Source organism: Roseobacter sp. FCG-D35, assembly GCF_033436665.1.
GTDB lineage: Bacteria > Pseudomonadota > Alphaproteobacteria > Rhodobacterales > Rhodobacteraceae > JAWQFO01.
Genome location: NZ_JAWQFO010000003.1, coordinates 479,628 through 522,098, shown reverse-complemented (window position 1 = coordinate 522,098; position 42,471 = coordinate 479,628). Strand labels below are relative to the sequence as shown.

At 63.9% G+C, this 42,471-nt stretch carries 47 protein-coding genes and 1 tRNA gene (1 of these 48 cut by a window edge); 26 read left to right on the top strand and 22 right to left on the bottom strand.

Going from position 1 to position 42,471, the window contains the following annotated elements; translation table 11 throughout:
* Positions 1 to 71 precede the first annotated feature (71 nt).
* The 4 genes from nagA to R5H30_RS10850 are packed head-to-tail and all read right to left on the bottom strand — an operon-like array spanning position 72 to position 3,887.
* Positions 72 to 1,214 (bottom strand): N-acetylglucosamine-6-phosphate deacetylase, encoded by a 1,143-nt coding sequence (nagA, locus tag R5H30_RS10865; protein ID WP_318328318.1) that lies wholly within the window; start codon positions 1,212 to 1,214, stop codon positions 72 to 74.
* The gene (locus R5H30_RS10860) at positions 1,211 to 2,239 is read right to left on the bottom strand and encodes an SIS domain-containing protein (RefSeq protein WP_318328317.1); all 1,029 of its coding nucleotides are present in this window, start codon (positions 2,237 to 2,239) and stop codon (positions 1,211 to 1,213) included. Before R5H30_RS10860 ends, nagA begins: the two co-directional genes overlap by 4 nt.
* Positions 2,240 to 2,241: 2 nt before the next feature.
* Positions 2,242 to 3,000 carry a GntR family transcriptional regulator gene (locus tag R5H30_RS10855; RefSeq protein ID WP_318328316.1) on the bottom strand — a complete coding sequence of 253 codons (759 nt, stop codon included), beginning with the start codon at positions 2,998 to 3,000 and terminating at the stop codon, positions 2,242 to 2,244.
* Positions 2,997 to 3,887 (bottom strand): glucosamine kinase nucleotide-binding domain-containing protein, encoded by an 891-nt coding sequence (locus tag R5H30_RS10850; RefSeq protein WP_318328315.1) that lies wholly within the window; start codon positions 3,885 to 3,887, stop codon positions 2,997 to 2,999. Before R5H30_RS10850 ends, R5H30_RS10855 begins: the two co-directional genes overlap by 4 nt.
* A 102-nt stretch (positions 3,888 to 3,989) precedes the next feature.
* Here R5H30_RS10850 and R5H30_RS10845 point away from each other — a divergent pair, with 102 nt between their 5' ends.
* The 6 genes from R5H30_RS10845 to R5H30_RS10820 all read left to right on the top strand — a co-directional run bounded on the left by R5H30_RS10845 (position 3,990) and on the right by R5H30_RS10820 (position 10,099).
* Complete coding sequence (locus R5H30_RS10845) at positions 3,990 to 4,943, top strand: N-acetylmuramic acid 6-phosphate etherase (protein WP_318328314.1); 954 nt, start codon at positions 3,990 to 3,992, stop codon at positions 4,941 to 4,943.
* A gap of 23 nt (positions 4,944 to 4,966) precedes the next feature.
* Positions 4,967 to 6,223 carry an ABC transporter substrate-binding protein gene (locus R5H30_RS10840; RefSeq protein ID WP_318328313.1) on the top strand — a complete coding sequence of 419 codons (1,257 nt, stop codon included), beginning with the start codon at positions 4,967 to 4,969 and terminating at the stop codon, positions 6,221 to 6,223.
* Between the two features lie 67 nt (positions 6,224 to 6,290).
* Positions 6,291 to 7,217 carry a carbohydrate ABC transporter permease gene (locus R5H30_RS10835; RefSeq protein WP_318328312.1) on the top strand — a complete coding sequence of 309 codons (927 nt, stop codon included), beginning with the start codon at positions 6,291 to 6,293 and terminating at the stop codon, positions 7,215 to 7,217.
* Between the two features lie 10 nt (positions 7,218 to 7,227).
* The gene (locus R5H30_RS10830; protein ID WP_318328311.1) at positions 7,228 to 8,067 is read left to right on the top strand and encodes a carbohydrate ABC transporter permease; all 840 of its coding nucleotides are present in this window, start codon (positions 7,228 to 7,230) and stop codon (positions 8,065 to 8,067) included.
* Positions 8,064 to 9,092, top strand: a complete 1,029-nt coding sequence (locus tag R5H30_RS10825) for a Gfo/Idh/MocA family protein (RefSeq protein ID WP_318328310.1) — start codon at positions 8,064 to 8,066, stop codon at positions 9,090 to 9,092. Before R5H30_RS10830 ends, R5H30_RS10825 begins: the two co-directional genes overlap by 4 nt.
* Positions 9,089 to 10,099 carry an ABC transporter ATP-binding protein gene (locus R5H30_RS10820; protein ID WP_318328309.1) on the top strand — a complete coding sequence of 337 codons (1,011 nt, stop codon included), beginning with the start codon at positions 9,089 to 9,091 and terminating at the stop codon, positions 10,097 to 10,099. The genes R5H30_RS10825 and R5H30_RS10820 overlap by 4 nt, the downstream gene beginning before the upstream one ends.
* Before the next feature lie 6 nt (positions 10,100 to 10,105).
* Here the strand turns inward: R5H30_RS10820 and R5H30_RS10815 are convergent, their stop codons facing one another.
* Positions 10,106 to 10,408, bottom strand: a complete 303-nt coding sequence (locus tag R5H30_RS10815; RefSeq protein ID WP_318328308.1) for a hypothetical protein — start codon at positions 10,406 to 10,408, stop codon at positions 10,106 to 10,108.
* A 175-nt stretch (positions 10,409 to 10,583) separates the two neighbouring features.
* Here R5H30_RS10815 and derI point away from each other — a divergent pair, with 175 nt between their 5' ends.
* The 4 genes from derI to R5H30_RS10795 all read left to right on the top strand — a co-directional run bounded on the left by derI (position 10,584) and on the right by R5H30_RS10795 (position 14,031).
* A complete protein-coding gene (derI, locus tag R5H30_RS10810; RefSeq protein WP_318328307.1) occupies positions 10,584 to 11,039 on the top strand; it encodes a D-erythrulose-4-phosphate isomerase in 456 nt (151 codons plus the stop codon).
* A gap of 126 nt (positions 11,040 to 11,165) precedes the next feature.
* On the top strand, positions 11,166 to 12,383 hold the full coding sequence (locus R5H30_RS10805; protein ID WP_318328306.1) for an MFS transporter: 1,218 nt from the start codon (positions 11,166 to 11,168) through the stop codon (positions 12,381 to 12,383).
* Between the two features lie 173 nt (positions 12,384 to 12,556).
* Positions 12,557 to 12,865 carry a hypothetical protein gene (locus R5H30_RS10800; protein ID WP_318328304.1) on the top strand — a complete coding sequence of 103 codons (309 nt, stop codon included), beginning with the start codon at positions 12,557 to 12,559 and terminating at the stop codon, positions 12,863 to 12,865.
* Positions 12,866 to 12,921: 56 nt separating this feature from the next.
* Positions 12,922 to 14,031: a sensor histidine kinase gene (locus tag R5H30_RS10795; protein ID WP_318328302.1), complete on the top strand. Its 1,110-nt coding sequence runs from the start codon at positions 12,922 to 12,924 to the stop codon at positions 14,029 to 14,031.
* 227 nt (positions 14,032 to 14,258) lie between these two features.
* On the opposite strand, the gene R5H30_RS10790 is transcribed toward R5H30_RS10795, so the two are convergent.
* The 7 genes from R5H30_RS10790 to R5H30_RS10760 all read right to left on the bottom strand — a co-directional run bounded on the left by R5H30_RS10790 (position 14,259) and on the right by R5H30_RS10760 (position 22,043).
* Positions 14,259 to 15,458, bottom strand: coding sequence for a mandelate racemase/muconate lactonizing enzyme family protein (locus R5H30_RS10790; protein WP_318328301.1), 1,200 nt, complete (start codon positions 15,456 to 15,458; stop codon positions 14,259 to 14,261).
* 66 nt (positions 15,459 to 15,524) lie between these two features.
* Positions 15,525 to 16,268, bottom strand: coding sequence for a ribonuclease activity regulator RraA (locus tag R5H30_RS10785; protein ID WP_318328300.1), 744 nt, complete (start codon positions 16,266 to 16,268; stop codon positions 15,525 to 15,527).
* On the bottom strand, positions 16,265 to 17,464 hold the full coding sequence (locus R5H30_RS10780; protein ID WP_318328299.1) for a mandelate racemase/muconate lactonizing enzyme family protein: 1,200 nt from the start codon (positions 17,462 to 17,464) through the stop codon (positions 16,265 to 16,267). Before R5H30_RS10780 ends, R5H30_RS10785 begins: the two co-directional genes overlap by 4 nt.
* Before the next feature lie 104 nt (positions 17,465 to 17,568).
* A complete protein-coding gene (locus tag R5H30_RS10775) occupies positions 17,569 to 18,663 on the bottom strand; it encodes an ABC transporter ATP-binding protein (RefSeq protein WP_318328297.1) in 1,095 nt (364 codons plus the stop codon).
* A gap of 35 nt (positions 18,664 to 18,698) precedes the next feature.
* Positions 18,699 to 19,550, bottom strand: coding sequence for a carbohydrate ABC transporter permease (locus tag R5H30_RS10770; protein ID WP_318328296.1), 852 nt, complete (start codon positions 19,548 to 19,550; stop codon positions 18,699 to 18,701).
* Positions 19,547 to 20,503, bottom strand: a complete 957-nt coding sequence (locus tag R5H30_RS10765) for a carbohydrate ABC transporter permease (protein WP_318328295.1) — start codon at positions 20,501 to 20,503, stop codon at positions 19,547 to 19,549. Before R5H30_RS10765 ends, R5H30_RS10770 begins: the two co-directional genes overlap by 4 nt.
* 70 nt (positions 20,504 to 20,573) lie before the next feature.
* Positions 20,574 to 22,043 (bottom strand): extracellular solute-binding protein, encoded by a 1,470-nt coding sequence (locus R5H30_RS10760; protein WP_318328294.1) that lies wholly within the window; start codon positions 22,041 to 22,043, stop codon positions 20,574 to 20,576.
* A gap of 241 nt (positions 22,044 to 22,284) precedes the next feature.
* Here R5H30_RS10760 and R5H30_RS10755 point away from each other — a divergent pair, with 241 nt between their 5' ends.
* On the top strand, positions 22,285 to 22,941 hold the full coding sequence (locus tag R5H30_RS10755; protein ID WP_318328292.1) for a GntR family transcriptional regulator: 657 nt from the start codon (positions 22,285 to 22,287) through the stop codon (positions 22,939 to 22,941).
* A gap of 130 nt (positions 22,942 to 23,071) precedes the next feature.
* Here the strand turns inward: R5H30_RS10755 and R5H30_RS10750 are convergent, their stop codons facing one another.
* The 5 genes from R5H30_RS10750 to R5H30_RS10730 form a co-directional block, all read right to left on the bottom strand.
* The gene (locus R5H30_RS10750; RefSeq protein ID WP_318328291.1) at positions 23,072 to 24,040 is read right to left on the bottom strand and encodes a Gfo/Idh/MocA family protein; all 969 of its coding nucleotides are present in this window, start codon (positions 24,038 to 24,040) and stop codon (positions 23,072 to 23,074) included.
* A gap of 200 nt (positions 24,041 to 24,240) precedes the next feature.
* Complete coding sequence (locus tag R5H30_RS10745; protein ID WP_318328290.1) at positions 24,241 to 25,290, bottom strand: hypothetical protein; 1,050 nt, start codon at positions 25,288 to 25,290, stop codon at positions 24,241 to 24,243.
* 9 nt (positions 25,291 to 25,299) lie between these two features.
* The gene (locus R5H30_RS10740) at positions 25,300 to 26,124 is read right to left on the bottom strand and encodes a hypothetical protein (RefSeq protein WP_318328289.1); all 825 of its coding nucleotides are present in this window, start codon (positions 26,122 to 26,124) and stop codon (positions 25,300 to 25,302) included.
* Positions 26,125 to 26,496: 372 nt separating this feature from the next.
* Positions 26,497 to 26,573, bottom strand: a tRNA-Arg gene (locus tag R5H30_RS10735).
* A gap of 51 nt (positions 26,574 to 26,624) precedes the next feature.
* Positions 26,625 to 26,936 (bottom strand): ETC complex I subunit, encoded by a 312-nt coding sequence (locus tag R5H30_RS10730; protein WP_318328288.1) that lies wholly within the window; start codon positions 26,934 to 26,936, stop codon positions 26,625 to 26,627.
* 191 nt (positions 26,937 to 27,127) lie between these two features.
* Between R5H30_RS10730 and uvrB the strand changes: the two genes are divergently transcribed.
* From uvrB to ettA, 3 genes are all read left to right on the top strand, one after another.
* Entirely contained in the window at positions 27,128 to 29,332 is a 2,205-nt protein-coding gene (uvrB, locus tag R5H30_RS10725; protein ID WP_318328287.1) for an excinuclease ABC subunit UvrB, read from the top strand.
* Positions 29,333 to 29,732: 400 nt separating this feature from the next.
* Entirely contained in the window at positions 29,733 to 30,005 is a 273-nt protein-coding gene (locus tag R5H30_RS10720) for a hypothetical protein (RefSeq protein ID WP_318328285.1), read from the top strand.
* 132 nt (positions 30,006 to 30,137) lie between these two features.
* Entirely contained in the window at positions 30,138 to 31,793 is a 1,656-nt protein-coding gene (gene ettA / locus R5H30_RS10715; RefSeq protein WP_318328284.1) for an energy-dependent translational throttle protein EttA, read from the top strand.
* 30 nt (positions 31,794 to 31,823) lie between these two features.
* On the opposite strand, the gene R5H30_RS10710 is transcribed toward ettA, so the two are convergent.
* Positions 31,824 to 31,952: a hypothetical protein gene (locus R5H30_RS10710; RefSeq protein ID WP_318328283.1), complete on the bottom strand. Its 129-nt coding sequence runs from the start codon at positions 31,950 to 31,952 to the stop codon at positions 31,824 to 31,826.
* Between the two features lie 200 nt (positions 31,953 to 32,152).
* On the opposite strand from R5H30_RS10710, the gene R5H30_RS10705 reads away from it, so the two are divergent.
* The gene (locus tag R5H30_RS10705) at positions 32,153 to 32,392 is read left to right on the top strand and encodes an HP1242/YdcH family protein (protein WP_318328282.1); all 240 of its coding nucleotides are present in this window, start codon (positions 32,153 to 32,155) and stop codon (positions 32,390 to 32,392) included.
* A gap of 16 nt (positions 32,393 to 32,408) precedes the next feature.
* On the opposite strand, the gene R5H30_RS10700 is transcribed toward R5H30_RS10705, so the two are convergent.
* The 3 genes from R5H30_RS10700 to R5H30_RS10690 form a co-directional block, all read right to left on the bottom strand.
* Positions 32,409 to 32,705 (bottom strand): hypothetical protein, encoded by a 297-nt coding sequence (locus tag R5H30_RS10700; protein WP_318328281.1) that lies wholly within the window; start codon positions 32,703 to 32,705, stop codon positions 32,409 to 32,411.
* Between the two features lie 135 nt (positions 32,706 to 32,840).
* Entirely contained in the window at positions 32,841 to 33,131 is a 291-nt protein-coding gene (locus R5H30_RS10695; RefSeq protein WP_318328280.1) for a hypothetical protein, read from the bottom strand.
* A 586-nt stretch (positions 33,132 to 33,717) separates the two neighbouring features.
* On the bottom strand, positions 33,718 to 33,903 hold the full coding sequence (locus tag R5H30_RS10690; protein ID WP_318328278.1) for a PLD nuclease N-terminal domain-containing protein: 186 nt from the start codon (positions 33,901 to 33,903) through the stop codon (positions 33,718 to 33,720).
* A 131-nt stretch (positions 33,904 to 34,034) separates the two neighbouring features.
* On the opposite strand from R5H30_RS10690, the gene R5H30_RS10685 reads away from it, so the two are divergent.
* The 3 genes from R5H30_RS10685 (at position 34,035) to dacB (ending at position 36,567) form a co-directional block, all read left to right on the top strand.
* Complete coding sequence (locus R5H30_RS10685) at positions 34,035 to 34,304, top strand: GlsB/YeaQ/YmgE family stress response membrane protein (RefSeq protein ID WP_318328277.1); 270 nt, start codon at positions 34,035 to 34,037, stop codon at positions 34,302 to 34,304.
* A gap of 64 nt (positions 34,305 to 34,368) precedes the next feature.
* A complete protein-coding gene (locus R5H30_RS10680; RefSeq protein ID WP_318328276.1) occupies positions 34,369 to 34,989 on the top strand; it encodes a nicotinate-nucleotide adenylyltransferase in 621 nt (206 codons plus the stop codon).
* Positions 34,990 to 35,052: 63 nt separating this feature from the next.
* On the top strand, positions 35,053 to 36,567 hold the full coding sequence (gene dacB, locus R5H30_RS10675; protein WP_318328275.1) for a D-alanyl-D-alanine carboxypeptidase/D-alanyl-D-alanine endopeptidase: 1,515 nt from the start codon (positions 35,053 to 35,055) through the stop codon (positions 36,565 to 36,567).
* A 26-nt stretch (positions 36,568 to 36,593) separates the two neighbouring features.
* Here the strand turns inward: dacB and R5H30_RS10670 are convergent, their stop codons facing one another.
* A complete protein-coding gene (locus tag R5H30_RS10670) occupies positions 36,594 to 36,962 on the bottom strand; it encodes a tellurite resistance TerB family protein (protein WP_412105129.1) in 369 nt (122 codons plus the stop codon).
* 173 nt (positions 36,963 to 37,135) lie between these two features.
* Between R5H30_RS10670 and R5H30_RS10665 the strand changes: the two genes are divergently transcribed.
* The 8 genes from R5H30_RS10665 to R5H30_RS10630 form a co-directional block, all read left to right on the top strand.
* Positions 37,136 to 38,719, top strand: a complete 1,584-nt coding sequence (locus tag R5H30_RS10665) for a lysine--tRNA ligase (RefSeq protein ID WP_318328273.1) — start codon at positions 37,136 to 37,138, stop codon at positions 38,717 to 38,719.
* Between the two features lie 57 nt (positions 38,720 to 38,776).
* Positions 38,777 to 39,178 carry a DUF4864 domain-containing protein gene (locus tag R5H30_RS10660; RefSeq protein ID WP_318328272.1) on the top strand — a complete coding sequence of 134 codons (402 nt, stop codon included), beginning with the start codon at positions 38,777 to 38,779 and terminating at the stop codon, positions 39,176 to 39,178.
* 361 nt (positions 39,179 to 39,539) lie between these two features.
* Entirely contained in the window at positions 39,540 to 39,707 is a 168-nt protein-coding gene (gene hemP / locus R5H30_RS10655; protein ID WP_318328270.1) for a hemin uptake protein HemP, read from the top strand.
* A gap of 74 nt (positions 39,708 to 39,781) precedes the next feature.
* A complete protein-coding gene (locus R5H30_RS10650) occupies positions 39,782 to 40,180 on the top strand; it encodes a hypothetical protein (protein WP_412105127.1) in 399 nt (132 codons plus the stop codon).
* A 136-nt stretch (positions 40,181 to 40,316) separates the two neighbouring features.
* Positions 40,317 to 40,583: a (2Fe-2S)-binding protein gene (locus tag R5H30_RS10645; RefSeq protein ID WP_318328268.1), complete on the top strand. Its 267-nt coding sequence runs from the start codon at positions 40,317 to 40,319 to the stop codon at positions 40,581 to 40,583.
* On the top strand, positions 40,558 to 41,043 hold the full coding sequence (gene bfr / locus R5H30_RS10640) for a bacterioferritin (protein WP_318328267.1): 486 nt from the start codon (positions 40,558 to 40,560) through the stop codon (positions 41,041 to 41,043). Before R5H30_RS10645 ends, bfr begins: the two co-directional genes overlap by 26 nt.
* 102 nt (positions 41,044 to 41,145) lie before the next feature.
* On the top strand, positions 41,146 to 41,718 hold the full coding sequence (locus R5H30_RS10635; protein ID WP_318328266.1) for a thioredoxin family protein: 573 nt from the start codon (positions 41,146 to 41,148) through the stop codon (positions 41,716 to 41,718).
* Positions 41,719 to 41,869: 151 nt separating this feature from the next.
* On the top strand, positions 41,870 to 42,471 hold the start of the coding sequence (locus R5H30_RS10630; protein ID WP_318328265.1) for a glycosyl hydrolase family 28-related protein. The gene runs 1,681 nt beyond the window's last position; 602 of the gene's 2,283 nt are visible here — the first part of the coding sequence; it begins with the start codon at positions 41,870 to 41,872; its stop codon lies beyond the right edge, outside the window.

The window sequence follows — 42,471 nt, the reverse complement described above, 5'->3', positions numbered from 1 at the left end:
CAGAAACCGAACCAGAGCCTCCGTTACGCAACAGCCTCAGCATTCCGAAAAACTCTGACGACGGACACGTTTCAGTCGAGACAACGTTCGAACCTCATCTCGCCGTCGTCCGCCGCCGACAGCCGGATGGCGCGCAGCGGTCTGTCCTTCTCGATGCTGCCATAGCCATCCGGGTGTCTCAAAATGCCGGCCGGGAGCGCCGAAGCCATCGCGAGCGCCGCGTCCAGGTCGAGGCCAACGCGACGGCGCAGGACGGTGATCGCGCGCGGCATGTCGAGGTCGGCACCGGCCAGCGTGCCATCCTCGAGTGTCAGCCGTCCGTCGCGGCGCAGGATTCTGCGTCCGTTGAGGCGGAACTCGGTGATCTGCGAACCCACGGTCGACATCGCGTCGGTGACGAGAAAGATTCCGCCCGGACCGCGTTTCGCCGCCAGCGCAGCGCGGATAGTCGCAGCGTGGACATGGATGTCGTCTGCGATCAGGCCGGCGCTTACGGCAGGTGTGTCGAGCGCGGCGCCGACAAGGCCGGGCTCGCGGCTGCCGAGCTGGCTCATCGCGTTGAAGAGGTGTGTGACGCAGCACGCTCCGGCCTCGAAGGCCGCGCGGGCCGCATCGCAGCTGCAATCGGAGTGACCAATCGAAACGATGACGCCCGCCGCGGCAAGCCGCGCGATCTGCGCCGTGCTCACGCTTTCCGGTGCCAGAGTCACCATCAGGTTCGGCAGGTCGCCGGAGGCTGCCAAGAGCAATTCCTCGTCGGCCGCGTCCATCGGTCGGATCAGTGCCGGATCATGGGCCCCCTTCCGCGCCTGGCTCAGGTGCGGGCCTTCAAGGTGCAACCCCAGGATCCCCGGCACCCCGGCGTCGATGGCCTGCCGGGTGGCAGCAATTGCTGCGCGGGTTCGCTCGGGCGTGTCGGTGATGAGTGTCGGCAACAGGCCGAGCGTGCCGGTCGAGGCGTGCGCCTCTGCGATGGCACGCAATCCCTCGGGCGTGGTCTCGTCATTGAACATCACGCCGCCGCCGCCATTGACCTGAAGGTCGACGAAGCCGGGCGCGATCACTCCGTCGAGTTCACGTGTCTCGTATCCCTCCGGGATCGCCTGCGCATCGACGATGCCGCGACACGTGCCGCTCTCGGACAGCAGGGCGCTGTCCCGATGCAGGCTCCGGCCGTCGAAGATCGGCGACCCGGTGTAGGCGATGCGGCTCATACGGTCTCGGTCACCTTGCGCAGGTGGCGCGGCGTGTCGGGGCTGATCCCGAGGTCCAGGGCGGTCTGCTCGACCATCGCATAGAAGGAGGCGATGAGCGCGATCGGATCGGTCAGCGGATGGCCGGTGCGCACGACCGGCAGTCGCGTCGCGCGCGCGGCCTTGTCGGAGGTGGCGAACACCGATGCGCCCTTTCCGGCGATCTCGTCGGCCACCTCGACCAGCGCGGCCTCGGCCTCGTCCGCAGCCGCCAGTGCGAGTACCGGAAAGCCCCGATCGACGATCGAAATCGGCCCGTGCATGACCTCGGCGGACGAATAGGATTCTGCGTGCAGCTGGCAGGTTTCCTTGAACTTCAGCGCCGCCTCGTTCGAGATCGCGAAGGCCGGGCCGCGCCCGAGACAGAAGAGCGAGCTTTGCGCGGTGAGCTCGGCGCGCAAGGGCGACCAGTCCGCTGTCACGGCCTTGCCCAGCGCTTCCGGCAGATCGCGGATCGCCGCAAGCAGATCCGCGTCGCGTTGCAACTCCGCCAGCAGCCAGATCGCGGCCACCACCGAATTGACGAAGGTCTTGGTGGCGGCGACGCTGAGCTCGGGGCCGGCCAGAAGCGGCAGCGTATGGCGGCTGGCCTGCGCCAGGTCGCTGTCGGGATCGTTGGTTATCGCAAGGGTCAGCGCGCCTTGCTCACCGGCCATCCGGGCCATGCGCACGATGTCGGGGCTCTTGCCGGATTGCGAGATCGACAGGCAGGCGCTGCCGACAAGCTTCAGCGGGCGCCGGTAGATCGAAGCCACCGACGGACCGACCGACGCCACCGGAATGCCGGCCAGCAGCTCGGCGGCGTATTTGAAATAGGTTGCCGCGTGATCCGAAGAGCCGCGCGCGACCGAGACCATGAAAGCCGGATCGCGATCGGCGAGTGCTCGTGCGGCCGCCTGAATGTCCTGCGCGCCCTGGGTCAGTAGCCGCTCGACCGCCTGCGGAATCTCCATGACTTCGCGCCGCATGTGGGATTGGGGGGACATCGTCATTCCTTTGCAAGTCTCAGTTCGGCGACGAAATTGTAGGCGTCGCCGCGGTAAAGCGATTGGGTGAATTCGGCGATCGGGCCTTCGGCCAGATAGGAAGTTCGTTCGATCCGTAGCCCGGCGGCACCGGGTGCGACCGCGAGGAGCGCCGCATCGGCCTCGCCTATGTTGATCGCGGAAATCTTCTGCAAGGCGCGGACCGGCCGCCGCCCGTCGCGTTCCAGCACTTCGTAGAGCGAGGTCTCGACCGCAAGCGGGTTCGGCAGAATATCGGTCGGCAGCGAGGCACGTTCGATTGCCATCGGCTCTCCGTCGGCCAGTCGCAGGCGGGTGATGCGCGCGACCGAGTCCTCTGATGACAGGCCCAGCGCGGTAATCTCGTCCGGCGATGGCAGGAACAGCCCACGCTCGAGCCAGCGCGAGGACGATGTCTTGCCGCGCCGCGCCATATCCTCGGAAAACGATGTCAGGCGCGACAGTTTCTGCTCGATCCGCGCCGGGCGCGACGAGATGAACGACCCCGACCCCTGCTTTTGCACCACCAGGCCGTCGTCGGCCAGCGACTGGATCGCCTTGCGGACCGTCACGCGCGAAAGATCGGTGATGCTGGCGATCTCGCGTTCGGGCGGGAGCGGGCTGCCCGGTGTCAGGATGCCCCTGTCGACGGCCTCGCTGAGGCGCTGTCGCAGCTGGACGTAGCGCGGCCCGGCGTCCGGCCGGTACCAGTCCGACGGATCGAGGAACTCGGCGACCGTCATGTGGCCTCCTGCGTCTCATACGCCTGTCGCGCAAGACGCAAGGCACCGTCGAGCGCGGTACCGAGCGGGGGTACGAGACGATCGACGAATGCACGGCGCATGTAGGGGCGGTAGTGCGGACCGACACCGCCGGCGAGGCACACCACGTCATCGCCGCCAAGGCCGATCACCCGAAACGCCCGGTCTATGTAACGCGATCCGCGCCGCATCAGCATGATCCCGGCCGGGTCTCCGGTCTCTGCAGCCTCGATCACCTCCGGCGCCAGCGCCGCGTAATCGCCGGGCCCGGCCTTACGCGCGAAGGCAACGATCTCGCCTGGCGCATCGCCGAAACGCGCCATGATGTCCTTGGTCAGACCGGTGTGGCCAGCCATGCCGTCGTGGCACAGAAGAACGTGCTCGAGCAGCCCGCGGCCGAGCCATCCGCCAGAGGCCTGGTCGGACACCTGAAAGCCCCATCCGCCGACCCCGGCTTCGACTCCGTCGCGGCGGGCGGCGATGAACGTACCGGTACCAATGGCGACCAAAGCGCCGTCCGCCGCTCCGAGCGCCCCGGCCAGCGATGTCGGGCGGTCATCGGTGACGGTGCAGCGCGCAATCGGCAGACACGACGCGACGCACGCAGCCTGGTCGGGGCTCATGACACCGGCCAGACCGACATGCGCGACGGCATCACGCAGGACGTGGTCACCCAGAGCCGCCAATGACAGCGCGGCGCGGATCGCGCCTACCACGTTCCGCGCCGCTTGTTCCAGGTCTGTCGTGACGTTGGCCGGACCGCCTTCGGCCTGCGCAAGCACTTGCCCGCGCGCGTCCGCAACCGCCGCACGGCAGCCTGAACCGCCGCCGTCAACGCCAAGGATGATGCTGCGCGCCGATGACCTCATGCAATACCTATATCATACCTTTTTGCGAATTAATAGGCCAAAAAGGTACCGAAATCTGAAATCCATCGCTCACGACAGCCGTATTCAGGTGGATCAAAGGAAATGGTAGACAAAAGGTATTGCTTCGGTATTATTACCGGAAATCGAGGATTCGCAATGCAACCGACCACGCCGAGCGCGGAAGAAAACCGGCCACTCGACGACCTGCCTCGCACAGAGGCGCTGCGGCGCATGCTGGACTCGCAAGTTGCCGCCGCGCGCTGTGTTGCCGGGGCCATAGCCGAGATCGACCACGCAGCAGACGCCGTGGCGGCCGCGGTCGCCGCTGGGCGCCGCCTGCATTATGCCGCTGCCGGAAGTTCCGGGCTTATGGCGCTTTCGGATGCAAGCGAGCTTGCCGGAACCTTCGGCATCCCGTCTAAGCAGGTGCGGATCGCAATGGCGGGCGGCGTGCCGGTCGACGCCCGGATGCCCGGCGATACCGAGGACGGCACCGATGAAGCCCGGGACGCCGCCAGCGGGATGAAGCCGGGCGACGTGGCACTGGTTCTCAGCGCCAGCGGCACCACGCCCTTTGCCTGCGCCTTCGCCGAGTCCGCGCGTGCAAAAAAAGCCAAGGTGATCGCCATTGCAAATGTGGCCCGCGCGCCAATGCTCGACCTCGCCGATATCGCGATTTCCATACCAACCGCGCCGGAAGTGATCGGCGGCTCGACACGCCTTGGTGCGGGAACCGCCCAGAAGATCGCGCTCAACATGATCTCGACCCAGGCCGGAATTTTGCTGGGCCACGTCCACGACGGGATGATGGTCAACCTTGTCGCGGACAATGCCAAGCTGCGCCAGCGTGCATCCGGCATCGTACAACGGATCGCCGGCGTGTCAGAGGACGCGGCGAGCAACGCTCTGTCCGACGCACGCAACGATACCAAGCGCGCCGTATTGCTTGCCTCGGGGGCGAGCCCTGAAGCGGCCGAACGACTGCTCGCAGAGACCGGAGGGCGTCTGCGCGACTGTCTTGCGGCGCTCCGCGCGAACGACAAGACCACGAACTGACTTTCAACAACGGGAGTGAAAAAATGAAAGCCAAGTCCCTGAGACACGTCCTGCTTGCGACCTCGCTGCTTGGCGCAGCCGCCGCGCAGGCACAGGAAGCGGAACTGATCATCGAAAGCTGGCGCAACGACGACCTGTCGATCTGGCAGGACAAGATCATTCCAGCCTTCGAGGCGCAGCACCCTGATATCAAGGTCAAGTTTACGCCATCCGCTCCGGCTGAGTACAACGCGATCCTGAACTCCAAGCTCGACGCGGGCAGCGCAGGCGACCTGATCACCTGCCGCCCCTTCGACGCCTCCCTAGCGCTTTTCGAGGCCGGCAAGCTTGCTGACCTCAGCGATCTCGAAGGCATGGCGAACTTCTCGGACGTGGCGAAGTCGGGCTGGAGCACGGACGACGGCAGCGCCACCTTCTGCGTGCCGATGGCCAGCGTGATCCACGGCTTCATCTACAACAAGGACGCCTTCGACGAGCTCGGCATCGAGGAGCCCACGACCGAAGCGGAATTCTTCGCAGCCCTCGACAAGATCAAGGAAGACGGCAGCTACGTGCCGATGGCCATGGGCACCAACGACCAGTGGGAAGCCGCCACCATGGGCTACCAGAACATCGGCCCGAACTACTGGAAGGGCGAGGAAGGCCGCAAGGCGCTGATGTCGGGCGACCAGAAACTGACCGACGACGCCTGGGTCGCGCCCTATCGCCAGCTCGCCAAATGGGGCGATTACATGGGCGACGGCTACGAGGCCCAGACCTACCCCGACAGCCAGAACATCTTCACGCTCGGCCGGGCTGCCGTCTACCCGGCGGGCAGCTGGGAAATCGCCGGCTTCAACGGTCTGGCCGATTTCGAGATGGGCGCCTTCTACCCGCCGGTCCCGAACGCTGGCGACACCTGCTACATTTCGGACCACACCGACATCGGCATCGGCATGAACGCGGCAACCGACAATCCCGAAGCGGCCAAGACCTTCCTGAACTGGGTCGCCTCTTCGGAATTCGCGACGATCTTCGCCAACGAGTTGCCGGGCTTCTTCCCGCTCTCCGACGCACCGGTCGAACTCGAGGATCCGCTGGCGCAGGAGTTCATCTCGTGGCGCGACGAGTGCGAAAGCACGATCCGGTCGACCTACCAGGTCCTGTCGCGCGGCACGCCGAACCTCGAGAACGAGACGTGGAATGCCTCGGCCGCGGTGATCAAGGGCGACGAGTCGCCCGAGGAAGCCGGCCAGCGCCTGCAGGACGGCCTCGCCACCTGGTACGAGCCGCAGCAGTAAGCGGCCCCTTCAGACCGGGCGCACAGCGCCCGGTCGTCCCCCTTTCCCCCGTTGAGGGAGCAGCGAGATGGCAAGCCCCGACACATCGCCGAAACGACGCTGGCACATCGCCGTTTTCCTGGCCCCGGCCGTGATCGTCTACACCGCGGTGATGATCTATCCGCTGTTCAACACGCTGCGCCTTTCCTTCTTCGCCGAGGTCGACCAGAGCCGCGTCTTCGTCGGGCTCGACAACTTCCGCACCCTTTTCGGCAACGCGATCTGGTCCGATCAGTTCTGGAACGCGCTGCGCAACAACGCCTGGTTCTTCCTGATCCACATGCTGGTGCAGAACCCCGTCGGCATCGCGCTGGCCGCGATCCTGTCCTCGCCGCGGCTGCGGTTCGCGGCACTCTATCGCTCGGCCATCTTCATCCCGACGATTCTCAGCTTTGTGATCGTGGGCTTCGCATGGAAGCTGATCCTCTCGCCGATCTGGGGCATCGCGCCGGGACTGCTCGATGCCGTGGGGCTGAAATCGCTCTACGCGCCCTGGCTCGGGAAAGAGGAATACGCGCTGACGACGCTCAGCCTCGTGTCGGTCTGGCAGTTCGTCGGTATCCCGATGATGCTGATCTACGCGGCCCTGCTGTCGATCCCGGACGAGATCCTCGAAGCCGGGGAATGCGACGGCATCACCGGCATGGCCGCCTTCTGGAAGATCAAGCTGCCGTTGATCCTGCCCTCGATCGGCATCATCTCGATCCTGACCTTCGTGGCGAACTTCAATGCGTTCGATCTGATCTACGCGGCGCAGGGCGCGCTGGCGGGCCCGGATTTCTCGACCGATATTCTCGGCACCTTTCTTTACCGGACCTTCTTCGGCTTCCAGCTACAGCTCGGCGATCCGCACATGGGATCGGCCATTGCGAGCGCGATGTTCGGGATCATCCTGATCGGGGTCTGCATCTACCTCTTCGGCATCCAGCGCCGCCTGCGCAACTACCAATTCTGAGGATGTGGCGATGAACAAGGCTCGACGCAGCACCGGCAACACCCTCGCGGCCCACGCGATCCTGATCCTTTACACGATCATCGCGCTGTTTCCGGTGTTCGTGATCCTCGTCAACAGCTTCAAGACCCGCAAGGCGATCTTCCGCGAGCCGCTCGCCCTGCCCGACGCCGAGACCTTCAGCCTGATAGGCTACGAGACCGTGATGCGGCAGGGGGACTTCTTCCTCTACTTCCAGAACTCGATGATCGTCACGGTGGTCTCGCTGTTCTTCATCCTGCTCTTCGGCGCCATGGCCGCCTTCGCACTGGCCGAATACCCGTTTCCGGGCAACACGCTGATGGGCCTCTACCTGGCACTCGGGATCATGATCCCGATCCGCATCGGCACGGTCGCCATTCTCGAGATGATGGTCTCGACCGGCCTCGTGAACACGCTCTGGGCGCTGATCCTGGTCTATACCGCACAGGGCCTGCCGCTCGCGGTCTTCATCCTGTCTGAATTCATGCGCGGCGTCTCGGACGATCTGAAGAACGCCGGGCGCATCGACGGGCTGTCCGAATACGCGATCTTCTTCCGGCTCGTCCTGCCGCTGGTGCGCCCGGCGATGGCGACGGTGGCGGTTTTCAACATGATCCCGATCTGGAACGACCTGTGGTTCCCGCTGATCCTGGCACCGGCAGAAGAGGTCAAGACACTGACCCTCGGCAGCCAGGTCTTCATCGGGCAATTCGTGACCGACTGGAACGCCGTGCTCTCGGCGCTGTCGATGGCGATCCTGCCGGTGATGGTCCTTTATGTCATTTTCTCGCGGCAGCTGATCCGCGGCATCACTTCCGGAGCGGTCAAATGAAGGTTCTCGTCGCCGGTCTCGGCAACATGGGGCGCAGCCATGCGCTGGCCCTGCATCACCATCCCGACGCCGAGATCGCCGGATTGGTGAACCGATCCGAGGTCGATCTGCCGGAGGCGCTGCGCGGCTACCGGCGCTTCCCGGAGTTCCACGCGGCACTGGCCGAGACGGACCCCGATCTGGTCGTGATCGCCACCTACACCGACAGCCACGCCGACTATGCCGTGGCCGCGATGGAGGCGGGCGCGCATGTCTTCGTCGAAAAACCGCTGGCCGGAACCGTCGCCGATGCCGAGCGCGTCGTCGAGACCGCCCGGCGTCTGAACCGCAAGCTCGGCGTCGGTTACATCCTGCGGCACCACCCGAGCTGGCAGCGCCTGATCACCGAGGCGCGTGGCCTTGGCGGGCCCTACGTGTTCCGGTTAAACCTCAACCAGCAGTCGGACGGCCCCACCTGGGAAACCCACAAGGCGCTGATGCAGACCACCTCGCCCATCGTCGACTGCGGCGTTCACTATGTCGACGTGATGTGCCAGATCACCGACGCGAAACCGGTGCGTGTGAACGGGATGGGCCTGCGCCTGTCCGACGAGATCCCGCCCGAGATGTACAACTACGGGCAGTTCCAGGTGGTCTTCGACGACGGTTCGGTCGGCTGGTACGAGGCGGGCTGGGGCCCGATGATGTCCGAGACTGCGTTCTTCGTGAAGGACGTGGTATCGCCCAACGGCGCGGTGTCGATCTCGGACCCGGACAAGGGCGACAGTGACGACGTCGACGGGCATACGCGGGTCGGCAGCCTGATCGTGCACCGGCCGAGCAACGACGAGGTCATCGATCTGCCAGACGAACCCGGCCACCAGGCGCTCTGCGACGCCGAGCAGGCGTGGATGGTCGACGCGATCCTGACCGACAGCGATCTTTCGCGTCACATGCAGGATGCGCTGCAGTCGCTGCGCATCTGCCTTGCCGCCGACGAAAGCATCCGGACCGGCCAAACCGTAACCCTGGGGGAAACCGCATGACCGCGTTGAAGCTCGAGAACGTCAACAAGTCCTTCGGGCAGGTCCACGTGCTCAAGGACATCAATCTGACGGTCGAGGACGGCGAGTTCGTCGTTTTCGTGGGGCCGTCGGGCTGCGGGAAATCCACGCTATTGCGTGTGATCGCGGGGCTCGAGGACGCCTCGAGCGGGACGATCAGCATCGGCGGCGACGTGGTCAACAGCGTGCCGCCGGCCAAGCGCGGCATCGCGATGGTCTTCCAGTCCTACGCGCTTTATCCGCATCTCAACGTCAGGGACAACATGGGGCTCGGGCTCAAGCAGGAAGGCCAGCCGAAGGCGATGATTCAGGAGCAGGTCGGCAAGGCCAGCCGGATGTTGTCGCTCGACGACTACCTGTCGCGTCGGCCCGCCGAGCTGTCCGGCGGGCAACGCCAGCGCGTCGCCATCGGGCGGGCCATCGTGCGCGATCCGAAGCTGTTCCTCTTCGACGAACCGCTGTCGAACCTCGATGCCGCGCTGCGCATGAACACGCGCGTCGAGATCGCCGCGCTGCACCGCTCGCTCTCGGCCTCGATGATCTACGTCACGCATGACCAGATCGAGGCGATGACGCTCGCGGACCGCATCGTGGTGCTGCGCGACGGGCGTATCGAGCAGGTCGGAAGCCCGATGGAGCTCTACAACAACCCCGCCAATCGCTTCGTCGCAAGCTTCCTCGGCTCACCCTCGATGAACTTCCTCGACCGGTCGGTGCCGGACGTGCCGGGCGACCAGACCCTGGGGATTCGCCCCGAGCACCTGAGCCTTGCCCCGGACGGACGCATTCGCGGCGAGGTCACGCATGTCGAACGCCTCGGAGGCGACACCAACCTGCTGGTCCGGTCCGAGCAGGGCGAGATGCTGACGGTGCGCCTGTTCGGGCAGGATAACACGCCGGTCGGCGCGACGGTCGGGCTCGACTTCGACGACGCCGAGGCATTCTTCTTCGATGCTGCCCAGAACCGTCTCTGGCCCGAAGCGGCCTAGGTCGGATCAGCGCAGGGAGATGAGACGCAGACGCGGCGCTGGCGTGGCTTCGCGCCGGGCAAGTCGCAGCCTGGCGGCTTCGAGCTTCGTGCGCGCGGTCTGAAACTGCAGCATCGCGCGGCTGCGCGCGTCATAAAGCCTGCGCACCTTCGAGCCGGGATCGCCGATCGTCACACGGTGCGCCATGGTCATTTCGGGAAACCAAGCCTTAACTTCAGACTGCGCAACGCTCCAGGCGCGGTCCGCGTCGAGGTATCGGCGGTAGGTGGTGACAAGCACCCTGCGCCGCTTTTCCAGATCGGTATGCATTGTCGCCTCATCGCAAAGGGCACTTTGAGAATAGCATAAACGAGCGCGCGGATCGACAGGCTTCCGCGCGCCCGCAACGCCGCGATCTGCGATGCGTCTTGAAAGCTACGTCGTCGCCACTCTGGACTTTTCGGGCGGAAATGCGGCCAATGAGCGCAAGACGAGGAGGTCGAGAATGAAGATCGCGATTGCAGGGGATAGCGCCGGGGCCGGGCTGGCCAGTCTTCTCGCCGAACATCTCAAGGCGAGTCACGAAGTTTCGGAATTGTCCCGGTCACAGGACGTTTCGGACGAGTTCTACGCCGACCTGTCCGATCGGGTGGCATCGGCCGTGCTGGAGCGGGCCTACGACCGCGCCATCCTCGTTTGCGGCACCGGCATCGGCGTGTGTCTTTCGGCCAACAAGGTTCCGGGCATCCGCGCTGCACAGTGCCACGACACCTATTCCGCGGCCAAGGCTGCCACTTCGAACAATGCCCAGATCATCACCATGGGCGCGCGGGTGATCGGCCCCGAACTGGCGAAGGACATCGCAGAGGCGTTTCTCGCCGCATCCTTCGACCCCGAGGGACGCTCCGCCGGAAATGTCGGCGCGATCGACGCGGTGGATGCAAAGTACCGCAAGGCTTAACGACGGTTTGCAGCCGCCACCGAACCTGCGCTGACACCGGGCAGCCGTCGAGGCTTCGATGACAGGATCTTCGAGGAAGGCGCGTTAACGCTTGCCCCCGGGGCAGGTTCGTCGGAGAGAGACGGCATGAAAAACCGCCCCTTCCTCTTCATCCTCGCGACCCTGCTCATCGACGCGATCGGGATCGGGATCGTCTTCCCGATCATGCCGGACCTGATGGCCCGCGTGGGGGCGGCGTCGAATGCCGAAGGCTCGCTGTGGGCGGGCCTGCTGATGTCCGCCTATGCCGGCGCGATGTTCCTCTTCGGACCGGCCATCGGATCGCTCTCGGACGCCATCGGGCGCAAACCGGTTCTTCTGGCCGCGCTCGGGTTGCTGGCGATCGACTATGTCGTCATGGCGCTTGCCGGATCGTTCTGGCTGCTGCTGGTCGGCCGACTGGTCGCGGGCATGGCGGGATCCACCTATATCACCGCGACCGCCTATATCGCGGACATCTCGACGGCCGAGGAGCGGTCGGCGCGGTTCGGCCTGATCGGCGCGGCCTTCGGCATCGGCTTCGTCCTCGGTCCCGCCCTCGGCGGCGTCGCCGCGACGATCCATCTGTCCGCACCGTTCTGGATCGCGGCAGCCATGTCGGCCGCAAATGTCGCCTTCGGCCTTTTCGTTCTGCCCGAGAGCCTGCCGGCGGATCGCAGGCGCCGCTTCGGCAGACGCGAGCTCAATCCGTTCGCGCAGATCCTCGACGCCTTCCGCATCCCGAATCTGGGCATTCCGCTGCTGATCCTCTTTGTCTTCGAGTTCGCCAATATGGTCTACCCGACGCTCTGGGCGTTCTGGACTCGCGAAGTCTTTGCCTGGTCGACGGCGATGATCGGCATGTCGCTGGCCGCCTACGGTATCATGCTCGCCGGGGTGCAGGGCGGGCTGATGCCGCTGCTGGTTCGCTGGCTGGGCGAATTCCGCGTGCTCGTCATCGGGCTTCTCGCGGCACTCGTGGGCATGATCGGCTTCGGCTTCACGACCACGCTTGTCGGGCTTGCCGTATTCATAGTCCTGGCCGCGCTGTCGGACCTGGCACCGCCGCTTTTGACGGCGATGTCCGCGAACCGCGTCGACGAACGGCGGCAGGGCATGGTGCAGGGCGTCATCGCCTCGCTGGCCTCTTTCGCCTCTGTCGTGGCGCCGCTTGTCCTGACCTTCGTCTTCGAGTTCTTCACGGACGACGGCGGCGCCTACGTTCCCGGCGCCCCATTCCTTCTGTCGGCCCTGCTGATCCTCGCCATTCTGCCCTTCGCCCTCAGGCTGGGCCGGCGCGAGCAGACCGCGCGAAGCGGGACCTGAGGCCGGTGGCGCGGTCGCGGGGACCGGGCGCTCCCATGCGGTCACGCCGGTGTTCCTTTCGCAAGATTGATAAGCGGCGCAAAGGGTGGCAGGCTTTCGGCGTGCCATCCCAGACAAGGAAACGGTTCGTGCGCCACCTTTGCCTTATTCTCGCGCTCGCTGCGACAATCAGCATGATCGCCCCGCGCGCGGATGCGAACGCGCTGCTGCGTCAGTTGTCCCGCTCCGGACTGACCCAGCAGGACGTCGACATGATGGTGCGCGCCGGCGCCACGCTTTATGCCGATGGCCGGGCCAGCGCCGGAGACGACACGATCTGGTCGAACCCGGCGACGGGCTCTTTTGGCCTTGTCGAAGTCGCTTCGGTCTCGGGGGAATGCGTGTCCCTGACCTACAAGTTCCGCACGGCGCGCCGATCGGCTGTGCAGAGCGTCGCGGGCCGCCGCTGCCTCTCTGGTAATCGCTGGGTCTCGACCCCGTGACGCTGCGCTGAGACCGCCCCTCCCCGTTTGACACTCATTGTGCCGCAACACGGCGAATGTTACCAATCGGCGTCAACAAGTTGGCGGCGCGGTTCCGCTTCGTGGAGAAGTCGTTGGTCACCGATACCGAGATGAAGACGGAGACGGGCTGGCCCGTCGAGCGGTTCGTGCAGGCCATCGATCTGCCGAGCCTGTTCCAGCCCCGCATCGGCGTTCTGCAGGCGCAGATCGTCATCGGCCTGGCCTGCTGCGTACTGGCAATCCTGACACGCGAAGCCGTCGATCTCGCTCTTCCCGGGGCCGGTCCCTTCGCGCTGACCATGCCTTTCGTTCTCTTCGCCACGCTTTTCGCGCGCTGGCAGGCCGGCGCCGTGGCTCTCGTGCTGTTGGCGCTGTTCGCCTGGTACTACGTGTTGCCCGCGCAGGGGTCGTTCCAGTTCGAGAACGCCTCGGACGGGCCGCGCGTTGTCGCAAACGTTCTTGCCGGTGCAGCCGTGGTGGCTCTGGGCGAATATTTCCGGCGCGTCGTGCGCAAGACACTCGCCCAGCGCGACCGGATCGCGGACGAGCGCCTTTTGCTGCTGCAGGAACTCGACCACCGGGTAAAGAACAACTTTGCCATCGTGGGGTCGATGATGCGCATGGAAATGCGCGGATCGGAATCGAAAGAGGTGCAAGACGCGCTCAGCAAGATCTCGGGGCGTGTCGACAGCATCGCGCGCGCGCACGGCGATCTTTACCGGGATGCCAACGCGGTCGGAAAGGTGCAGATGCGCCTCTATCTCGACAGCCTGTGCCGCTCGATCGGCGAAGGGTTCTTCACCGACCGCGACATCCGGATCGAAACCCTCGTCGATCCGGTGTCCTGCAACAGGGATACCGCGATTTCGATCGGACTGATCGTTAACGAGCTTTGCACGAACGCATCGAAACACGCATTCCAGGGCCGCACGCGAGGTCGCCTGACCGTCGAGCTCAAGACCGTTCCCGAGGGTCTGTTGATCGCGGTAGAGGATGACGGCATCGGCGTTCAGGGCGCGCGGACCTCTGACAGCCGCTACGGCAGCCTGATGGTCAACGCGTTCGCAAATGGTCTGGGCGGCGAGCTGCGCCATGTCCCCACTGCGCGCGGCGCACGCTTCGAGGTGATCGCGACCTCATCCTGAGGGACGGGCCGCAGTGGCGCGGCTTCCGACGAGCGGCCCCCTCAAGCTTGCTGGCGGGTACATCGTAAAAGGAACGAAAGTCCTCGCCGAACATAAAAACAGGGGCGCAACCCAGCCACCTTTCCTCGCCGGCAAGGAGCGCTCGTTTGCGACAGGTCACGTTCTCCACCCCGGCAGCGGGCCTGCGACAGCAGTCGGACCCGCCACCAAGACCGCGCCAACGCCCGTCAATCGAAGAAGTCGCTGTCTCCTTCCGACAGGTAGCGGCGGGCTTCGGACGGGACGAGGTCGACGCCAAGGCCCGGACGGTCCGGCACATCGATCAACCCGTTTCGCACCGGAACCCCGTCGAATCCATCGGTGATGTCGTACCAGAACGGCTCGAACCGGGCCGGGTATTCGAAGGCGATCAGGTTGTCGGGTAGCGTGGCGCAAACCTGGATCAGCGCCGCCAGCCCGAGGATCCCGTTGGCGGTTCCATGCGGAGCGATGGCGATCCCGTGCAGGTCGGCGTGCTCGGCGACCCATTTGAGCTCGGCCAACCCGCCGACGTCGCATGGGTCCGGTCCGATGACGTTGACCGCGTGGCTTTCGATCAGGTGCTTGTAGTTCTGCCGCAGATAGATCTGTTCGCCGGTGTGGATCGGCGTGGTGGTCGCATGGGTCACGTCTCGGTAGACGTCGTGGTTCACGTAAGGGGAATAGTCCCCGGTGATCGAATCCTCGATCCAGAGCAGGTTCAGCTTTTCCACCGCGCGCGCGAACTTGAGCGCGTCCTGCGGCATGTAGCCCGGCCCGGCGTCCACCGCGAGACCGCAGGCGCTGCCCAGCGTCTCCTTGGCGCTGGTCACGCAGTCGACCAGATGCTGCATCCCGTCTTCGGTCATCACCCCCTTGTGCGGGTAGGGAAACGGCGCGTCGTGCTGCACGTCGCCATAGAAGTAGTTGGGAAAGTCCCTGACCATGGACGAATGGAACGAGGTCGGCAGCTTGAACATGGTGAAGCCCTCGGGCAGGGACTTGCCGTATTCGGCCCATGTCACGTAATCCTCGGGCGTGTGTCCGACACCCACCTCGTGCTGATAAAGTGTCCGGTAGGTCCGCACCTTGTCGCGCACCTTGCCGCCAAGCAGTCGGTACGCGGGAACGCCCGCCGCCTTCCCGGCGATGTCCCAGAGCGCATGCTCGATGGCGCTGACGGCCGAACCGAAGGGCTTGAAGCCGCCGCGCACCCGAATACGGCGCATGACCCGCTCGACGTCGCGCGGCTCCTGCCCCACGATCCAGTCCTTGAGCTGCAGCACCATCGGCTGCACGTAGGGTTTCGGCGTCTCGATCTGGCTCCAGCCGGTGATGCCCTCATCGGTCAGGATCCTGATCACGGGGCTGTCCGCGATGACCGCGCATTTGAGATCGGTGATTTTCACCGCCTGTTCCTCCTGAGTGTCTTGTCGAGAAAACGGGTCTGTTCCTGCCCGCCCGGTTTCGGATGTCTACTGGTCGCGTTCGGCCTTCCAGGCCTGGTATTCGGCCCAGGCGTCGGTGCCTTCCTTCAGCGGATAGTAGCGGCGCAGGTCGCCGCCCTCGCTGAGGCGCAGACGCGAGAACTCTTCCCATTCGACATGCTTCCGCGCGCGCTCGACCAGCTTTTTCGCATGGCTGATCGGCACGACCACGGCGCCGTCGTCATCTGCGATGATGATGTCGCCCGGCGCCACGTAGCAGTTGCCGCAGGCGATGGGCACGTTGACCGCGTGCGGGAAGATGCTGCGCTGGGTGTGGTAGTTCGGGGTCACGCCCCTGATCCAGCAGCCGATGTCGATGGTCTGGATGTTCGGCCAGTCGCGCAGGCAACCGTCGATGATCACCCCCTCGCCGCCACGGCCCTTGAGGTAGGTCATCATCATCTCGCCGAAGACGCCGCTGTCCATCTTGCCGCGCGCGTCGACCACCACCACGTCACCCGACTGCGCATGGTAGAGCGCATGGCGGTGCAGCTGCGCCTCGGGGTCGCCGTACTCGTCGTCCTGATAGACATCTTCGCGCAGAGGCAGGAATTGCAGGGTCAGCGCCGGACCGACGATCGATTTGCCCGGCGTCCAGCTGGTGATGCCTTCGATATGAGTGTTGCGGACCCCGAGACGATGAAGCTCGGCGCTTGCGGTCGCCGCGCCGACGCCGCGCAGCGCCTCGATCAGCGCGGGGTCGGGCCGCTTGATGTCGGGCGTGTGGGTCATTCGAAGAAATCCTTGTCATCGTCCTTGAGGTATTGTTGCGTCCTGTCGGGGTTGAGCTCGACCCCCATGCCCGGCCGGTCCCAGACTTCGATCATGCCGTCCTTGACCAGCGGATCGGGCAGCCCGTCGACGATGTCGAACCACCAGTCGGGCCGGCCTGTAGGCAGTTCGAAGCCGATGTAGTTGAGCGGCATCGTGGCGCAGACCTGCACCAGCGCGGCAAGGCCCAAAAGCCCGTTTCCGGTCCCGTGCGGCGCCATGAGGATACCGTGCAGATCGGCGTATTCGGCGATCCACTTGATCTCGGCAAGACCGCCGACGTCGCACGGGTCCGGGCCGACCACGTTGACCGCGTGTCCCTCGATCAGCGCCTTGAAATTCTGACGCAGGTAGATCTGTTCACCGGTATGGATCGGCGTGGTCGTGGCCTGCGTAATGTCGCGGTAGACGTCGGCGTTGACCCAGGGCGTGTAGTCGCCCGTCACCATGTCCTCGAGCCACATCAGGTTGAAGGGCTCGACGGCGCGGGCGAACTTGAGCGCGTCAGGCGGGGTAAATCCGGGGCCGCAATCCAGCGCCAAGCCGACCTCGTCGCCCAGCACCTCCTTCATCGCGGCCACGCAGTCGATCAGATGCGCCATGCCGCGTTCCGTCATCAGGCCGCTGGTGTTGAACCCGTGGAAGGGGTTCGGCTTTTGCGGATCGCCGTAATGAAAATTGCGGAATTGGTCCTTCATCGGACTGTGAAAGGCGACACCCATCTTGACGAAGGAAAAGCCGTGCGGCAGCTCCTTCATATTGCGAACCGCGTCGGCATAGTCCTCCGGGTTCGTCGATGTCATCTCGCTGCGGACTGCACCGTTGTAGACGCGGACCTTGTCGCGCACCTTGCCCCCGAGCAGTTTGTAGACCGGCACGCCCGCCGCCTTGCCGGCGATATCCCAGAGCGCATGCTCGATCATGCTGATCGCGGCGCCCCAGGGCTTGAATGCGCCGCGTTTGCGGATCCGCATCATCACCCGCTCGACGTCGGTGGGATCCTCGCCGAGAATGGCGTCCTTGAAGTGCAGCACGAAGGGCTTGAGGAACGGCTTGAAGTATTCGCCCTCGCCGTAGCCGGAGATGCCTTCGTCGGTGATGATGCGGACGACCGGGTTGTCGCCGATGACCGCGCATTTCATGTCTGTGATCTTCATCGTCTGGTCTTCCACTCGTTTCGTGTCGCCCGCGGGCTGCGGGTGGCGCTCTCAGGGTCTTGGTACATCGCGCCGGACCGTGCGGACCGGCTTCGGCGGCGGCGTCAGTCCGGCGGAATGCGTTCTTCCGTCGCCGCGTCGAAGATGTGCAGGCGCTCCTGGTCGATCTCGATCCAGACCTGCTGGTCTGCCCGGATTCGGCGCTGCGGATCGGTGCTGATCACGATGGTCTTTGCGTCGACCTCGGCATGCGCATAGGTCAGGTCGCCAGTCGGTTCGACGGTGTAGATCTTCGCGGGGATGGCGTCGGGTGTTTCCGTGTCGTGCAGCAGCAATGTGCTGTGCCGGGCCCCGAGCACGATCTCGGACCCCGAGGCCTTCTTGGCGCAGGCCGCGTTGCGCGGCGAGAGCGGCAGTTCCCAGCCCTGCCCCACCGCGTAAACGGTGCCGCCGCGATCCTCGACAGAGGCCGGCAGCAGGTTCATCGCGGGGCTGCCGACGAAACCCGCGACAAATAGGTTCGCGGGCTCGCTGAAGACACGTTCCGGCGCATCGTATTGCTGAAGCACGCCGCCGCTCATCACCGCCATCTTGTCGGCCATCGTCATCGCCTCGAGCTGGTCGTGGGTGACGTAGATCACCGTGGCGTTGAGATCCTGGTGAAACCGTTTGAGTTCGGCCCGCATCTGCACCCGCAGCTTCGCATCGAGGTTCGACAGCGGCTCGTCCATCAGGAACACTTGCGGATCGCGCACCAAAGCGCGCCCGAGCGCCACGCGTTGCTGTTGCCCGCCGGAAAGCTCGCGCGGGCGCCGTTCGAGAAGATGGGTGATGTCGAGAAGTGCAGCGGCCTCCTCGACCTTGCGGGTGATCTCGGGCTTCGCCACCTTGCGCATCTTCAGCGGGAAGCCGAGGTTCTGGCGCACGGTCTTGTTGGGATAGAGCGCATAGTTCTGGAACACCATCGCGATGTCCCGGTCCTTCGGGTCCAGATCGTTGATGCGCCGGCCACCGACGTTGATCTCGCCGTTCGTGATGTCGAGCAGACCGGCGATCAGGTTCAGCGTCGTGGTTTTGCCGCAGCCCGACGGTCCGACGAGGGCCACGAACTCGCCGTCCCCGACCGTGAACGAGACATCCTTGACCGCCTCGAAGGCGCCGTAGGTCTTGACCACGTTGCGAAATTCGACCTGCGCCATTCAGGCTCCCCCTGCAGTTTGGTGTCGTTGACCGCTCATGCCTTCACCGCGCCTTCCGTCAGGGCCCGGACGAAATACTTCTGCAGCACCAGGAACATGACCACGACCGGAACGCTCATGATGAAGGACGCGGCCATGAGCCCCGGCCAGTTCGTGGCGTATTCGGTGAAGAACCGCTGCAGACCCACCGGAAGCGTCAGCTTCTCGTCGCTGTTGAGGAAGGTCAGCGCGTAGACGTATTCGTTCCAAGCGGTAATGAAGGAATAGATCGCCGTCGCGATGATGCCCGGTGCCGAAAGCGGCATGACGATCATCCAGAAGGCCTGGAAGCGCGTGCAGCCATCGATCCGCGCCGCTTGCTCCAGCTCGACCGGAATGTTGTCGTAGAACCCCTTCAGCAGCCAGATCGAAAGCGGCAGCCCGAAGGTGAGGTAGGTAATCACAAGCGAGGAGTGCGTGTTCACCAGACCCATCCAGCGCATCATGATGAAAAGCGGCATCAGGAACACGACCGCCGGGAACATGTTGCGGAACAGCACTGAGAAGAATAGCGCATTGCGCCCCGGAAAGCGGAAGCGGGCGAAGGCATAGGCCGCCGGAACCGCCACCGCGACCCCGAAGATCGTGGTCAATGTCGAGACAACGATCGAGTTCCACATGTAGCGCAGGAACTGTCCGCCGATCTCGTTGGTGGGCGAGAGAAGACGGTAGTACTGCTCGAGCGTCGGGTTGTCGGGAATGAATTTCGGCGGGTACTGGATCGCGGCGAACTGGCTCTTCACCGAGGTGATCAGCATCCACAGCATCGGCAGGACCGAGAACAGCAGAAGCAGGATCAGGAATATCCAGCCGGTGATGTTCCAGCCGCCCAGCGTTCTCGTACTCATGCGCCGTGCCTCCTGTCGTCGCCGGCGGTCAGCGCGCGGACGTAGAAGTATCCCAGGATGACCATCACCACGAACAGGATCACCGAGTAGGCCGAGGCGATGCCGAAGCGGATCCGGCCAAAGGCGATCTGGTAGATCTGCGTGATCCAGATATCGCTGGCCCCCGCCGGGCCGCCGCCGGTCATGATCCAGGGAATGGTGAAGTGGTTAAGGTTGGCCACGAAAAGCAGCAGCACCGTGATGATCAGCACGCCCTTGAGATGCGGCAGGGTGACGTGGATGAACTGGTTGAGCGGACTGGCCCCGTCGACGCGGGCCGCGCGCAGCAGCTGTTCCGGCACGGTCTGCAGCCCGGCGAGGATCATGATCATCGCGAAGGGAAATTCCTTCCAGACATTGACGACGATAAGTGCTGGCAGCACCCGGTCGACGTTGTCGAGGACGTTCAGCTTCTCGTCCGCGAGGCCGAGCTGGATCAGCGCCGAGCCCAGCACCCCGAGATCACTGTGGTAGATCCAGCGCCAGACGTAGGAGGCGGCCACCGCGCTGATGACGTAGGGGATCAGCAGCAGGCCGCGCAGCAACCCGCGGCCGATGAATTCCTTGTTGAGCACCAGCGCCGCACCGAAACCCAGCACCACAGCGAAGAAGGTCGACCAGACAGTCCAGACCATAGTGTTGATGGTGACGTCGTGAAAGCTGCTGGAGCTGAGCAGGCGGATGTAGTTGTCGATGCCGACGAAAATCTTGTCGCTCATCGCCAGGCTCGGCGGTGTTTTGTAGAAGGACAGCACGAAGGTGTAGTAAATCGGGTAGGCGATCACGAGCAGCATCACGATCAGCGCCGGGGCGATGTACATGTAGTCCCAGCGGCCGTCCCAGATCCGGCCCAGCAGCCCTCGGCTGGATTTTTGGGACGACAGGTCCTGACCGTTCGAGACGGATTGACTCACTTCACTCACTCCGGGTGGACTTGGGCGTGCCCGGCCGGACTGCTCCGGCCGGGCGCTGCACGTCGTGCGATCAGATCCCGTCAAGCAGGTTCTGGATGCGCTCTTCCGCCTGTGCGGTCGCCTCTTCGACCGACATCTTCTCGGTCATCACGTTCTGCAGCATTTCCGGGATGATGATGTTCATGATCTCGGTGCTCTCGGCGACGACCGGGAACGGGATGCCGCTGGGCAGCATCGAGGTCGACACGTCGAGAAACTTGATCGTGTCGAGCCGCTCCTTCATGGCGGTGGTCTTGAAGCCGCGCGTGTTGCCCGGGTTGGACCCGGTCCAGTGCAGCTTGGTCGACCATTCCGGGCCGGTCATGAAGCAGATCAGCGCCAGCGCCGCGTCACGGTCGAATTCCCCCTCGACGTTGTCGGGGTTCATCAGGTGGACGTTGCCGCCGCCGAAGACGACCGCGCGCCGTTCCGCGCCACGCGGGATCTTGCCGTAGCGCATGTTCTCGACGACCTTCATCGCCGCTTCCTTGTCCGATCCGGTCGCGTTGTTCGCCCGGTCCAGCATGGTCCCGTATTCGCTGGGATGCGCGATCACCATGGCCAGTTCGTTGGCGATGAACGGGTCCTGGTTCTCGGTCTGGGTGTTGGTCAGGGCCGAGACCGGCACCGATTTGTCCCGAACGTACATGTCATAGTAGTTCTGGACCGCCTTGCGCGCGCCCGGCGTATTGATCTGAATTGCCTCCAGCGTCGGTTCCGCCTCGGCTTCGTCCAGCGCACCGCCGCCTTCGCCCCACATCATCGGCATGAAGCGGAACGGCGTGTTGCCGGCATTGACCCGCGCGACGAGCCCGTAGCCGTTCTTGCCGGTCTTTTCCTTGATCTGCTTGGAATAGGCGACGACGTCGTCCCAGGTTTCGGGTGCCTTGTCCGGGTCGAGCCCAGCCTCCTCGAAGATGCCCGCGTTCCAGATGAAGGCCATCGTCTCGTTGTTGGTCGGGATTCCCCAGGTTTTGCCGTTGAGCGTGACCGATTTCATCGCGCCGGGCCAGAATTCGTCCACGGAATACCCGACATCCTCAGGGCCCAGCTCGCTGAGCTGACCTTTCGACGCGAACTCCGATCCCCAAAGGATCGGCAGGCGCGCCACCGTCGGGGCCGCGTTGCCGAGTGCGGCTGTGCGCAGCTTGTTCAGCAGGTCGTTGTAGCCGATGTTCTGCGCGTCGAGTTCGATGTTGGGGTAGGTCTCGGCGAAGGCATCGAAAAACGCCTTCTCCATGTCGCGCTCGATCTGCGGGTGCGCTTCGGTGGTGCCGTAGTACCAGTAGGACACCTTCCCCTCGTAATCGAGCGGCGTGATCTTCGAGCATTCCTCGGCGGTATCGACGTCCTCCGTGCCGGCGATGCTGACGACGTGTTCGGGCGTCCAGGTTTCCGGATCGATCCCTGTCTTGCTCTCTTGGGCGATCGCGGTGGTGGCCAGCAGGACCCCCATCGCGGCACCCGTTGCATGCCGCGCCGCGGCAATAGATGAAAACATTTCCTCCTCCTCCTTGTAATTTTAGTTCGATTATTGCACACAATTTTGGTTAACGCGGTTCCTGTCAAGAGGTTTGTTCGCGGTGTGACCGGCAGTCGGGGACGTTTCTGGCGCGCCTGGCCTGGTCTGGTTGAGAGGGGGAAAGGCGCTAGAACGTGCCTCGCCGGACCTTGCCTGCGCGGGTTGCGCCATCGGGGGACAGCGCACTGTTCGTGCGGTACAAAAAGAAGAGACGACGACGATGGACAGCGAAACCGAATCGGACTTCGAGGAAGACAGCTCGCTCTACGAGCGACTACTCGCGGACATGACGTCGGGCATCTTCCGGAACGGAACGCCGCTGCGCGTTCAGGCCATCGCCAAGCGCTATGGGACCAGCGTCAATCCGGTCCGTGAGGTTCTGCGCCGGATGGAAGGTGAAGGCCTCGTGCGCTTCGAGAAAAACAAGGGGGCGACCACCACGACGCTGGACCGGCGCGCGGTGCTCAACATCTTCGAGTTGATCAAGCTCGTCGAACCCTACCTGGTCGCGGGCTTCGCCGAGACCTGCAAGCCCGACGACGTGGACATGCTTGCGCGGATCCAGGACCAGCTTCGAGAGGTGCCCGCCGACGACAGGCCGCGGTTCGGGGTGCTCGACATGAAGTTCCACCAGATCATCTCGGCCCGGCACTACAACGATCGTGCTGCGCGGACCTGGCTCAACCAGAGACAGCTGCTCAACACGCTGACCCGCAACAAGATCCTGACCAAGGGACGCCACCGCGACGTGCTGCGCGAACACGACCGGCTGATCGAGGCATTTCGCGCCAACGACAGGGCAGAGGCCACCAAGGCGATCACCGAACATATCGAAGGCGCCGGCCGGGCGCTGGTGTTCCACCTCGAAAGCGCCTGACCCGTCGAAACGGTGGGAATCGCTCGTCGGTTCTTCGAAACAATGACTGAAAACGGCTCAGCCGCCTTAACAATTCGGGAAAGACCCGGCCGAGGCCATGCCAGCGGATCAGGCCCGGAATCGCGAACTGTCAGGTCCCGGCGTAGATCGTCTCGAGCATTTCGTTCACCCGCATCGCCTCTGATGGTGGGCAAGGGTTCGGCGCATCGTCGAGAAAATGCGCGATCACGCGCTCTACAAACGGCTGATGGACATGCGGCGGGTCCGGCAGGTCGATCTCGCGCGAGCCATCCGGCCCGGTCAGCGTGATCGGCGACGGACGGAAGAACCCCATCGACGCCGAACCGGAACTGCCGTGGATCGTCACGCTTTCTTCCTTGGGCGTCGTTGCGTAAGAGCACGTTCCGACCGCCGTCAATGCCCCGAAGTCGATCAGGTAGGTCACGAGATCCTCGGCGGCGTAGTTGCCCGCCTGCCGCTTCGAGAGACCCCGCACGGCACGCGGCGCGCCGAAGACATGGCCCAGCCAGTCCAGCGCATGGGTCTGCATGTCGGCGAAGAACCCGCCCCCGCCGACAGCGGGATCGACCTTCCACGACTGGCCGGGTCGTGCGTCCGCGGGCATGAAATGACGCACCTCGATCAGCCTTGGCTCGCCGATCTCGCCGCCTTGAACGATCTCGCGCAACCGCTCAAACCGTGGCAGGGCACGGCGGTAGTAGGCGATGACAAGCTTGCGGCCCGTGTCGTTCATCGCGGCCTCCATCGACCGGCATTCGTCGGTGCTCAGCGCCATCGGCTTTTCGACCAGAACGTCCTTGCCCGCCCGCATCGCCCGGATGGCGTATTCGGCATGGGTCGAGGGCGGCGTCGCGATGTAGATCGCGTTCAACTCCGGCATGGCGAGCAGGGTGTCGGCCTTGTCCGTGGAACTCGCGATCCCATGCCGCCGCGCGTAATCCGCCGCCTTGTCGCCGTCGCGGCGCATCACGGCCGCAACGTCGGACCGGTCCGCCCCGCGCAGGGCCGGCCCGCTCTTGACCTCGGTCACGTCTCCGCATCCCAGGATACCCCAGGTGATCATGTCTTTCTGCGTCACGTCTTTCCTTTCCTCCCGTCCAGTCTGCGATCGCCCGCCCTGCAACCAGCCAGGGAGGGCCATTTTCGCGTCGACCGCAGATCGTTCTACCCGGAGGGTGTCGACGTTGAAACACCTGCCGGCCGGATATTCGGCTTTCGGTGTGATGTGGGGCGCGGGAAGCGTTTGGTTTCGATGAAGAACGCGCCGAAAATTCGGCCTTATTGACCTGGCTGTCTCACGTCGTCCCCATCCATGTGCGGAACGCGAACGCTTTCGACGAGCTCGCGGATCGCCAAGTCTGTTTGCCGGGCCATGTCAAAATTGCCGTCCGAGATCTCGAACTTGTAACGGATCGTGAGTCCATCTTGCAGCGCGTAAGCAGTGCTACAAATGTGGCCCGACCAACCACGCGGAAGACAATCTGTGGCCCACGGCAGGGAGCGCATCCCGACGAGGCTGCCTGCGTCCTTTGCCGCGATATGGGCTTTGGAATAAGGCCTGAAAGTTTCGGGTTGATCTGGGAAAGAGGTCCTGCAATGACCGGGGCGGGTCTCGTCCACAAAACACGCCCAGCAGTACTCAATTCCCTGTCGGGTGGTGCCGCAGTTTCCGAAGGTTTTTTTGTTCCTGTTGAAAGACCTATACGGGCGTTCCAGCAAGCTTTCGGACTGCGACACCGCAACCACGCGCAATTGGGTGACATCGAGTTTTTGAAGACCTTCCGTCTTTCGTCCGTCGAGATGCATCAGATAGTGGAAGGGAAGGCCGAAGGCATGCGCGCGCACCGGGTTCTCCGGGCAGCCGGCCTGCGCGTCACTTGTCGACATGGGATCTACGCGCGCACTTGAGAGGGTGATCCGATCATAGGGCAGGCTGAAGGCGAAGCCGGAGTCCAGACGGACAAAGATCATTCCGTCGGTATCTTCCGGACAGGCTGCGGGATCGAAGGGTATCTCCAGAAACCCTTTGGCCGATGCAGGGGAAACCGAAATCGAAAGCAGGATCGCCAGCAGCGCCGCTTTCAGGACATATGCGTTCGTCACGGACGCCGCTCCCACATAGTTTCCGTCAACTTGAGAGGGATCTGAAAGAAAATAATTTTTGTACGCATCTGTTTTTAATTTCTCAATAGAGGCAGCGCCCGATGCAAAGACTCTTAGGTCGTCCCAGAGAGCGGAGAGGTAGGACTTCTCCGTGTAGGTTGTTCCGTCAGATTCAGTTCTATAAATTCGAGTGCTATCGATAAAGAAAGTTTCTGCTTCGGACATTAGTCACCCCTATTGACCTGGCTGTCTTACGTCGTCCCCATCCATGTGCGGAACGCGAACGCTTTCGACAAGATCGCGGATCGCCAAGTCTGTTTGCCGGGCCATGTCAAAATTGCCGTCCGAGATCTCGAACTTGTAAAAAATCGTGAGTCCATCTTGCAGCGCGTAAGCAGTGCTACAAATGTGGTCCGACCAACCACTCGGAAGACAATCTGTGGCCCACGGCAGGGAGCGCATCCCGACGAGGCTGCCTGCGTCCTTTGCCGCGATAAAGGCTTTGGAATAAGGCCTGAAAGTTTCGGGTTGATCTGGAGAAGAGGTCCTGCAATGACCAGGTCGGGTCTCGTCCACAAAACACGCCCAGCAGTACTCAATTCCCTGTCGGGTGGTGCCGCAGTTTCCGAAGGTTTTTTTGTCCCTGTTGAAAGACCTATACGGGCCTTCCAGCAAGCTTTCGGACTGCGACACTGCGGCCACGTGCAATTGGGTGACATCGAGTTTTTGAAGAGCTTCCGTCTTTCGCCCGTCGAGGTGCATCAGATAATGGAAGGGAAGGCCGAAGGCACGCGCGCGCACCGGGTTCTCCGGACAGCCGGCCTGCGCGTCACTTGTGGACACAGGGTCCACGCGTGCCCTTGAGAGGGTGATCCGATCATAGGGCAGGCTGAAGGCGAAGCCGGAATCCAGCCGGACAAAGATCATCCCGTCGGTATCTTCAGGACAGGCGGCGGGATCGAAGGGTATCTCCAGAAACCCTTTGGCCGATGCAGGGGAAACCGAAATCGAAAGCAGGATCGCCAGCAGCGCCGCTTTCAGGACATATGCGTTCGTCATCGCAGCGCCTCGGTTCCGACAAGGAATCGAACCGCATATCCGGATGTCAGGCATGGAAGAACATGGCCGGAGGACGGCTGCGGGCGCGCGGAGGGATCAGACTTCGCCCCCACGGAAAATTCCGCGACTGATTGCATCGGATTCGCAGACATCACCGAACCGAAAGCCAAAAAGACGCCGGCCATGCGTGTATCCATTACCCTCTCCACCGTTCAATTGCTCCCGAGCACACCCGAAGGTTGCACAATGGGCGGTGTCGAACAAGTTTTTGTTGAAAGCTTGTCAGCGCACCGAGCGTCCAGAGGGCTGAAGCGCGCTCAGACCGCGATCATTGCGCGGACCGGGTCTGTCTCGATGGCTACTGCAAAAAGCTGGCGATCCCTCGAGGACTCGAACCCCGAACCTGCTGATTAGAAGTCAGCTGCTCTATCCAGTTGAGCTAAGGGACCGCTTGCGCAGGGTTTACCCGCAGCGCTTCGGGTAAGGCAAGCGCCCGTGCGTCAGTGGGTCCAGGCCCCTCGACGTGAGGTCGCGAAATTCTCGCCATAGCCGCCGGGGCGGATATTGGGCTTGCGCGACTTGGGTTCGAACACGTCGACCTCGATCCCGTGGTCGCGCGCGTATTCCAGCGCCGCTTCCTTGGTCTCGAAGCGCAGCCGCACCTGCGCCTGCGTGTCGTCCGAAGAGGTCCAGCCCATCAGCGGATCGACCTCGCGCGCCGAGGATTGCGGGAAATCGAGCACCCAGTCGCGCGTCCGCGCGGTCCCGGATTGCATCGCGGTTCGGGCCGGTCTGTAGATACGCGCGCGCATGATCGCTCTCCGTTGCGTTTCGGCGTCCCGGTTATCCCCGATCGGCGCACCCCCGGCAAGACCGGAATCGCGCCGCGCATGGGCGGCCACTCGGCCGGGCGATCCTGACAATTCCGGTCATCAGGCCCCTGCTGCCCCTTGAACATCGCGCGCCTGCGCGCACCTAATGGGCTGTCCCCGAGGAAAGCCCGATGCCCTACGCCCAGACCGACAAGTCGACCGCCGCGATGCCGCTTGCCAACCCCGCGCCGGACGTGCGCAGCCGCGAGAAGCTCGAAGGCGGCAGGCGGTTCGTCATGGCCACCGAGTTCGCGCCGGCCGGCGACCAGCCCACCGCCATTGCCGAACTCTCTGAGGGCGTGACCTCGGGCGAGCGCGACCAGGTGCTGCTGGGCGCGACCGGAACCGGCAAGACCTTCACCATGGCAAAGGTGATCGAGGAGACCCAGCGCCCGGCGATCATTCTCGCGCCCAACAAGACCCTCGCCGCCCAGCTTTACGGCGAATTCAAGGGCTTCTTTCCGGACAACGCGGTGGAATACTTCGTCAGCTACTACGACTACTACCAGCCCGAGGCCTATGTGCCGCGTAGCGACACGTACATTGAGAAGGAATCCCAGATCAACGAGCAGATCGACCGCATGCGCCACTCGGCCACGCGGGCGCTGCTGGAGCGTGACGACGTGATCATCGTCGCCTCGGTGTCGTGCATCTACGGCATCGGTTCGGTCGAAACCTATGGCGCGATGACGCAGGACCTGAAGACCGGCCACAATTACGACCAGCGCCAGGTGATGGCCGATCTGGTCGCCCAGCAGTACCGGCGCAACGACCAGGCCTTTCAGCGCGGGTCGTTCCGGGTGCGCGGCGACTCTCTGGAAATCTTCCCCGCCCACCTCGAGGATCGGGCGTGGAAGCTCAGCTTCTTCGGCGAGGAACTCGAAAGCATCACCGAGTTCGACCCGCTCACCGGCGAGAAGACCGACACGTTCGACAAGATCCGCGTCTATGCCAACTCGCATTACGTGACGCCGAAACCGACGATGCAGCAGGCGATCATCGGCATCAAGAAAGAGCTCAAGATCCGGCTGGACCAGCTGGTGAACGAGGGCAAGCTGCTCGAGGCGCAGCGGCTCGAACAACGCACGAACTTCGATCTCGAGATGCTCGAGGCCACCGGCGTCTGCAACGGGATCGAGAACTACTCGCGCTACCTCACGGGCCGCGCGCCGGGCGAACCGCCGCCGACGCTGTTCGAGTTCATCCCCGACCACGCAATCGTCTTCGCCGACGAAAGCCACGTTTCGGTTCCGCAGATCGGCGGCATGTACAAGGGCGACTACCGGCGCAAGTTCACGCTCGCCGAACACGGGTTCCGCCTGCCCTCCTGCATGGACAATCGTCCGTTGAAATTCGAGGAATGGGACGCGATGCGCCCGCAGTCGGTCTTTGTCTCGGCGACCCCCGCCACCTGGGAGATCGAGCAGACCGGCGGCGTCTTCACCGAGCAGGTGATCCGCCCCACCGGCCTTCTCGACCCGCAGGTCGAGATCCGCCCCGTCGAGATGCAGGTCGACGACCTGCTCGACGAGGTGCGCAAGGTCACCGCGGCGGGCTACCGGACACTCTGCACGGTGTTGACCAAGCGCATGGCCGAGGACCTGACGGAATACATGCACGAACAGGGCATCAAGGTGCGCTACATGCATTCAGACATCGACACGATCGAACGCATCGAGATTCTGCGCGACCTGCGCTTGGGCGCCTTCGACGTGCTCGTCGGCATCAACCTGCTGCGCGAGGGGCTCGATATCCCCGAATGCGGGCTGGTGGCGATCCTCGATGCCGACAAGGAAGGCTTCCTGCGCTCCGAGACCTCGCTGATCCAGACCATCGGCCGCGCCGCCCGGAACGCTGACGGGCGCGTCATCATGTACGCCGACCGGGTCACCGGCTCGATGGAGCGCGCCCTGGCCGAGACCGAACGCCGCCGCGCCAAGCAACTGGCTTACAACGAGGAGCACGGGATCACGCCCGCGACGGTGAAGAAGAACGTCGAGGACATCCTCGCCGGTCTCTACAAGGGCGACGTCGACATGAACCGGGTGACGGCGAAGATCGACACGGGGCTGGCCGGATCGAACCTTCAGGCCGTGCTCGACGGTCTGCGCGCCGACATGCGCAAGGCGGCCGAGAACCTCGAGTTCGAGGAAGCCGCACGGCTGCGCGACGAGGTCAAGCGTCTGGAGGCGGTGGATCTGGCCGTCGCCGACGATGCCTTGGCGCGGCAATACGCGGTTGAGAAGGCGTCGGAAGCAGCTGTGGGGTCCAAGGGTCGGTCGACGGCGGGACGGGCCGGACAGCGGGGTGGGAATGTGAAGCGGCGGAAGAGGTAGATTTAGAGTTAGTTTGGCTCTGGCGCGCCGACGGGCTGATGTCCGGGGCTCCGCCCCTTTTTTTGAAAGCGTTTAATATGCTGCCTCCGAGACTGGGATGCCGAGCACGGTTTAGCCGGTCCTTACGACACTGCGGATCAGGAACTCGGTGACCTATCGGATAAAGTCACGCGCCATGAGCCGCGGGCCCAGCAGTTTGACACGATGTATCCAAACATCGGGAAAACGCTTCCCCGGATAGTTTCTGGCCCTGCTCACATCTCGATGCTGTGCCTCCGGTGTTTTCCCATTGCCCGAATCCCCCAATTGCCCTAAGGGCACCACAGCCGGGGCGCGAGGCTCCGCACGGCCGCCGCAAGGGTTTCCCCCAGGGCCAAATCCTCTTCCCGAGAGACTTCACATGCGCGCTTTTCTTGCCGCCGCCCTTCTGGCCGTCGCCGCTCCGGCGCTGGCCGACGAAACCTCCGGCACCGTCCACAGTTTCGATGCCGCCACCAACGCCCTGACCTTCACCGACCGCACCGTCTGGCTGCTGCCCGCCGGTTTCGAGATGCCGCTGAACGTCACCGCCGGCGACAAGCTGCGGATCGTCTATGTCTCGAACGCCGACAACGGCTGGCAGAAGATCGTCCGCATCGAGCGTACCGAGGCGCGGCCCGGCCAGACCGGCTGATCTACGATCCCTCGCGTCAGACACACCCCCGGCGCGCGCACCGCCGGGGGTTTTGCGTCTCCGCACCCGCCCCGTTGCACCCGTGCAGGGCTTTCACTACATGGGGCGCGAACCCTCAGACCGGAGTGAAACATGGCCGCCTACCAGTACGTCTACCACATGCACGGTGTCTCAAAGACCTACCCGGGCGGCAAGAAGTGCTTCGAGAACATCAACCTCAACTTCCTGCCCGGCGTGAAGATCGGTGTCGTCGGCGTCAACGGCGCGGGCAAGTCGACCCTGCTCAAGATCATGGCCGGCATGGACAAGGACTTCCAGGGCGAGGCCTGGCAGGCCGATGGTGCCAAGGTCGGCTACCTGCCGCAGGAACCCAAGCTCGACCCCGAGCTGACCGTGCGCGAAAACGTCATGCTGGGCGTGAAGGCCAAGAAGGACATCCTCGACCGCTACAACGAGCTGGCGATGAACTACTCGGATGAGACCGCCGAGGAGATGGCCAAGCTGCAGGACCAGATCGACGCCGAGAACCTGTGGGATCTCGACAGCCAGATCGACGTGTCGATGGAGGCGTTGCGCTGCCCGCCGGACGACGCCGACGTCAAGACGCTCTCGGGTGGCGAGGCGCGCCGGGTGGCGCTGTGCCGGCTGCTTCTCGAAGCGCCAGACATGCTGCTGCTCGACGAGCCGACCAACCACCTCGACGCCGAAACAATCGCCTGGCTGCAGCAGCACCTGATCGACTACAAGGGCACGATCCTGATCGTCACCCACGACCGCTATTTCCTCGACGACATCACCGGCTGGATCCTCGAGCTCGACCGCGGGCGGGGCATCCCTTACGAGGGCAATTACTCGGCTTGGCTGGAGCAGAAGGCCAAGCGGCTCGAACAGGAAGCGCGCGAGGACAAGTCCAAGCAGAAGACGCTCGAGCGCGAACTGGAGTGGATGCGGCAGGGCGCGAAGGCGCGGCAGGCCAAATCCAAGGCCCGAATCCAGGCCTATAACGAACTCGCCTCGCAGTCCGAGCGCGAGCGTATCACCCGCGCCCAGATCGTCATCCCGAACGGCCAGCGGCTGGGTTCGAAGGTGATCGAAGTGAGCGGCCTCGCCAAGCACATGGGCGACAAGCAGCTTATCGAAGGCTTGGACTTCTCGCTGCCGCCGGGCGGCATCGTCGGCGTGATCGGGCCCAACGGCGCGGGCAAGTCGACGCTGTTCCGGATGCTCACCGGCCAATTGGAGCCCGACGCGGGCAGTATCGAGTACGGCGACACCGTGGACCTCTCCTACGTCGACCAGTCGCGCGACGACCTCAAGGACGACGAGACGGTCTGGGAGGCGATCACCGGCGGATCCGAGCTGATCAAGCTTGGCGATGCCGAGGTCAATTCGCGCGCCTATTGCTCGTCGTTCAACTTCAAGGGCTCGGACCAGCAGAAGAAGGTCAACCTGCTGTCGGGCGGCGAACGCAACCGGGTGCACATGGCGCGGCTGCTGAAATCCGGCGGCAACGTGTTGCTGCTCGACGAGCCGACCAACGACCTCGACGTCGAGACCCTGCGCGCGCTCGAGGATGCGCTGGTCGATTTCGCCGGCTGCGCCGTGGTGATCTCGCACGACCGTTTCTTTCTCGACCGGATCTGCACCCACATGCTTGCATTCGAGGGCGACGCGCACGTGGAATGGTTCGAAGGCAACTTCGAGGATTACGAAGAGGACAAGAAGCGGCGCTTGGGGGCGGACGCGCTCGAGCCGAAGCGGCTCAAGCACAAGAAATTCGTTCGGTGAACTGACCTTACCGGGCGGACTCGCCCAGGCTCAACGCTTGCTGGTCGGGTCGAGATACCGCCATTCGCGCGGTGGCTTGGCCCACTCGGGGCGCGGCTTGGCCGCGACCGGCGGGTCGGTTCGAGTTGGCGTCAGGGCGATCTTCAACAGGCGCAGCATGGCGAAATCCTAAAGCTTTTTTCGGCGCGTCGGCCGTATCAATGTCTCACTGCTTAATGCTTCGTTGCGTTTGCGTCTGTGAAGAGCTTCACAGGTCGGGGCGGATCGGAACGGCGAAACTGCTGCTTGTTGATGCAGGTCAAGGAGGTGTTGCCCACTCTTTGCGACATCTGTCGACGACGCATCGACAGGAGAGGCAGATGTCCCATACCCCGCACGAGCTTGCCGAGGAATTTCCGGCGCAGACCGATCGCATCCACGCCTTGCGCGAGAGCGACGCGCATTTTCGCAAGCTGGCGGAGGAATATCACTCTGTGAATCGGGCGGTGCACCGGGCCGAAACGCTCTCGGAGCCGACCGACGAGGCACATGAAGCCGCACTGAGACGGCAGCGGGTTCACCTCAAGGATCAGATCGCCGCGATGCTGAACGCAGGCTAGGCCTGCGTCACACTTTCTAACCGACGGCCCTGAACCGCGAGGCTGCGCGGATCTCGCGGACACGGTCGCGCAGGATGAGATCGGCCGCGTGTTCCGAGGACCGGGCGCGCCGGGCGCGGTGCAGGCGATGAAAGTTCACCGCCAGCAGGATCGCGTGCAGCAGTGCGACGGCGGTCATGCCAAGGCCCGCGGAAAACACGATGAAGAAAAGGTTTGTCGCAAGGGCGAAGAGGCTGCCGGCAACACTTGGGCGCAGCGTCAGGGATGCGATCATTGCAAGACCCACGAACATGCCGATGGAAATCAGTAGCATCTGCAACCTCCAAACCTTTAACGACCGGGCGATCCCGGTCAGCAGCACCCATACGAATAGCCGCGCGGCGGCGCACGGTCTGTGACCTGCATCACATGCGGCGGGTTTTTTGGTCAGGTGCTCGAGCGGAGGAGGTCAGATTTCGGCGACCACCGTGCCCTTCATCTCGCCGGTCAGGCGCGTGAAGTCCTCGGATTGCACCTTGTGGCGGACGTCTTCGATGGCTCGGTGGGCGGCATCGCGGGTCGCTTCGTCCGGCCACTCCGTGATCGCGGCGCTGGTACGGGCACTGGTCCGCACGATCGTCACGCGGGTCGCCCCGAGCTCCTTTAACGCGGGCAGACGTTTGCGCCTGATGACGGACAGGTTGGTGTCGTAATCGGACCCGTCCGCGATTTCCCAGGTGGTAACGGTGACATAGCGCATCTTCCCCTCCCTCGCAGCAAGGCGGGCCGGGCAATGCTCGGGCCCGCAATTACAGCATAGCAGGATTCAAAGGAAAAATCATGCGCCGTGCGCTTCTCGCGGGCTGGCGCACGCCGCCGGGATGGCCAAATCAGGCCGCTATGTTACTGGATTTTGAGGTAAAGTTGGGTTTCTTCCGCGAGATGGATTGTAGACCACCCGTTAAGGCGATCGCGGCCCGCAATGCCGGCGGGCCGTGTGCCGTCACGAATTGTGACGGATGTAGTAGTCGCGCAGGATGGTCACGGCGACGACAATGATGATGCAGCTTACTTCGAACATGTCAGACCTCCTTCGTTGCAACAAGAATTGCACGTCAGGGGTGAATGGTCAGTGAAGCAGGTCACACGGCCGCGAAAAAAACTAAGTGCAACGTAGAGCGTCGTTTTGAGGGGCCGCCAGAGAAAGCTCAGCCGGACGGAGAACTGCCCAAACAAAAGTCCCCCGGCGCGGTGGGGGCCGGGCCGGGGGGTTTGCAAATCCGGGGACAAGGATTTGCGACAGGCCGCTGCTCGGGGACAATGAGCCGCGGACAGGCTAGGTCGTGTCAGACGCTTGCGCGCGACGAGCGGGGTCCTGCGATCAGCCAGATCAGCAGGCCGAGAACCGGCAGCGCGATGATCGCGATCGTCCAGATAACCTTGGCCAGGGTCGACGCGTTCGAACCAAGGACCTGAATGATCGCGTAGATGTCCGCGATCAGGATGATCAATCCGAGAATGCCATATTCCATTGTAACGGCTCCCACTTGAGTGTTCATTTGCAGATGAACGCGCGTTCGCGAGGTTTGGTTCCGAGGGTGGTTTCCGGTCTGCAAGCCGGCACTGGCAAAGAGAGCGAACGCTTCAACGAAGGGGGAATGACATGGAAGGTTTTCTGGACGCGCTCGGTGCGACCGCGCTGATCCTTCTCGTGATCGTCGGCGCGATGTCGGGCTACATTGCCAGTCGGATCGCCGGAGGCCGGATGCCGCTTTATATCGCGGTGGGGGTCGTCGCTGCGGTCGCAACCCCGTTCATTCTCGCAGGCCTGGGGTTAAGCGTGCTCGCTGCCGGTGGGCTGATCCTGCTGCTCGTGGCCGCCACCGCCGGTGCGATCGTCGTGCTGTTGATCGTGCGCGCGCTGATCAGATAGGCGCCACGATGACACCGTTCCGGCCTGTTCGGCCCCTGTGCGACGAAAGCCGGCGGACCGGCAGTTGACCGTGCCTCTTCCCCTTGCGCGACCCGGCCAGGCGATCGGGCTCTTCGGAGGTTCCTTCGACCCCGCGCACGCAGGGCACGTCCACGTCACGCTCGAAGCGCTCAAGCGTTTCGGGCTCGATCGCGCCTGGTGGCTGGTCTCGCCCGGCAACCCGCTGAAGGCCCATGGGCCGGCACCGCTGGAGGTGCGGTTGGAAAAGGCGCGGTGCCTGATGCAGCACCCACGGGTCGAGATCACGGGCATCGAGGCCGCACTCGGTACACGCTACACCGCACAAACGCTGGCGCGCTTGCGAAGACTCTGCCCCGGCGTGCGCTTCGTCTGGCTGATGGGCGCCGACAACCTTGCCGGTTTCCATCATTGGCAGGACTGGCGGGACATCATGATGACGGTGCCCGTCGGCGTCCTCGCCCGTCCGGGCGACCGTATTTCGGCGCGCATGAGCCCCGCCGCAAGGCTGTTCCGGGCGGCGCGACTGCCGGCCGCCGCCGCGCATCTTCTGGCCCACGCCGAGGCGCCGGCCTGGTGTTTTCTCAATGTGCCGATGATGGATCATTCCTCCAGCGCGATCCGTGCGGCCGGCGGCTGGCAGGCAAGCGATAAATCTTTCGTGTAACAGGGTCACGGAACGGGGCCGCGCATGTTGTGCGAGGGCCGCCGCGAAGGTTACAACCTGCGCATGACTGACGAACTTATCGCACGCCGAAATCGCGGCATGACGCGCCGCGGCCTGCTAGGCGGACTTCTCGCCACGGTCGCCAGCCCGGTCCTGTCGGAAGCACCGACCGTTTCGCTGCGACCGCACCTGCGCGGCGTCGCTGCCGCGCGGCCGCGGTTCGCAGAGGCCGAGACACTCGTGTCGCAGGCGAGGCTCAGCGGTGCGGTAGCCTTCGCCGTGGCCGACGCGAAAACGGGCGAGGTGCTGGAAGGCCAGTCGAGCGCCACCGCGATGCCGCCGGCCAGCACGGCCAAGGCGATCACCGCACTTTACGCCCTCGACACGCTTGGCGGCGACTTCCGCTTCGAGACCCGGGTCGCCGCGACCGGCGGGGTCGAAGACGGCGTCGTGAAGGGCGACCTGGTGCTCGCCGGCGGCGGCGATCCCGAACTCGACACAAACGGGCTAGCCGAGCTGGCCTCGGAACTGAAGGCGGCCGGAGTTCGCGAGGTGAAGGGTGATTTTCTCGTTTACGATGGCGCCCTGCCGCGGCTGACCCAGATCGATGCCGACCAGCTCGAGTACGTCGGCTACAATCCGGGCATCTCCGGCATCGCGCTGAACTTCAACCGCGTGCATTTCGAGTGGCGCCGGGCCGGCAGCGGATACGCCGTTTCGATGGACGCACGCTCAAACAAGTACAGGCCCGACGTCGGCGTCGCGAGCATGGCGGTCGTGAACCGCAGCTTGCCCGTCTACACCTATGCCGACGGCGGCGCACGAGACGACTGGACGGTGGCCAAGGGTCAGCTCGGCAATGGCGGCGCGCGCTGGCTGCCGGTCAAGAAGCCCGGCCTTTATGCCGGCGACGTCTTCGCGACCCTTGCGCGGTCCCACGGGATCAAGCTGAAGCCCGCGCAGACGGTCGACACCTTGCCGGGGGGCGTCACGCTGGCCGCGCGCAACAGCCGGGCCCTGAGCGAGATCCTGCGCGGGATGCTGAGGTATTCCACGAACCTGACAGCCGAGATGGTCGGCCTCTGGGCGACGCGGACCCGCGTCGGCCCGGTGCCGACACTTGCGGCTTCGGCGCATCAGATGAACCTGTGGTCGGTCGAGGCGATGGGCTGCGACGGGATGGACCTCAAGGATCACTCCGGCCTCAGCGATCAGAGCCGGGTCCACCCCGGCGACATGGTTCACGTGCTCGTGCGCGCGCACGAGGCGAACCTGCTACGTCCGATCCTCAAGGACGTGACGATGCGCGATTCCCAAGGGCGCCCGGTCAAGACCCACCCGGTGAAGGCGGCGGCCAAGACCGGCACGCTGAATTTCGTGTCCGGTCTCGCGGGTTACGTCACGGCGCTGGATGGGCGTGAACTCGCCTTTGCCATCTTCACCGCCGACGAGGATGCGCGCAGCCGGATCCCGCGCGCCGATCAGGAAGGCCCGCCGGGCGCGCGACCCTGGAGCGCACGGTCGCGGCGCCTGCAGGTCAAGCTCGTGGAGCGCTGGGGGACCGTCTACGGCAGCTGAGCCGCGCGGGCCGGCCTGCGCCCCTGTTAGGTCATGTGGCGCGCACGCGCCCCGCGCTCGATGGCGGCGGCATGAAGCCGGTCGAGGTCGAGCTCGTAGCGGATTTCCTCGAGCAGGCGCAGTTCCGGCTCGTAGAGTTGCCCGTCCGCGGCGGCCACGTCGCAGGCCAGCGCGTAGGCCGTCTCGTAAAGCCGCTCGGGCAGGGATTCGCGGATCAGACCGAACAGCGCGTCGAGCCCGTCTTCCTGCTCGAAAAGGTCAAAGACGATCTGGCTGACGGTCTTGAGACGGTCCTCATCGTAGCTGGCGAAGACCGGAAGCCCGTTCACCGCCGACTGGATCTTGACCAGTTCCGCGGTTCGGATGTTCTCGTCCGAGGCCGAGATCGAGATCATCAGCGCGACGAGGCAGTCCTCCGCACTGAGCGAGTGTGTGTTTTCTTCCGGCACGTCGGGGATCTTTCTCTGAAGCCACGCGGAGGGCAGATTATTGACGCCACCCATGCAAGGCAATAGGGACAGGCGGCGCTGCGCGCATCGGGTGCGCAGGCAGATTCCCGGGTGAGACGATGTCCGATTTGCGCGAGGCGGCACTGAACAGCAAGGCATGGCCTTTCGAAGAGGCCCGCCGGCTGCTCAAACGCTACGAGAAGGCCCCGCCGGAAAAGGGACACGTGCTGTTCGAGACCGGCTACGGCCCGTCCGGCCTGCCCCATATCGGCACCTTCGGCGAGGTCCTGCGCACCACGATGATCCGGCGCGCGTTCGAGGTCATCTCGGACATTCCGACGCGGCTGATCTGCTTTTCAGACGACATGGACGGGATGCGCAAGGTACCCGACAACGTGCCCGATACTGACATGTTGCGCGCGCACCTGCAGAAGCCTCTGACCTCGGTGCCCGACCCGTTCGGCACCCACGAAAGCTTCGGCGATCACAACAACGCCATGCTGCGGCGGTTCCTCGACACTTTCGGGTTCGAATACGAGTTCATCTCGGCCACCGAGTTCTACAAGTCCGGGCAATTTGACGACGTGCTGCGCCGCGCCGTCGAACGGTACGACGACGTGATGAAGGTGATGCTGAAGTCGCTGCGGGAAGAGCGCCAGCAGACCTATTCGATCTTCCTGCCGATCCACCCCGAGACCGGGCGCGTGCTTTACGTGCCGATGAAGAACGTCGATGCCGCGACCCATACCGTGACCTTCGACGACGAGGACGGTCGCGAGTGGACGCTGCCGGTCACGGGCGGGAACGTGAAACTGCAGTGGAAGCCGGATTTCGGGGCGCGCTGGGCAGCGCTCGACGTCGACTTCGAGATGTACGGCAAGGACCATTCGACGAACACGCCGATCTACGACCGCATCTGCGAGATCCTCGGCGGCCGAAAGCCCGAGCATTTTACCTACGAGCTGTTCCTCGACGACCAGGGCCAGAAGATCTCGAAGTCGAAAGGCAACGGGCTTTCGATCGACGAGTGGCTGACCTACGCCTCGACCGAGTCGCTCAGCTATTACATGTTCCTCAAGCCGAAGACGGCCAAGCGGCTGCATTTCGACGTGATCCCGAAGGCGGTGGACGAGTATCACCAGCAGTTGCGCGCCTATGCCGGACAGGAGTCGGCGCAGCGCATGGCCAACCCGGTGTTCCACATCCACGGCCACAACGTGCCGGCCTCGACGATGGTGGTGCCGTTCTCGATGCTGCTCAACCTCGCCTCTGTCGCCAATGCCGACAACAAGGCGCAGCTTTGGGGGTTCATCCAGCGCTACGCGCCCGACGCGAGCCCGGAGACCAACCCCGATCTCGACGCGGCGGCGGGTTTCGCGGTCAAGTACTACGAGGACTTCGTGAAGCCGACGAAATCCTACCGCTTGCCCACCGAGCTCGAGCGTGAGGCACTGCAGGACCTACGCGACCAACTGGCAGCCTACGAGGGTCCGGTCGAGGACGAGGCGCTGCAGTCCATCGTCTACGCCTGCGGGCGCGAGCGGTTCGACCCGCTGCGGGCCTGGTTCTCGGCGCTCTACGAGGTGTTGCTGGGCGCTAGCCAGGGACCGCGTTTCGGCGGGTTCATCGCCCTTTACGGCGTGGACGAGACTGTGGCGCTGATCGACGACGCCTTGGCCGGACGGTTCGTCACCTCTTCGTGAAACTCTTGCCGGATCGCTCCCGTGGCTTACCCTAGGTGAAGCTACGGGAGAGCGATCATGGGAAGACTTCTGAAAGCTGCGCTGTTCTGGCTGGCGATGACGGTTGGGGCACAGGCGCAGGATGCCGAGATCCGCGACACGATCAGTCAGCAGTTCGACGCGTTCAGGGCGGATGACTTTGCCCGTGCCTTCGAGTTCGCGAGTCCGCAACTCCAGCTGATGTTCCGCACGCCGGACAATTTTCGGGCCATGGTCACGCAAGGCTATCCGATGGTCTGGCGTCCCGCCGAGGTCCGCTTTCTCGACCTGCGCGAGGAAGGCGGCGCGCTGTGGCAGCGCGTGATGGTCACCGGCGAGAACGGCAGCGTGCATGTTCTCGACTACCGCATGATCCCCGTCGGCGACGACTGGCGCATCAGCGGGGTGCAGGTTCTCGAGAAGGCCGGCGTCGCCGCGTAACAACTTTCCGTTCGACACCTTATGAGACCGCGCACTTTGCGTGGGGTATAGCTCGCGTCTTGCCATCGATTTCTGATAGAAAAACTCGGATTGACTTTTCTGACTGAATCACTCAGAAATAAGGTTGAGTTGAGCCACTTCGACCTCTGCGCCGGGGAAGCCGAATCGAAAACGACTGAAGGCGATTGGCGAAGATGCAAACCGTGCCCCGTGACCCGAAACATCCGCCTCGAGAAAACCGTGATGACCGTGACACGTGCTGGGCCGATCTGATGGAACTGCTGCACGATCCCGTTCCGTCCGGCGGTTTGTTGCTCGAGTGCATCCTCGACCGCGTCGAAGCGCGGCGGGAGGCGGTCTGATGCCCGACGGCAGCCGGAGTGAAAGCGGAAGCAACTCGTGTCAGCAGATACCCCTGTTCGATGCGCGACTTATGACCAGCGGCGGAAACCTCGCCCAGATCGTTCTGGACGGACAAACCTACACGTTGCGCATCACCCGCGCCGGCAAGCTGATCCTGACGAAATGACGGACTGTCCCGCGAGACGCGGCGCAACGCCGGTTGGTCAGATCTCTGACCTGTCCGAAGTCGAGGCGGCTGCCGTGATCTACCTTCGCTTGTGGTGCGACGGGCCGGAGTCGCAGGCCAAGGTCTGGAGCGACTTCTCCGTCGCGCTGGGTCCGGCACGTGGTCGCAAAGCGCTGCGCACGTTCGAGGATCTGTTCGGGCTTTGTACCGCCCGAAGCCGCAGGCCGATGATGCGCCATGCCGTAAACTGCGCTTGCGTTGGATCGGACGAGGCGTGTTTCTGCAACTTCATCGCGACCGCGTTGGAAGGCGACCGCGAGGACGCGCTGCTCATTGCGACGCTGATGGTACGCGCGGATTTCGCGCCTGCGCTGACCGCGCTCGCAACTGAATACGGGTTGGCACTCAAGTCGATGATGATCCGGCCGACTGTGTACCAGTGTCCCTCGCAGAACCGGGAGCGCCTGCATTGAACCCGTACGAACGTGACGTCGCCCATTACGTTCGCAGCCTGCACCGGTCCGACCCGGCGCGGGGACGCTGCAAACCGTTGCCCGCGGATGTCAGGTTGGCTCGGCGGGTGATGCACGTGAAAACGCGAGTAGCCTGATGATCGTCTGCCACTGCCGGAACATAACCGACCGCGACATCAATGCCGCCATCGACTGGATGCGCACGGCCGATCCGACAACGATCATCACACCGGGCCGAATTTACCACGCGCTCGGAAAATCCGCAGACTGCGGCGGGTGCATGCCGCTCTTCCTGTCCACGATGCGTGCAAACGAAAGGCTGGAAGTTCCCGCCGAACTCCGTAACCTAAGAGCCGGAGCTATGGGGGATGCACGTCATGGACGGCGACAAGAAGGTTCTTGAATACCTGAATGCGGCCTTGCGCAGCGAATTGACCGCCGTCAGCCAGTATTGGCTGCACTACCGGATGCAAGAGGACTGGGGTCTCGGTCATATGGCCAAAAAGTCGCGCGAGGAAAGCATCGAAGAGATGCACCATGCCGACAAGTTGATCGAACGCATCCTGTTTCTTGGCGGCCATCCCAACCTGCAGAAGCTCGACCCGTTGCGCATCGGTCAGACCCCGAAAGAAACGCTTGAATGCGACCTCGCCGCTGAACACGAGGCCCGCAAGCTTTATACCGAGGCGCGGATTCACTGCGAGAAAGTCAGCGATTTCGTCAGCAAGAACCTGTTCGAGGAGTTGCTTCAGGACGAGGAAGGGCACATCGACTTTCTCGAAACGCAACTCGACCTTCTTGGCAAGATCGGCGACGAAAAATACGCGCAACTCAACGCCTCGACCATGGACGAGGCCGACTGAAGCGGCCCTGACGCGGACGGGGCGTAGTTCGCAAGGAGCTGCGCGTTGTGCTATTCTGAACCTGTGTGCGGCGGGAGGCGAAACATGCACAGGCGTCATTTCTTGTTTGCAACCGGATTTGCGATTGCTGCGGGTCGGGCTGCGGCCGAGGTCGCGATCGGCGATGATGGTTTGTACGAGCAACCGTTCTTTCTCGACAGCTTTCTCGAGATGGGTCCCGACCTCGACGACGCCGCAGCCGAAGGCAAGGGCCTGATCGTCATATTCGAGCAACGCGGTTGCCCCTATTGCCGCGAACTGCACGAGGTGAACTTCGCCCGCCCCGAACTCAGAAAACATATCGAGGAACACTTCGTCGTGGTTCAACTCGACATGTGGGGAAGCCGGGGCGTCACGGACTTCGACGGCGAAGAGCTGGAAGAGCGCGCACTGGCCCGCAAGTGGCAGGTGAATTTCACGCCGACCCAGATCGTCATTCCCGCGGCCAATGCCGGAGCCGGAAAGCTGCGCGATGCCGAAGCCTTTCGCCTGCCGGGATACTTCAAGCCGTTTCACCATCTGTCGGGGCTCGAGTACGTGACGAGCGGAGCCTGGCGCGAGCAACCGTTCCAGCGCTTCTTGCAAGACAAGTTCGCCGAGCTCCAGGCGCAGGGCATCGACCCCGACGTCTGGTAGCGCTGCAAGGGCGCGCCGGCACGGTGGTGTGAGACGACCTTAACCCCGCGTTTGATATGTCCGCGTCCCGTCCCGGTCATCCCCGGGACCGGGAAATCGATGTCGTGCCCGCGATCCGGGCGCGCACTGTCACGGGGGCGAGGGAAGGTTCATGAACAAGGCGATCACCGACGGCGTACAGCTGATGCCTCCGCCTTTTGCCGGCGGGCTCGATGTCTGGTCCAGCGGCGACGGGACGCCGGGGTCAGACACCTATTCGGCGGCGGCAAATGCTGCCTTCGTGCCGGCCGATCAGGATTTCGGGGGCTGCCTGGAACTGCTCAAGTCCGCCGGGACAGAGCGGCTGCGCTACATGGGCGAAACGCCGATCCTGCCCGGCTGCTACCTGCGCATAACAGCCCGCGTGAAGGCGATCAGCGGCAACCTGCCTTCGGTGCGCATCGCGGCCTTCGCGGGCGGCGCGGGCGGCGTGGCGGTCCCCGGCGTGACCGTGACCGGACCGAGCGTCGCGTTGACCGCCTACGGCCAGATCACCGAGGTCAGCGCGATCGTCGGTGCCGGACTGCGGGGCGGCGTCGACATGGTCTGGGGGCCCTCCGCGCTTTACGGGCATTTCGGGATCGACCTTACCGGTCAGACCGGCGGCGTTGTCCGTATCGACGACCTTGTCATCGAGGATGTTACTTCGGCCTTCCTGCGCGACATGCTGTCTGTGGTCGACGTGCGCGACTTCGGAGCGGTCGGGGACGGCAG

Bases quoted from the DNA above. Each gene is read 5' to 3' on its own strand.
- nagA (WP_318328318.1), bottom strand. From the start codon at position 1,214: ATGAGCCGCATCGCCTACACCGGGTCGCCGATCTTCGACGGCCGGAGC.
- R5H30_RS10860 (WP_318328317.1), bottom strand. From the start codon at position 2,239: ATGTCCCCCCAATCCCACATGCGGCGCGAAGTCATGGAGATTCCGCAG.
- R5H30_RS10855 (WP_318328316.1), bottom strand. From the start codon at position 3,000: ATGACGGTCGCCGAGTTCCTCGATCCGTCGGACTGGTACCGGCCGGAC.
- R5H30_RS10850 (WP_318328315.1), bottom strand. From the start codon at position 3,887: ATGAGGTCATCGGCGCGCAGCATCATCCTTGGCGTTGACGGCGGCGGT.
- R5H30_RS10845 (WP_318328314.1), top strand. From the start codon at position 3,990: ATGGTAGACAAAAGGTATTGCTTCGGTATTATTACCGGAAATCGAGGA.
- R5H30_RS10840 (WP_318328313.1), top strand. From the start codon at position 4,967: ATGAAAGCCAAGTCCCTGAGACACGTCCTGCTTGCGACCTCGCTGCTT.
- R5H30_RS10835 (WP_318328312.1), top strand. From the start codon at position 6,291: ATGGCAAGCCCCGACACATCGCCGAAACGACGCTGGCACATCGCCGTT.
- R5H30_RS10830 (WP_318328311.1), top strand. From the start codon at position 7,228: ATGAACAAGGCTCGACGCAGCACCGGCAACACCCTCGCGGCCCACGCG.
- R5H30_RS10825 (WP_318328310.1), top strand. From the start codon at position 8,064: ATGAAGGTTCTCGTCGCCGGTCTCGGCAACATGGGGCGCAGCCATGCG.
- R5H30_RS10820 (WP_318328309.1), top strand. From the start codon at position 9,089: ATGACCGCGTTGAAGCTCGAGAACGTCAACAAGTCCTTCGGGCAGGTC.
- R5H30_RS10815 (WP_318328308.1), bottom strand. From the start codon at position 10,408: ATGCATACCGATCTGGAAAAGCGGCGCAGGGTGCTTGTCACCACCTAC.
- derI (WP_318328307.1), top strand. From the start codon at position 10,584: ATGAAGATCGCGATTGCAGGGGATAGCGCCGGGGCCGGGCTGGCCAGT.
- R5H30_RS10805 (WP_318328306.1), top strand. From the start codon at position 11,166: ATGAAAAACCGCCCCTTCCTCTTCATCCTCGCGACCCTGCTCATCGAC.
- R5H30_RS10800 (WP_318328304.1), top strand. From the start codon at position 12,557: ATGATCGCCCCGCGCGCGGATGCGAACGCGCTGCTGCGTCAGTTGTCC.
- R5H30_RS10795 (WP_318328302.1), top strand. From the start codon at position 12,922: ATGTTACCAATCGGCGTCAACAAGTTGGCGGCGCGGTTCCGCTTCGTG.
- R5H30_RS10785 (WP_318328300.1), bottom strand. From the start codon at position 16,268: ATGACCCACACGCCCGACATCAAGCGGCCCGACCCCGCGCTGATCGAG.
- R5H30_RS10780 (WP_318328299.1), bottom strand. From the start codon at position 17,464: ATGAAGATCACAGACATGAAATGCGCGGTCATCGGCGACAACCCGGTC.
- R5H30_RS10775 (WP_318328297.1), bottom strand. From the start codon at position 18,663: ATGGCGCAGGTCGAATTTCGCAACGTGGTCAAGACCTACGGCGCCTTC.
- R5H30_RS10770 (WP_318328296.1), bottom strand. From the start codon at position 19,550: ATGAGTACGAGAACGCTGGGCGGCTGGAACATCACCGGCTGGATATTC.
- R5H30_RS10760 (WP_318328294.1), bottom strand. From the start codon at position 22,043: ATGTTTTCATCTATTGCCGCGGCGCGGCATGCAACGGGTGCCGCGATG.
- R5H30_RS10755 (WP_318328292.1), top strand. From the start codon at position 22,285: ATGGACAGCGAAACCGAATCGGACTTCGAGGAAGACAGCTCGCTCTAC.
- R5H30_RS10745 (WP_318328290.1), bottom strand. From the start codon at position 25,290: ATGTCCGAAGCAGAAACTTTCTTTATCGATAGCACTCGAATTTATAGA.
- R5H30_RS10740 (WP_318328289.1), bottom strand. From the start codon at position 26,124: ATGACGAACGCATATGTCCTGAAAGCGGCGCTGCTGGCGATCCTGCTT.
- R5H30_RS10730 (WP_318328288.1), bottom strand. From the start codon at position 26,936: ATGCGCGCGCGTATCTACAGACCGGCCCGAACCGCGATGCAATCCGGG.
- uvrB (WP_318328287.1), top strand. From the start codon at position 27,128: ATGCCCTACGCCCAGACCGACAAGTCGACCGCCGCGATGCCGCTTGCC.
- R5H30_RS10720 (WP_318328285.1), top strand. From the start codon at position 29,733: ATGCGCGCTTTTCTTGCCGCCGCCCTTCTGGCCGTCGCCGCTCCGGCG.
- ettA (WP_318328284.1), top strand. From the start codon at position 30,138: ATGGCCGCCTACCAGTACGTCTACCACATGCACGGTGTCTCAAAGACC.
- R5H30_RS10710 (WP_318328283.1), bottom strand. From the start codon at position 31,952: ATGCTGCGCCTGTTGAAGATCGCCCTGACGCCAACTCGAACCGACCCG.
- R5H30_RS10705 (WP_318328282.1), top strand. From the start codon at position 32,153: ATGTCCCATACCCCGCACGAGCTTGCCGAGGAATTTCCGGCGCAGACC.
- R5H30_RS10700 (WP_318328281.1), bottom strand. From the start codon at position 32,705: ATGCTACTGATTTCCATCGGCATGTTCGTGGGTCTTGCAATGATCGCA.
- R5H30_RS10695 (WP_318328280.1), bottom strand. From the start codon at position 33,131: ATGCGCTATGTCACCGTTACCACCTGGGAAATCGCGGACGGGTCCGAT.
- R5H30_RS10690 (WP_318328278.1), bottom strand. From the start codon at position 33,903: ATGGAATATGGCATTCTCGGATTGATCATCCTGATCGCGGACATCTAC.
- R5H30_RS10685 (WP_318328277.1), top strand. From the start codon at position 34,035: ATGGAAGGTTTTCTGGACGCGCTCGGTGCGACCGCGCTGATCCTTCTC.
- dacB (WP_318328275.1), top strand. From the start codon at position 35,053: ATGACTGACGAACTTATCGCACGCCGAAATCGCGGCATGACGCGCCGC.
- R5H30_RS10670 (WP_412105129.1), bottom strand. From the start codon at position 36,962: ATGATCTCGATCTCGGCCTCGGACGAGAACATCCGAACCGCGGAACTG.
- R5H30_RS10665 (WP_318328273.1), top strand. From the start codon at position 37,136: ATGTCCGATTTGCGCGAGGCGGCACTGAACAGCAAGGCATGGCCTTTC.
- R5H30_RS10660 (WP_318328272.1), top strand. From the start codon at position 38,777: ATGGGAAGACTTCTGAAAGCTGCGCTGTTCTGGCTGGCGATGACGGTT.
- hemP (WP_318328270.1), top strand. From the start codon at position 39,540: ATGCCCGACGGCAGCCGGAGTGAAAGCGGAAGCAACTCGTGTCAGCAG.
- R5H30_RS10645 (WP_318328268.1), top strand. From the start codon at position 40,317: ATGATCGTCTGCCACTGCCGGAACATAACCGACCGCGACATCAATGCC.
- bfr (WP_318328267.1), top strand. From the start codon at position 40,558: ATGGACGGCGACAAGAAGGTTCTTGAATACCTGAATGCGGCCTTGCGC.